56 protein-coding genes and 1 other annotated feature (1 of these 57 cut by a window edge) are annotated in these 56,479 nt (G+C 53.1%); of the genes, 20 read left to right on the top strand and 36 right to left on the bottom strand.

Translation table 11 applies throughout. The features are described 5' to 3' along the window. Window positions 1-1,122, top strand: the 3' portion of a protein-coding gene (locus GHC22_RS00280; RefSeq protein WP_032945412.1) for a C69 family dipeptidase. Its footprint begins 375 nt before the window's first position; only the last 1,122 of its 1,497 coding nucleotides appear in the window; its start codon lies off the left edge, out of view; the stop codon is at window positions 1,120-1,122. A 36-nt stretch (window positions 1,123-1,158) separates the two neighbouring features. Here the strand turns inward: GHC22_RS00280 and GHC22_RS00275 are convergent, their stop codons facing one another. Next, complete coding sequence (locus GHC22_RS00275; protein ID WP_048215260.1) at window positions 1,159-2,061, bottom strand: LysR family transcriptional regulator; 903 nt, start codon at window positions 2,059-2,061, stop codon at window positions 1,159-1,161. A gap of 238 nt (window positions 2,062-2,299) precedes the next feature. Between GHC22_RS00275 and GHC22_RS00270 the strand changes: the two genes are divergently transcribed. Then, complete coding sequence (locus GHC22_RS00270; protein ID WP_048215259.1) at window positions 2,300-3,307, top strand: zinc-binding alcohol dehydrogenase family protein; 1,008 nt, start codon at window positions 2,300-2,302, stop codon at window positions 3,305-3,307. Window positions 3,308-3,323: 16 nt separating this feature from the next. Continuing rightward, window positions 3,324-3,614: a putative quinol monooxygenase gene (locus GHC22_RS00265; protein ID WP_162623446.1), complete on the top strand. Its 291-nt coding sequence runs from the start codon at window positions 3,324-3,326 to the stop codon at window positions 3,612-3,614. A gap of 39 nt (window positions 3,615-3,653) precedes the next feature. Here GHC22_RS00265 and GHC22_RS00260 read toward each other — a convergent pair whose 3' ends face one another. Beyond that, a complete protein-coding gene (locus GHC22_RS00260) occupies window positions 3,654-4,430 on the bottom strand; it encodes an SDR family NAD(P)-dependent oxidoreductase (RefSeq protein WP_032945417.1) in 777 nt (258 codons plus the stop codon). Window positions 4,431-4,576: 146 nt separating this feature from the next. Here GHC22_RS00260 and GHC22_RS00255 point away from each other — a divergent pair, with 146 nt between their 5' ends. Both GHC22_RS00255 and GHC22_RS00250 read left to right on the top strand, forming a co-directional pair. After that, window positions 4,577-5,521 carry a LysR substrate-binding domain-containing protein gene (locus GHC22_RS00255; RefSeq protein ID WP_008786506.1) on the top strand — a complete coding sequence of 315 codons (945 nt, stop codon included), beginning with the start codon at window positions 4,577-4,579 and terminating at the stop codon, window positions 5,519-5,521. Window positions 5,522-5,546: 25 nt separating this feature from the next. Next, on the top strand, window positions 5,547-6,449 hold the full coding sequence (locus GHC22_RS00250) for a carboxylate/amino acid/amine transporter (protein WP_153751987.1): 903 nt from the start codon (window positions 5,547-5,549) through the stop codon (window positions 6,447-6,449). 28 nt (window positions 6,450-6,477) lie between these two features. On the opposite strand, the gene nlpA is transcribed toward GHC22_RS00250, so the two are convergent. The 3 genes from nlpA to GHC22_RS00235 all read right to left on the bottom strand — a co-directional run bounded on the left by nlpA (window position 6,478) and on the right by GHC22_RS00235 (window position 8,988). Further along, a complete protein-coding gene (nlpA, locus tag GHC22_RS00245) occupies window positions 6,478-7,296 on the bottom strand; it encodes a lipoprotein NlpA (protein ID WP_008786507.1) in 819 nt (272 codons plus the stop codon). 123 nt (window positions 7,297-7,419) lie between these two features. Further along, window positions 7,420-8,346, bottom strand: coding sequence for an Rpn family recombination-promoting nuclease/putative transposase (locus tag GHC22_RS00240; RefSeq protein ID WP_008786508.1), 927 nt, complete (start codon window positions 8,344-8,346; stop codon window positions 7,420-7,422). Window positions 8,347-8,571: 225 nt separating this feature from the next. After that, entirely contained in the window at window positions 8,572-8,988 is a 417-nt protein-coding gene (locus GHC22_RS00235; RefSeq protein ID WP_003827152.1) for a GNAT family N-acetyltransferase, read from the bottom strand. Between the two features lie 130 nt (window positions 8,989-9,118). Here GHC22_RS00235 and GHC22_RS00230 point away from each other — a divergent pair, with 130 nt between their 5' ends. Beyond that, the gene (locus GHC22_RS00230) at window positions 9,119-9,412 is read left to right on the top strand and encodes a YicS family protein (protein ID WP_008786509.1); all 294 of its coding nucleotides are present in this window, start codon (window positions 9,119-9,121) and stop codon (window positions 9,410-9,412) included. 37 nt (window positions 9,413-9,449) lie between these two features. Here GHC22_RS00230 and GHC22_RS00225 read toward each other — a convergent pair whose 3' ends face one another. Continuing rightward, window positions 9,450-10,397: a LacI family DNA-binding transcriptional regulator gene (locus GHC22_RS00225; protein WP_032941556.1), complete on the bottom strand. Its 948-nt coding sequence runs from the start codon at window positions 10,395-10,397 to the stop codon at window positions 9,450-9,452. Between the two features lie 292 nt (window positions 10,398-10,689). On the opposite strand from GHC22_RS00225, the gene GHC22_RS00220 reads away from it, so the two are divergent. The 5 genes from GHC22_RS00220 (at window position 10,690) to GHC22_RS00200 (ending at window position 15,651) form a co-directional block, all read left to right on the top strand. Beyond that, window positions 10,690-11,004, top strand: coding sequence for a PTS sugar transporter subunit IIB (locus tag GHC22_RS00220; protein ID WP_008786511.1), 315 nt, complete (start codon window positions 10,690-10,692; stop codon window positions 11,002-11,004). 12 nt (window positions 11,005-11,016) lie between these two features. Then, window positions 11,017-12,348, top strand: coding sequence for a PTS cellobiose transporter subunit IIC (locus GHC22_RS00215; protein ID WP_008786512.1), 1,332 nt, complete (start codon window positions 11,017-11,019; stop codon window positions 12,346-12,348). A gap of 20 nt (window positions 12,349-12,368) precedes the next feature. After that, the gene (locus GHC22_RS00210; protein WP_153751985.1) at window positions 12,369-13,751 is read left to right on the top strand and encodes a glycoside hydrolase family 1 protein; all 1,383 of its coding nucleotides are present in this window, start codon (window positions 12,369-12,371) and stop codon (window positions 13,749-13,751) included. Window positions 13,752-13,763: 12 nt separating this feature from the next. Next, the gene (locus GHC22_RS00205) at window positions 13,764-14,066 is read left to right on the top strand and encodes a PTS lactose/cellobiose transporter subunit IIA (RefSeq protein ID WP_008786514.1); all 303 of its coding nucleotides are present in this window, start codon (window positions 13,764-13,766) and stop codon (window positions 14,064-14,066) included. A gap of 205 nt (window positions 14,067-14,271) precedes the next feature. Beyond that, entirely contained in the window at window positions 14,272-15,651 is a 1,380-nt protein-coding gene (locus GHC22_RS00200; RefSeq protein WP_008786515.1) for a carbohydrate porin, read from the top strand. A 61-nt stretch (window positions 15,652-15,712) separates the two neighbouring features. Here GHC22_RS00200 and nepI read toward each other — a convergent pair whose 3' ends face one another. From nepI to GHC22_RS00185, 3 genes are all read right to left on the bottom strand, one after another. Continuing rightward, window positions 15,713-16,906: a purine ribonucleoside efflux pump NepI gene (gene nepI / locus GHC22_RS00195; protein WP_008786516.1), complete on the bottom strand. Its 1,194-nt coding sequence runs from the start codon at window positions 16,904-16,906 to the stop codon at window positions 15,713-15,715. 141 nt (window positions 16,907-17,047) lie between these two features. Then, window positions 17,048-17,572: an SRPBCC domain-containing protein gene (locus tag GHC22_RS00190; protein ID WP_003827143.1), complete on the bottom strand. Its 525-nt coding sequence runs from the start codon at window positions 17,570-17,572 to the stop codon at window positions 17,048-17,050. A 99-nt stretch (window positions 17,573-17,671) separates the two neighbouring features. Continuing rightward, window positions 17,672-18,124, bottom strand: coding sequence for a DUF1198 family protein (locus GHC22_RS00185; RefSeq protein ID WP_003827141.1), 453 nt, complete (start codon window positions 18,122-18,124; stop codon window positions 17,672-17,674). Between the two features lie 105 nt (window positions 18,125-18,229). Between GHC22_RS00185 and GHC22_RS00180 the strand changes: the two genes are divergently transcribed. Beyond that, window positions 18,230-19,135, top strand: a complete 906-nt coding sequence (locus GHC22_RS00180) for a LysR family transcriptional regulator (protein WP_153751983.1) — start codon at window positions 18,230-18,232, stop codon at window positions 19,133-19,135. 47 nt (window positions 19,136-19,182) lie between these two features. Here the strand turns inward: GHC22_RS00180 and uhpT are convergent, their stop codons facing one another. From uhpT to rbsK, 7 genes are all read right to left on the bottom strand, one after another. After that, window positions 19,183-20,574 (bottom strand): hexose-6-phosphate:phosphate antiporter, encoded by a 1,392-nt coding sequence (gene uhpT / locus GHC22_RS00175; protein WP_008786520.1) that lies wholly within the window; start codon window positions 20,572-20,574, stop codon window positions 19,183-19,185. Window positions 20,575-20,716: 142 nt separating this feature from the next. Continuing rightward, a complete protein-coding gene (locus GHC22_RS00170) occupies window positions 20,717-22,045 on the bottom strand; it encodes an MFS transporter (protein WP_008786521.1) in 1,329 nt (442 codons plus the stop codon). Window positions 22,046-22,054: 9 nt separating this feature from the next. Then, window positions 22,055-23,557, bottom strand: coding sequence for a signal transduction histidine-protein kinase/phosphatase UhpB (uhpB, locus tag GHC22_RS00165; RefSeq protein WP_032945436.1), 1,503 nt, complete (start codon window positions 23,555-23,557; stop codon window positions 22,055-22,057). After that, window positions 23,554-24,147: a transcriptional regulator UhpA gene (gene uhpA, locus GHC22_RS00160; RefSeq protein WP_003023923.1), complete on the bottom strand. Its 594-nt coding sequence runs from the start codon at window positions 24,145-24,147 to the stop codon at window positions 23,554-23,556. Before uhpA ends, uhpB begins: the two co-directional genes overlap by 4 nt. A gap of 153 nt (window positions 24,148-24,300) precedes the next feature. Then, the gene (locus tag GHC22_RS00155) at window positions 24,301-25,314 is read right to left on the bottom strand and encodes an aldose 1-epimerase family protein (RefSeq protein WP_048215247.1); all 1,014 of its coding nucleotides are present in this window, start codon (window positions 25,312-25,314) and stop codon (window positions 24,301-24,303) included. 11 nt (window positions 25,315-25,325) lie between these two features. Beyond that, entirely contained in the window at window positions 25,326-26,642 is a 1,317-nt protein-coding gene (gene fucP / locus GHC22_RS00150; RefSeq protein WP_111464454.1) for an L-fucose:H+ symporter permease, read from the bottom strand. A 27-nt stretch (window positions 26,643-26,669) separates the two neighbouring features. Further along, a complete protein-coding gene (gene rbsK / locus GHC22_RS00145; protein WP_003827124.1) occupies window positions 26,670-27,590 on the bottom strand; it encodes a ribokinase in 921 nt (306 codons plus the stop codon). A gap of 324 nt (window positions 27,591-27,914) precedes the next feature. On the opposite strand from rbsK, the gene GHC22_RS00140 reads away from it, so the two are divergent. After that, entirely contained in the window at window positions 27,915-28,700 is a 786-nt protein-coding gene (locus tag GHC22_RS00140; RefSeq protein WP_003827122.1) for a DeoR family transcriptional regulator, read from the top strand. A gap of 1 nt (window position 28,701) precedes the next feature. Here GHC22_RS00140 and ilvN read toward each other — a convergent pair whose 3' ends face one another. The 3 genes from ilvN to ivbL form a co-directional block, all read right to left on the bottom strand. After that, window positions 28,702-28,992 (bottom strand): acetolactate synthase small subunit, encoded by a 291-nt coding sequence (gene ilvN / locus GHC22_RS00135; RefSeq protein ID WP_003023914.1) that lies wholly within the window; start codon window positions 28,990-28,992, stop codon window positions 28,702-28,704. 3 nt (window positions 28,993-28,995) lie between these two features. Further along, on the bottom strand, window positions 28,996-30,684 hold the full coding sequence (gene ilvB, locus GHC22_RS00130) for an acetolactate synthase large subunit (RefSeq protein WP_048215245.1): 1,689 nt from the start codon (window positions 30,682-30,684) through the stop codon (window positions 28,996-28,998). Window positions 30,685-30,791: 107 nt separating this feature from the next. Then, a complete protein-coding gene (gene ivbL / locus GHC22_RS00125; protein ID WP_003827118.1) occupies window positions 30,792-30,890 on the bottom strand; it encodes an ilvB operon leader peptide IvbL in 99 nt (32 codons plus the stop codon). 522 nt (window positions 30,891-31,412) lie between these two features. On the opposite strand from ivbL, the gene tisB reads away from it, so the two are divergent. The 3 genes from tisB to emrD all read left to right on the top strand — a co-directional run bounded on the left by tisB (window position 31,413) and on the right by emrD (window position 33,835). Beyond that, complete coding sequence (gene tisB / locus GHC22_RS00120) at window positions 31,413-31,502, top strand: type I toxin-antitoxin system toxin TisB (RefSeq protein ID WP_003023909.1); 90 nt, start codon at window positions 31,413-31,415, stop codon at window positions 31,500-31,502. Between the two features lie 123 nt (window positions 31,503-31,625). After that, window positions 31,626-32,459 (top strand): DMT family transporter, encoded by an 834-nt coding sequence (locus tag GHC22_RS00115; protein WP_020996046.1) that lies wholly within the window; start codon window positions 31,626-31,628, stop codon window positions 32,457-32,459. 191 nt (window positions 32,460-32,650) lie between these two features. Beyond that, window positions 32,651-33,835, top strand: a complete 1,185-nt coding sequence (emrD, locus tag GHC22_RS00110; RefSeq protein ID WP_153751981.1) for a multidrug efflux MFS transporter EmrD — start codon at window positions 32,651-32,653, stop codon at window positions 33,833-33,835. Here the strand turns inward: emrD and GHC22_RS00105 are convergent. Beyond that, window positions 33,762-34,844, bottom strand: coding sequence for a cellulase family glycosylhydrolase (locus GHC22_RS00105; protein WP_153751980.1), 1,083 nt, complete (start codon window positions 34,842-34,844; stop codon window positions 33,762-33,764). The two genes, emrD and GHC22_RS00105, sit on opposite strands and share 74 nt — an antisense overlap. A gap of 78 nt (window positions 34,845-34,922) precedes the next feature. Then, window positions 34,923-35,849 carry a DNA-binding transcriptional regulator DsdC gene (gene dsdC / locus GHC22_RS00100; RefSeq protein WP_057067116.1) on the bottom strand — a complete coding sequence of 309 codons (927 nt, stop codon included), beginning with the start codon at window positions 35,847-35,849 and terminating at the stop codon, window positions 34,923-34,925. A 229-nt stretch (window positions 35,850-36,078) separates the two neighbouring features. Between dsdC and dsdX the strand changes: the two genes are divergently transcribed. Together dsdX and dsdA are read left to right on the top strand one after the other, a co-directional pair. Further along, window positions 36,079-37,416 carry a D-serine transporter DsdX gene (gene dsdX, locus GHC22_RS00095; RefSeq protein ID WP_003827107.1) on the top strand — a complete coding sequence of 446 codons (1,338 nt, stop codon included), beginning with the start codon at window positions 36,079-36,081 and terminating at the stop codon, window positions 37,414-37,416. Window positions 37,417-37,433: 17 nt separating this feature from the next. Beyond that, window positions 37,434-38,756 (top strand): D-serine ammonia-lyase, encoded by a 1,323-nt coding sequence (gene dsdA, locus GHC22_RS00090; RefSeq protein WP_153751978.1) that lies wholly within the window; start codon window positions 37,434-37,436, stop codon window positions 38,754-38,756. Window positions 38,757-38,768: 12 nt separating this feature from the next. Here the strand turns inward: dsdA and GHC22_RS00085 are convergent, their stop codons facing one another. The 6 genes from GHC22_RS00085 to ibpA all read right to left on the bottom strand — a co-directional run bounded on the left by GHC22_RS00085 (window position 38,769) and on the right by ibpA (window position 42,900). Then, window positions 38,769-39,281 (bottom strand): radical SAM protein, encoded by a 513-nt coding sequence (locus GHC22_RS00085; protein WP_053069354.1) that lies wholly within the window; start codon window positions 39,279-39,281, stop codon window positions 38,769-38,771. A gap of 14 nt (window positions 39,282-39,295) precedes the next feature. Continuing rightward, the gene (locus tag GHC22_RS00080; RefSeq protein ID WP_008786533.1) at window positions 39,296-39,658 is read right to left on the bottom strand and encodes a DUF202 domain-containing protein; all 363 of its coding nucleotides are present in this window, start codon (window positions 39,656-39,658) and stop codon (window positions 39,296-39,298) included. After that, complete coding sequence (locus tag GHC22_RS00075) at window positions 39,648-39,995, bottom strand: YidH family protein (RefSeq protein WP_003023888.1); 348 nt, start codon at window positions 39,993-39,995, stop codon at window positions 39,648-39,650. The genes GHC22_RS00080 and GHC22_RS00075 overlap by 11 nt, the downstream gene beginning before the upstream one ends. A 185-nt stretch (window positions 39,996-40,180) precedes the next feature. Then, window positions 40,181-41,842, bottom strand: coding sequence for a putative transporter (locus tag GHC22_RS00070; protein ID WP_071444544.1), 1,662 nt, complete (start codon window positions 41,840-41,842; stop codon window positions 40,181-40,183). 123 nt (window positions 41,843-41,965) lie between these two features. Next, window positions 41,966-42,394, bottom strand: coding sequence for a small heat shock chaperone IbpB (gene ibpB / locus GHC22_RS00065; RefSeq protein ID WP_003827096.1), 429 nt, complete (start codon window positions 42,392-42,394; stop codon window positions 41,966-41,968). A 92-nt stretch (window positions 42,395-42,486) separates the two neighbouring features. Then, window positions 42,487-42,900 (bottom strand): small heat shock chaperone IbpA, encoded by a 414-nt coding sequence (ibpA, locus tag GHC22_RS00060; protein WP_003023882.1) that lies wholly within the window; start codon window positions 42,898-42,900, stop codon window positions 42,487-42,489. After that, window positions 42,894-42,966 (bottom strand) — a sequence feature (ROSE (Repression Of Heat Shock gene Expression) occurs in the 5'-region of heat shock genes and acts as an RNA thermometer to modulate expression.). (Overlaps the previous gene by 7 nt.) 238 nt (window positions 42,967-43,204) lie before the next feature. Between ibpA and GHC22_RS00055 the strand changes: the two genes are divergently transcribed. Continuing rightward, a complete protein-coding gene (locus tag GHC22_RS00055) occupies window positions 43,205-43,537 on the top strand; it encodes a YceK/YidQ family lipoprotein (RefSeq protein WP_003023879.1) in 333 nt (110 codons plus the stop codon). A 1-nt stretch (window position 43,538) separates the two neighbouring features. Here the strand turns inward: GHC22_RS00055 and GHC22_RS00050 are convergent, their stop codons facing one another. Continuing rightward, window positions 43,539-44,765 (bottom strand): DUF3748 domain-containing protein, encoded by a 1,227-nt coding sequence (locus GHC22_RS00050; RefSeq protein WP_153751976.1) that lies wholly within the window; start codon window positions 44,763-44,765, stop codon window positions 43,539-43,541. 99 nt (window positions 44,766-44,864) lie between these two features. Here GHC22_RS00050 and cbrA point away from each other — a divergent pair, with 99 nt between their 5' ends. Beyond that, complete coding sequence (gene cbrA / locus GHC22_RS00045) at window positions 44,865-46,010, top strand: colicin M resistance lipid reductase CbrA (protein WP_008786537.1); 1,146 nt, start codon at window positions 44,865-44,867, stop codon at window positions 46,008-46,010. On the opposite strand, the gene GHC22_RS00040 is transcribed toward cbrA, so the two are convergent. The 8 genes from GHC22_RS00040 to dnaA all read right to left on the bottom strand — a co-directional run bounded on the left by GHC22_RS00040 (window position 45,999) and on the right by dnaA (window position 56,479). Further along, a complete protein-coding gene (locus GHC22_RS00040; RefSeq protein WP_153751975.1) occupies window positions 45,999-47,126 on the bottom strand; it encodes a DUF4056 domain-containing protein in 1,128 nt (375 codons plus the stop codon). The two genes, cbrA and GHC22_RS00040, sit on opposite strands and share 12 nt — an antisense overlap. Continuing rightward, window positions 47,123-48,253, bottom strand: coding sequence for a BamA/TamA family outer membrane protein (locus GHC22_RS00035; RefSeq protein WP_370458800.1), 1,131 nt, complete (start codon window positions 48,251-48,253; stop codon window positions 47,123-47,125). Before GHC22_RS00035 ends, GHC22_RS00040 begins: the two co-directional genes overlap by 4 nt. After that, window positions 48,250-49,260, bottom strand: coding sequence for a hypothetical protein (locus GHC22_RS00030; RefSeq protein ID WP_228553213.1), 1,011 nt, complete (start codon window positions 49,258-49,260; stop codon window positions 48,250-48,252). Before GHC22_RS00030 ends, GHC22_RS00035 begins: the two co-directional genes overlap by 4 nt. A gap of 171 nt (window positions 49,261-49,431) precedes the next feature. Further along, window positions 49,432-50,244, bottom strand: coding sequence for a sugar-phosphatase (gene yidA, locus GHC22_RS00025; RefSeq protein ID WP_008786541.1), 813 nt, complete (start codon window positions 50,242-50,244; stop codon window positions 49,432-49,434). A gap of 210 nt (window positions 50,245-50,454) precedes the next feature. Beyond that, window positions 50,455-52,869, bottom strand: a complete 2,415-nt coding sequence (gene gyrB, locus GHC22_RS00020; protein ID WP_008786542.1) for a DNA topoisomerase (ATP-hydrolyzing) subunit B — start codon at window positions 52,867-52,869, stop codon at window positions 50,455-50,457. 28 nt (window positions 52,870-52,897) lie between these two features. Continuing rightward, window positions 52,898-53,971, bottom strand: coding sequence for a DNA replication/repair protein RecF (gene recF / locus GHC22_RS00015; protein WP_153751974.1), 1,074 nt, complete (start codon window positions 53,969-53,971; stop codon window positions 52,898-52,900). Beyond that, window positions 53,971-55,071 carry a DNA polymerase III subunit beta gene (dnaN, locus tag GHC22_RS00010; RefSeq protein ID WP_003023863.1) on the bottom strand — a complete coding sequence of 367 codons (1,101 nt, stop codon included), beginning with the start codon at window positions 55,069-55,071 and terminating at the stop codon, window positions 53,971-53,973. The genes recF and dnaN overlap by 1 nt, the downstream gene beginning before the upstream one ends. A gap of 4 nt (window positions 55,072-55,075) precedes the next feature. Next, entirely contained in the window at window positions 55,076-56,479 is a 1,404-nt protein-coding gene (dnaA, locus tag GHC22_RS00005) for a chromosomal replication initiator protein DnaA (protein WP_003827078.1), read from the bottom strand.

The following is a 56,479-nucleotide window of genomic DNA, read 5'->3' as shown; positions in this document are numbered from 1 at the left end:
CTGGCCGCCGACCCGTACGTTGAGGATAAAGGGATCACCGAAGACGATATCCCGGATATTCTGCTGTCACAAAGTAAAACCGCACGTGAAGCTGTGGCGCTGTTGGGCCATATCGTTGAGACCGTCGGCGCAGGCGAAGGTTTTGGCGTTGCCGTCGTCGACGATAACGAGATCTGGTACCTGGAAACCGGTAGCGGCCATCAGTGGATGGCGCAGCGTCTGCCGAATAACCAGTATTTTGCCACCGGTAATCAGGGCCGCTTACAGGATTACGATCCTAAAAGTCCGGACATGATGGCGTCAAAAAACCTGATTCAATTTGCGACTGAAAAAGGGCTGTACGATCCGGCGAAAGACGGTAAATTCAACTTCTCCAAAGCCTATACCCGTGATGACGAGCGTGACCGCACGTATAACGACCCTCGCGTATGGACCATCCAGAAAGAGTTCAATCCTTCCGTAAATCAGGATATGGCCAAAGGGCGCGAATTCCCGGTCTTCATGACGCCAGAGAAGAAAATGACGCTGGACGATGTGAAAGCCGTGTTGCGTAGTCACTATGAAGGGACCAGCCATGACCCGTACACCAACGGTCTGAACGGCAAAGAGCCATGGCGTCCGGTCAGCGTTTTCCGTACCTATGAAGCGCACGTTATGCAGGTCCGTCCGTGGTTGCCAAAAGAGATTGGTGAAACGACCTACATTGGCCTGGGCATGGCTGACCTCACCGCCTTCGTTCCGTACTACAGCGGTCTGAAAGCGTATCCGGCTAACTACACGATGGGTACCGATAAAGCGGACGATCAGTCTATCTACTGGAAATATCGTAAATTACAAACGCTGACGATGACCGATTATCCGAAGCTCGCGCCAATCGTCAAAAAAGCCTACAAAGCGTGGGAAGACAAAGTGGCGAAGGAGCAAAAAGAGGTCGAAGCAGAGTATCTGAAGATGGCGAAAACCGATAAACCCGCCGCGGATAAGATGCTGAATGACTTCAACCTGCGCATCATGGCCGACGCCGAGAAGCTGACGGAAGATCTAACCAATCAGCTATTTACCATCCGTACTAAAGACATTCAGTCTGATATTTTCTTTGCGAATGCAACGAAAAAAGACTGAGTAACGACGCGATAGTATTCTGGCGTAAAGCGCTTATTAGCTTTGCGCCAGCATTTCACACCGTGCCTTCACCGCCTCGTGCAGAAGGCGTACCGCGGTTGAAAGCTGCTTCCGATGCGGGCAAATCATATTCAGCGGGACTTTCTCTCCCTGATAATCCGGCATCAGCAGTTGTAATCGACCGTCACGCACATCCTCGCTGACATCCAGCCACGACTTGTACGCCACACCTTCTCCGGCAATCGCCAGGCGCCGGATCACTTCCGCATCGTCACTCATAATGGTGCCGTTAACCTGCACACTGCTGACCTCGCCGTTGCGCGTAAACGTCCAGCGATCGTGCAGGCGGCCGCGTAATACGAAAGTCATAGCGTTGAGCTGTGTTAAATCATCCAGTTTTTGCGGCGCGCCGTTTTGCTCAACCCATTCCGGTGATGCCACCAGCACGCGTCGGTTACCCGGTGCAACCGGCAGCGCAATGTAGGACGCGTCTTCGGTGTTGCCATAGCGAAATGCAACATCGACGGGGTCTTTAAAGACATCCGTTACCTGGTCGGAGAAAAAAATCCGCAGGCGCAGCGCGGGATAGCGGCGTCGAAACGACTGAAAGACCGGTAGCAGCAGGTTACGACCGAGATCGGAAGGCACGGCGATTTGCAGCGTGCCTGACACTTCATCTTCCGGGGTCTGAATTTTTTGCAGCCCGGCATGCATTACATCCAGCATCTGGCGGGCATAGGGTAACCAGACTTCACCTTCTGGTGTCAGGCGCAGGCTGCGCGTGGAGCGGGCGAACAAGCGGATAGCCAACGTAGACTCCAGGCGCTTGATAGCTGAACTGACCTGAGCAGGCTGAACGCCGACTTCGCGCGCAGCATCACTAAAACTATTCAGCGCCGCGGCGCGGACAAACAACGTGAGATCTTCAAGCCGGAACATTTTCACTCCCCGAGTATAAGTCCTGTCGCCATAGGGCTATTTTTCCCGTTCTGTTACCGGTTTACCATCAAATTATATCAACAGATATACCCTAAATAATTCGAGTTGCATGAAGGCAGCAAGAGAGTGAATCTCCAGGAGCATAGCAAACTATGTGACTGGGGTGAGCGAACGTAGCCAACGCACATGCGGCTTGAAGTATGACGGGTATAAACTGATTCCTGTGACCGGAGATAATATGAAAGCCATCGCCATTACCCGCGCCGCGACCGACGGCAATAACATTGAATTTTTACAAGAGATTGACCTGCCCATGCCAGTTGCTACCGGGCACGATCTGCTGGTTGAAGTGAAAGCCATTTCCGTCAACCCCGTTGATACCAAGGTCCGCGAAGGTTTTAACGCTGATGTGCCGCGTGTGCTGGGCTGGGACGCCGTTGGCGTGGTGAAGTCCGTGGGCGAAGCCGTCACCCTGTTCGCACCCGGCGATGAAGTCTGGTACGCCGGAGCGCTCGGCCGCGCTGGCAGTAACAGTGAATTTCAGCTGGTTGATGAACGTATTACCGCGCTGAAGCCAAAAACACTGGATAATGCTTCTGCTGCGGCGCTGCCACTGACAGCTATCACCGCCTGGGAAATGCTGTTCGACCGTCTGGGCGTTGAGGAAAATGGCAATGAAGATGATGTGTTATTGATTGTTGGCGCGGCTGGCGGCGTCGGTTCTATTCTGACACAACTGGCCAGTAAGCTGACCAAAATGACCGTCATCGGTACCGCATCACGTCCGCAGAGCCAGAAATGGGTACGTGAAGCGGGCGCTCATCATGTGATTGACCACAGCAAGCCGTTGACGGAAGAGCTGGCACGGATAGGCATTAAAGAGGTGACGCACGTTGCCAGCCTGAACAATACCGAGCAGCACTATTCGCAAATTATTGCCGCACTGGCGCCGCAGGGCAAACTGGCGCTAATTGACGATCCGCAAACTCTCGATGCGCGCCCGCTGAAGGCCAAAAGCATTTCGCTGCACTGGGAGTTTATGTTTACCCGTTCGATGTTCACAACCCACGACATCATTGCGCAACATCAGTTACTGACCCGCGTGGCGCAGTTGATCGACGACAGCACCCTCCGTACCACGCTGGGCGAACATTTTGGCGCGATTACCGCGGCAAATCTGCAAAAAGCCCACACGCAAATTGAAACCGGTCGCTCGGTCGGCAAGATTGTGCTGGAGGGGTTTTAACATGTCTGATTCTGACGTGATTTCAATTATTGCGGTACTGAAAGCCAAACCGGGGAAAATCGACGCACTGAAACAGGCGCTACAAGCTCTGCTGCTGCCCACGCGCCGGGAGCCGGGCAATATTGAATATGCCCTGTTCCAGTTACGCGACACGCCGGATGTGTTCTACGTGCGCGAATCCTGGCGCGGTCAGGCCGGTCTGGATGAGCATATCGCTCTGCCACATTTCCAGGCGTTCATTCTACAAATGAACGATCTGCTAGCCGAACCGCTACGGCTGGATTATCTGACGCCGATTGAGCCTTAATGTCTCGACGCGCCCCCGCAGCTATGCGGGGGATTTATATCAGCCATTACGCCCAGCCATAACTCCCCCATCGACATCCCAGATGGCGCCAGTTACCCATTGCGCTTTGTCTGACAACAGGAAGGCGACGGATTCAGCCACATCACGCGGCGTACCAACCCGACCAATCGGATGGAAGCTGTCAAAGCTACTCATCACACCTTGTACGTCTTCTTTCGGGATAAATCCTTCGTAGATAGGTGTATGCACGACTGCTGGCGAAACGGCATTGACGCGGATCCCATTCGCCCCCAGCTCGATGGCCAGATTTTTAGTTAATGCATGCAGGCCCGCTTTTGCCATTGAGTACGCTGAAGAAGGTGTTGCGCCAATTGCCTGTTGCGCCCACATCGAACCAATATTCACGATGGCACCCTGGATGTTAGCCGCCACCATATTACGCACGACATCGCGGGTGATAAAAAACGTCGCGCGGTTGAGGCTCATGTACAGTTCATAATCCTCAACTTCATGATCAGTGAAAGGTTTTGGGAAGAAAACCCCAGCTGCATTTACTAACAGGTTGATGTCTTTGTGCTCAGCATTCACCGTTGCCATCACCTGCTTAACGCCCGCTTCTGACATCAGATCCGCCACAATGACAGAGACGTCACCCAGTTCCGCCAACGCCTGACGGGCCTGTTCCGCTTTCTCGGCACGATTGCCAACCAGCACCACTCGACCACCACCCTGGAGGATCAGTTTTGCGGTTTCAAATCCGATACCACTGGTACCGCCCACCACTAACAGTTTTTTGCCGACAAATAATGTGTTCATCGTTAGCCTCGTTTCAAGTATTCGTTAATGCGCTAACAATGCCACTACCCTGAGGCGCTGACGAATGAGAAGAAATAGCGATCCGAGAAAGAAAATCTATCTCGATGGCATATACTGAAGATATTCACAAAACGGGAAATGACCTGATGCGCTCGCTTAATCGGCTTAAATGGTTACACGCTTTTGAGGCCACAGCCCGCCACGGCAGTTTTACTGGTGCGGCGCAGGAACTGGGGGTCACTCCGGCTGCCGTTGGGCAACTGGTTCGTGCGCTGGAAGACTGGGTTGGCCACCCGCTGCTGCATCGAACCCGTTCAGGTAAAGAGCGTCTCACGCTGGTCAGCGAAGCACAGGACGCGTTGCGCGAGATAACCCAGGGACTGGATAGTCTGGAATCCGGGCTGAACAAGTTACGCGGCCGACGGGCGCGCTCGGTGGTGATCATCACGGCCTCTCAGGTACTGGTGATGAACTGGCTGATGAGCCGCCTCAATCGTTTCTCACAAGCGCATGAAAACATAGAATTACGCTTGAACGTGACGGAAAAGCTGATGGATGTTGCTCATGGCGAAGCGGATCTGGGCGTACGTTGCGGTAAAGGCGACTGGCCTGGGGTAAATAAAACCTGGCTGATGGATGAAGAAGCGGTTCTGGTTTGTAGCCCACGTATTGTGCCAGTAGATAAAATATCCTGTGGAGAATGGTTGGCCGCACAGAAGCTTATCCATGATGACACTCCCCACCCCGGCGCCAATTTCCCGGGCTGGAATGATGTCCTGACCGCCACCCAGGCACCTGCCGTTCGCGACAGTGGATTGCACATCAACTCTACCTCTGCAGTGATTCTGGCGGCGCTCAGCGGTCAAGGTGTCGCCATTGTGCGTAGGGCATTGGTGCAGCAGCTACTGACAGACGGACAACTGGTTCAGCTTCATCCCAACACCCGCTGGCCTCTGGCATGGTCTTACTACATTGTTACGCCACAGCACGCGGTAATGCGCCCGGAGGTAAAAGTCTTTAATGACTGGCTGATTGCGGATGTGCTGGCAGAAATCGCAACCATCTCTGCTATGATGCCTGCACACAAATAAAACAAAACAACATGCCGAGGGAAAGATGAGTTCCACCAGAAGAGGGATGATGAACGTCCTGATTGCCGCCGTATTATGGGGAAGTTCAGGCGTTTGCGCGCAATACATCATGGAGCAAAGCCAGATGTCGTCGCAGTTTCTGACCATGACGCGCCTGATTTTCGCCGGGCTCATTCTGCTGATGCTCTCTTTCGTTCACGGCGACAAAGTGTTCTCCATTATCAAAAACCGCAAAGACGCCATCAGCCTGCTGATTTTTTCCGTGGTTGGGGCGCTCACCGTACAGCTAACCTTTCTGCTGACTATTGAAAAATCCAACGCCGCCACCGCGACGGTGCTGCAATTTTTGTCACCGACCATAATCGTGGCGTGGTTTTCCGTGGTGCGCAAAGCACGACCGGGGATTTTAGTGCTGACTGCGATCTTCACATCGCTTATCGGCACCTTCTTGCTGGTCACCCACGGTAACCCGACGTCGCTGTCTATCTCACCTGCCGCGCTGTTCTGGGGAATTGCCTCGGCGTTTGCCGCCGCGTTCTACACCACCTACCCCTCAACGCTTATCGCGCGCTACGGCACGCTGCCGGTCGTCGGCTGGAGTATGTTAATCGGCGGCATGATCCTGCTGCCGTTTTATGCCGGACAGGGCACTAATTTCGTGGTGAATGGCAGTTTGATTCTGGCGTTTTTCTATCTGGTGGTCATCGGCACGTCGCTGACGTTTAGCCTGTACCTGAAAGGCGCGCAGATGATTGGCGGACCGAAAGCGAGCATTTTAAGCTGCGCGGAACCGTTGAGCAGCGCGTTGCTGTCCCTGCAGCTGTTAGGTATTACCTTTACCCTGCCAGACTGGCTGGGCACGCTTTTGATCCTCTCTTCGGTAATACTTATCTCAATGGACTCACGTCGCCGCGCCAGAGCGGTTTAACACCAACCGGCGCGGCAAAAGGTTATGATTACCAGCCCGGAACCGCGCCACCGTTAAAGATAGTTTCTGCCGCCTTCGCCACTTCAGGTGACTGATAAGATTGCAGGAACTCTTTCACATTCTCGGCATCTTTGTTGTCTTCTCGCGCCACCAGAATGTTCACATACGGTGAGTTTTTGTCTTCAATAAATACGCTGTCATGTACCGGGGAAAGCCCGGTTTGCTGGATGTAGGTGGTACTGATAATCGCCACATCCACTTTCTGATCGTCCAGCACACGCGGCAACTGCGCACCTTCCAGTTCCATAATTTTCAGATGCCGCGGATTATCAGTAATATCCAACGCTGTTGGCAGCAGGCCGGTATCCGCTTTCAGCGTAATTAACTTCTCTTTTTGCAGTAGCAACAGCGCCCGGCCCAGATTGGTAGGATCGTTAGGTATCGCAATCGTTGCACCGTCTTTTAGTTCAGCGACAGTTTTGATTTTCTTCGAATAACCAGCCATCGGGAACACAAAGGTATTGCCCACCGCAACCAGCTTATAGTCGTGTGCTTTATTATCTTGTTCAAGGAACGGGCGATGCTGGAAGACGTTGGCATCCAGCTCACCATGATTGGTGGCATCGTTGGGCAACAGAGAACCGCTAAAACCCACCAGTTCAACCTCCAGACCATACTTTTCTTTAGCGACTTTCTTCGCGACCTCCGCTACATCCTGCTCAGCACCGTTAATTACACCCACTTTGATATGCTTTGCATCGCTGCTCTGTTGATCGCATCCTGCCAGCAATAATCCCGCCAGTAATACCGCCGCCCCGGCCCCGAAATAAGGTATCTTCAGCTTCACGTTTTATCCTTTTGCAATAACCGCCTGATGAGTAATGAAATGACTATAGCGGGAAGGCCGCTGCGGTTTAAAAAACGAAAAAGCATCAGCAAGAAGAAAAAAGCATAATGGGGCTAAGATAAATTAGTCGGAAGATACTGTTAGTTCATCAATTGCAAGCCCGGTAATAATTAGCACCAGTTCACGATCGATCCCCTTCTCAAGCATGGCATGGGCTATCCGCAACGCTTCGTCCTTTTTGCCCTCGCGTTTGCCTTCGAGTTTGCCCTCTAGCAACCCTGTCCTTCGCCCCGACTCACGTAAGCATTCTGCAATCGTCATTAATCTCTCCTTATGCTGGGGAACGCGCAGGGCAACCTCTCGAATAAACGCCTCAAAACGCGGTGCGCTGCCAGACTGCACCAGGTAATTAAATAGCGTTTCTACCTGACTGTCATTAGCGTGTCCCTTAATCAACAGGGCAACCAGTTTATCGACCAGCACCATCAAATCGCGCTCGCGTATATGCTTCTGGACAAGTTCCAGTAGTGCCACTCGCCGGTGTTGCATAATCTCATCATCAGACACCACCGTGATATCGACCAGCGGGAAGGCCGCTCCATAAAGCTGCCGCGCAGTCTCTGGATCGTCAAATTCATCCAGCCAGCACAGCGAAAAAGGGTACGGGCTGGCAACGCCATGGTAAAAAAGTATCGGAACCACCAGCGGCAGCGTTTTGTGCCCGGCATCAAGGTGATTCTGCATCGCGGCAATGGCGTAACGCATCATTCGGAATGCCATATGAGCATCCGGTGAACTCTGGTGTTCAATCAACGCGTAGATATAGCCTTTACCAGTTCTCGTTTTTAGCGACCACAGAACATCGGAATAACTGGCACGCAGGTCTTCCTCAATAAAACTCCCTGGCTCCAGCTTCAGTGTGTTCAGATCGCAAAGTTCACGTAATGGTGCGGGGAGATAGCTATCAAGAAAATCCCGAGCCGTTTCTGGATGGCTTAAGAACTTTTTAAATACCGCATCATGCGGCGTAGAAGTTGTTGGTTTTTTCATGGCGGTCCGTCACCAAAAGAACAAGATGACGGAACCTTACTCGCCAGTCGCACACACAACATCTGGGAATTTTTCTATCTGCGAGGCGGCTTGGCGGATAAATACATACTTTTGCAATGTATTCATTTTCAGGGAATAACGCTCGCAAAAATGCCCGGTAAGCGTGATCACCTCCGGGCAAGTACCTAAATCCTCTTTGGCGGCAGCATCCAGACCTTCCGGTCATCAAAACGTTTTCGACAAATAATGGCGCGCGGAACCGGTTTCCGGGAAGTTATCGAGGGTCATTTGCAGCTGATAACCGTTTTTCTGATAAAACGGCAGCGCCTGGAAACTCATGGTATCCACCAGCGCATGCAGGCATCCTCTCTCACGCGCCGTCTGTTCTGCGGCCTGCATCAATTTTGTGCCGTAACCACCTTTACGCAGCGAGTCATGCATCCACAGAAAATCAATGCACAGCCATTCGCCTTTGATTTTGCCGATCAGCCCACCCAGAATGTCATTGCGCTCATCGCGCCAGTACACAGCCAGGTCGCCAAAATTGGTGGTTCTGAGAAACTGCCGGTTGTAAGCGCGCAATCCGGCAAGCAGGGCATTTTGATCGTCTTCGGTAATCGTATCTGTAATCTGTATTTGCATCCTATCCTCCTGAAATAACTACAACTTCTGGCTGATTTATTTTTAGACATTAACACAGGGTGATGAGTGAGTCGTATGCCGTCTACACTTACTCTTGAGATGATGCGCATAGACAACAAGGATTATTATCATGAAACGAGTCATTTTTCCGATTATTGCCGTCCTTTTCACGCTACCCGGTCTGGCACATGCCGACTCGGCTTATGGCAGTCTGCAGGCTGTACACGAAAAGAATACCGTTATGAAGGATTTACGTAAGATTTGCACCCCGCAAGGGTCGCCATCTGATGAGGTGTGGGAAAAAACGATTATGGCTGATACGCGTAATCAGCAGCACATCCGCGAAGCCATTCTGGCAATTCAAAGAAACAATCAAAACAACTACTGGGAAGCGCTTGGCAAAGTTGAATGCCCGGATTTATAGGCGTGAAGCGAAATAGCCCCACGCCAGAGGGAAAGCGTTAACGCTGAGGAATAATTAAGTCGCCGCGCAGCACGTACGACCCCAGCACGCTCTGGGTTTTCTCGTTGAGCCAACTGACGATCCGCGCCGCCATGGCGTCCATGGAATATTCAATCGCCGGGATCGTAGGGATTCCCGGCAGATGCAGCGAACCGGCCAGGCTAAAGACCATAATGTCTTGCGGTACTGATTTATTAAACGCCTGCAACTGCGGGATCACCCGCTGTGCCTGCTGTTCATCCGCCACCAGCAGCGCGTTAAAATTCAGCGTCGACGCGTTGTTCAGCAGCTCCTGCAAGGCCACTGACGATGACGTTGCAGCCATAAATACCAGGTTACGGTTAAACGGCAGGAAGTTTTTTTCCAGCGCGTGTTTATAGCCCAACAGCACCTGATCGGAGAAACCCATCCCGTCCGGATGAATTAAAGCAATCTGGCGTCGGTTCTGACTTATCAGGTAGTTACAGGCGGTTTCGGTAGCGAACTCATGATCGAACTGGATGCTGTTGACGTCATCGCCGGAATCCAGACAATCCACCAGAATGACATTCTCCTGATTGATGTTCAGCGGAAAACGCGCGCCAATAATCAGGACGTCATCGCACAAGCCGCAGCTTAATTCATCAAGAGCGCTCATGACTTCCGCTTTGGTATTGGCAAAACGCAGCAGCAGGTGCTTTTGATGCTGGCTAAGATGCTTTTCCAGCGCATAGAGATAACCCGTGGTCTGATTAATGTTGTCCTGCGCGCATATCACGCCGATACAGCCCGTAGACTGGCTGAGTAGCGACTGCGCAATCACGTTCGGACGATAATTGAGTTCATCCACCGCTTTCAACACGGCGAGGCGGCTGGCCTCTTTTACGCCACGCGATCCGCTCAACACGCGTGACACAGTGGCTTTTGACACGCCAGCCAAACGCGATACATCGTTGATAGTAGACATCATTCTCCCCTGACAGGACCCGCCTGGCCCTTTCCATCCTGAATTTAACATTGGCTCAAATAATCGCCATCCGCAGTATAGCTGTTTCCGTTTTTCATGGAAACCGATTTTCCATTTGGACTCAAAAAGAGATCTTCACAGCTAATTTCGTGAGCTAAATCCAAATAATTAGCCTTATAAGAATAAGATCTTGATGGCCGTCACAGTTCTGTTTTCCACGAATGGAAACCGGTTTCCGTATGATATCAAATCAGACTCGCAATAAGTTTTTACATTTAAAGGATGGTTCACTATGTTCAGGATTATGTTGTGTTGTTCGGCAGGGATGTCCACCAGCTTGCTGGTTCGCAAAATGGTTGAAGAGGCAGAGTCTCGCGGATTGCCTGTGAAGATTGAGGCCTACGGCGTTTCCGAATTTGACATTCAGTTTCCAAATTACCAGGTGGTGCTACTCGGCCCCCAGGTAAAGTACATGCTTAATACGCTCTCCGAAAAGGCTGCCACCCAGGGTATACCCGTAAAAGCCATAGATATGATGGATTACGGTATGCAACGCGGTGACAAAGTGCTGGATTATGCTCTGTCGCTGATTGAAGCGACACACTAGAAAGGTGTCATTATGAGTTCGTTATATCAGTCAATGGTTGCCGTCATTGAACAATCCATCACCCCGCTCGCTGGCAAGTTAGGGCAGCAGAAGTATGTGATTGCAATTCGTGACGGTTTTACGGCGGCGCTGCCGTTTATGATCATCGGCTCCTTCATGCTGGTGTTTATTTTTCCGCCGTTCTCTGCCGATACCACCAACAGCTTTGCCCGGGGCTGGCTCGATTTCTCGGCAACTTATCGTGAACAGCTGATGCTGCCGTTTAACCTCAGCATGGGTGTTATGACGTTCTTTATCTCCGTGGGCATTGGTGCCAGCCTGGGCCGTCAGTTTAACCTCGATCCGGTGATGTCCGGCCTGCTGGCCTTTATGGCGTTTTTACTGGTTGCTGCGCCCTATGCCGACGGTAAAATCTCGACGCAGTATCTTTCCGGTCAGGGTATCTTTACCGCCCTCATCACCGCCATTTACTCCACCCGTATATATGCATGGCTGAAGCAGAATAACGTGACAATCCGCCTGCCGAAGGAAGTCCCGACCGGCGTCGCGCGTTCATTCGAGATCCTCATTCCGGTACTGGTGGTGATTGCGACCCTGCATCCGCTGAACCTGTTTATCGAAGCACAAACCGGGATGATCATCCCGCAGGCGATTATGCACCTGCTGGAGCCGCTGGTTTCCGCTTCTGACTCACTGCCCGCTATTCTGCTTTCTGTGCTGTTGTGCCAGATTTTCTGGTTTGCCGGCATTCACGGCTCATTGATCGTAACCGGCATCATGAACCCATTCTGGATGGCGAACCTGTCCGCTAACCAGGCCGCTCTGGCAGCGGGCGCTGCGCTGCCCCATGTCTATCTGCAAGGTTTCTGGGATCACTACCTGCTGATTGGCGGCGTCGGTTCAACTTTACCGCTGGCATTCCTGCTGCTGCGCAGTCGCGTCGCGCATCTGCGTACTATCGGCAAAATGGGAATTGTGCCTAGTTTCTTTAATATCAATGAGCCTATTCTGTTTGGTGCGCCAATCATCATGAACCCGATGTTGTTCATCCCGTTTGTCTGCGTCCCGCTGGTTAACGCCGTGCTGGCCTATAGCGCCACCAAACTCGGCTGGCTGGCACAGGTTGTTTCACTGACGCCGTGGACTACGCCTGCGCCAATCGGTGCTTCCTGGGCCGCAAACTGGGCATTAAGTCCGGTGGTGATGTGCTTTATCTGTATGGCGATGTCAGCGCTGATGTACCTTCCATTCCTGCGTGCTTACGAACGTTCTTTGCTGAAAACCGAAGAGCAAAAAGCACAGGATGCCGTCTCCGTGGCGAACGCTGCCCGTAGCAACTCATAATGAATCAAGGAGTCAGAACAATGAGATACCGTTTTCCTGAAAACTTCTGGTGGGGCAGTGCCTGCTCAGCGCTGCAAACCGAAGGGGATAGCCTGAACGGCGGCAAAAGCCAGACCACGTGGGACGTGTGGTTCGACCGTCAGCCAGGTCGTTTCCATCAGGGAGTTAGCCCGGCAACTACCTCGACCTTTTATCAGCACTGGAAACAGGACATCGCACTGCTCAAACAGCTGAAGCACAACAGCTTCCGTACGTCTCTGAGCTGGTCGCGCCTGATTCCGGACGGTACCGGCGAGGTTAATCCTGAAGCCGTCGAGTTCTATAACAACGTCATCGACGAGCTGCTGGCACAAGGCATTACGCCATTTATCACCCTGTTCCATTTTGACATGCCGATGGTGATGCAGGAGAAAGGTGGCTGGGAAAACCGTGAAGTGGTCGAGGCGTTTGGCCGCTATGCACAAACGTGTTTTACATTGTTCGGCAACCGGGTTAAGCACTGGTTTACCTTTAACGAGCCAATTGTCCCGGTTGAAGGCGGCTATCTGTATGACTTCCATTACCCTAATGTGGTGGATTTCAAACGTGCAGCCACCGTGGCGTATCACACCGTACTGGCGCATTCGACGGCGGTTCGGGCATATCGTGCCGCAAACCATGACGGTGAAATCGGCGTGGTGCTGAATTTAACGCCTTCCTACCCGCGCTCACAAAATCCGGCGGATGTAAAAGCCGCACACTATGCGGACCTGATGTTTAACCGCAGTTTCCTTGACCCGGTGCTGAAGGGTGAATATCCGGCGGATCTGGTTGAGCTGCTGAAGGAGTATGATCAATTACCAACATGTCATCCAGGCGACAGCCAGTTAATCGCCGAGGGCAAAATCGACCTGCTCGGCATCAACTACTATCAGCCGCGTCGCGTGAAATGTCGTGATAGCGCCGTCAACCCGGATGCACCGTTTATGCCGGAGTGGCTGTTTGATTATTACGAAATGCCGGGGCGGAAAATGAACCCCTACCGTGGCTGGGAAATTTATGAGCCGGGTATTTACGATATTATTACCAATCTGCGTGATAATTATGGCAACCCGCGCTGTTTTATTTCTGAAAACGGTATGGGTGTCGAGAATGAGCAGCGTTTTATTCAGCAAGAGCAAATCAACGACAGCTACCGTATTGAATTTGTTTCTGAGCATCTTAAATGGCTACATAAAGGAATTAGCGAAGGCTGTAATTGTCTTGGCTACCATATGTGGACCTTTATTGATAACTGGTCATGGCTTAACGGCTATAAAAACCGCTACGGTTTTGTTCAGTTAGATTTAGCAACGCAAAAACGTACGGTGAAAAAAAGCGGCGAATGGTTTGCCCAGACCGCCGAAAATAACGGATTCGATTAGGAAGAGAACAACATGATTGCATTAGAAGAAGCAGTAATGGAAATCATCGTCAATGCCGGACAATCCCGCAGTCTGTGCTTTGAAGCGCTGCATGCCGCGCGCGCCGGCAATATTGACGAGGCAAAAAGCCTGCTTCGTGAGGCTGACGGTTACGCCCGTCAGGCTCATCACATGCAAACCAAATTGATCGAACAGGACGCCGGGGAAGCCCGGCAACCAATGACATTAATTATGGTGCATGCGCAGGATCACTTAATGACGTCGTTATTAGCCCGCGAACTGTCAGAAGAAATTATTCATCTGTATCAGCGTTAATCGTTAATTACACATTCAACAACGGAGAAAGCATTACGATTAAATAAAGCAGCCCTGTACCCGTTATTAAATAGACAAATCAACTTGTTTTGGTGATAGCAAATTAAACCGAGACGGGATGGTTATTATCTTAAAATAAATTAATGCACACGCTTATTCAGAATGCTCTGCGCAAACTGAAGGGTAAAGTGTCGATGAGATAACCATGAACATGATAAAAAAACTTCCAGTCACGCTGGCGGTCGTCGCCGCGCTGTGCCCAATTTCTGTCCTCGCACAGGAATTCACACAAGAACAAATCGATGCCATCGTTGCCAAAGCCGTCGATAAAGCGCTGGCTGAGCGTCAGGCAAAAATGGATGCCGCCGTGGCGAAAAAAACCGATGTCATTAACGAGCCGCAAAGCGCGGCGCAATCGCCGGATATGGCTATTCCGTTCGGTGTGAAATTCAGCGGCTATGCGCGTTACGGCGCGCATTTCCAGAGCGGCGATCAGAAATACGTTGGCGTTGATGGCTCCTACAACGGTGCTTCCGCTATCGGTCGCCTGGGTAACGAAGGCAACGGCGGCGAGTTCCAGCTCTCAAAAGCGTTCAAAAGCGATAACGGCGCCATCTGGGACATCAACGTGATGATCGACCACTGGGGCGACGAAGTTAACCTGAAAAAAGCCTACGCGGGCGTCACCAACGTACTGGAATCCAATCCCAACGCCTATATCTGGGCAGGCCGCGACTTCCACCAGCGTCCGCAACAGGGTATCAACGACTACTTCTGGATGAACCACGACGGCCAGGGCGCCGGGGTGAAGAACTTCGACATCGGCGGCGTACAGTTTGATGTCGCCACCGTTGCCGCAGTTGAATCGTGCAGCCCGGAAGTGATGGAAGACGAAGCCAACCCATCGCGTATTACCTGTACCGGCGGTTCCGGTACCGGCGATAAAGGCAACTACGCTGTGACGTCAAAAATTCACAATATGAAAGTGGGCCCGCTGGATCTGGAGATCTACGCCAACTACGGTTTTGACTCCAAAGCCGTCGAGAGCGATGACCGCCTGAAAGCCTGGCAGGGCGCATTCGTGCTGAGCCACACCAACGACAGCGGCGTGAATAAAGTGATTGCCCGTTATTCTGATAACTCCGACAACAGCGTCTATAACAAAACCGACGACCTGACTACGGTTTACGCCAGCTTCGAGGGAAGTCATAAGTTTACCCGCCAGGCGCAGGTGGAATACCTGTTAGCGTTCCATGATTACGACAACAGCACCGATAAGAGCGATAACCGTAAGAACTACGGCGCGATTGTGCGTCCAATGTACTTCTGGAACGACGTTCACTCCACCTGGCTGGAAGCGGGCTATCAGCGCGTAGATTACGACAACGGCGGGGATAACCACGGCTGGAAACTGACGCTGTCGCAGAACATGTCGATCGCCATGGGACCGGAGTTCCGCCCGATGCTGCGCTTCTACGTCACCGGCGGCAAGGTGGATAACGATCGCACCGCGCGGGTCAACGGCACGCAGGATGAAACGCTGGACGACTTTAACCTTGGTGCCATGTGGGAAGCATGGTTCTGATTAGTGAGAAGTGAAGTGCCGGATACGGCGAGAACGCCTTATCCGGCGAACAACACCGAGATTATTGCATACCTTTTATGCGAACTTTCGCTGCCACCAAAAGCGCCGTCAGCAGCATCAGGCTGCCGGAAAGCATCAGGGGCGACAGCAGTCCGAGGGTATCGAGCGCATAGCCTCCCACCGCTGCCCCGCAGGTATTGGCAAGCTGGATCACGGCGACCTGGACGGATCCGGCTTTTTCTGCCTGATCGGCAAGCGAACGGGTGATCCACGTCGACCAGCCGACCGGTACCAGCGCAAACAACAGCCCCCAAATAATCGCAATACCCGCCGCGACCACTTTGTCGCTGCCCCATAGGATCAGGACCAGCGCACTGAGCGCCAGCACCAGTGGCGCACCGGCTAACGCCAGTTTGACCGAACGCTTCAAAATCATCGACGAGAACGACGTACCAACGAAACTGGCAATACCGAAGCTCAGCAGCACCAGCGTCAGGCCATCAACGTCAAAGCCCGCCAGATTCATATAGATCGGGCGAATATAGGTAAAGAAGGCGAACTGACCAGCAAAGGACATGAAGATGGCAATCATCCCGGCCATCACCCCTGGACGCTGCAACAAGCTGAACATGTTTTGTTTCTGATGCGAAGGTTCACCAGGCAGCGAAGGCAACGCTCTCACCACCCAAATCGTGCACAGCACGCCCATTACCGCCGCCGCATTAAACACGTTACGCCAGCCGATAATGCCGCCCAAAAAGCTCCCCAGCGGCGCGGCAATTACCAGCGCGATGGAGACCGCGCCAAAAATAACCGACAGCGCTTTCGGCACCGTACGTGCAGGAACCAGACGCATGGTCAGCGACGCCGACATCGCCCAGAAGCCGCCAAGCGCCAGACCGAGGCAGGCGCGGCCAACGAGCAGCAGCGAAAAGGAATTGGCAAAGGAAACCAGCAGACAGGAAAGCGTCAGCAGCACCGAAAACAGAATCACCACGTAGCGACGATCGGTCGCCTGAATAATTTGCGTCACAAACAGGCTGGCGAACATGGCGACAAATGCCGTCACGGTCACCGATTGTCCGGCCACGCCTTCAGAAATCCCCAAATCCTGCGCCATCGGCGTTAACAGGCTAACGGGGAGAAATTCAACGGTTATCAGGCAGGCAACGCAGAACGCCACGGCAAATACCGCCGACCAGTTAGGTCGGGAATTTGCCTCAGCGCGGGATTTTTGTTCAACAGCTTCACTCATTTTGTTACCTGCGTGGGGTTATTGTAGAAAAGTTACGCAGTGTAACATTAAATTTGTGACGTATTTAACGTTTTGACAACTATTCACCAGAGATCGGCTGCGCCTTATCCAGCCCAGGACAGAGAGCCCTTTCTGGCTCAATTAAGCGTCACGCGCAGCCCGGGCCAGGCCGGTTATCCACTCCTGATGACCGTTTATCATCGGATTGGGCAGCGTACGTGCCAGTTCTTGTGCCGGAACACCAATTTGTGATTCCTGGGTCAGAATACGTACGCGCCCGCCGGGTAAATCCTCAAAGAGCCAGGCGTGGATCACATCCAGACGTGTAGTGGCGTCGCCTTCCGCCCAGCCATGCCAGGCAACACGCGCGGCCTGGCCGTCAACCGGCGGCACATACTCAGTGATTTGCGCTTCGATGGGGAAACCAAAAGTCGTAAAACGAAAGCGGGCATCCATGCTTAACAATGGACCGGAACCGTCGTGAAAACGGATATCCGCCACGTTGCTGTAATACGTCGGCCAGCGCGTTGTGTCATTAAGCTGTGCCCAGACGGCACGGGCGCTCAGTCCGGCAACGATAATTTCATTTGAGGCAAAGTTATCAGTCGTCCCCGGCAGATACGCTGCAGGCCAGATAATTGCACGTTGTTGAGTCGCTTGATTCATGATGTACCTCGTCGTGTGAGTTAACGATGTACATCATGCTTTCGCGTAAGATATAAAGATAATGACGATTCAAAATAGTCGTCATCATAAATTTTGATATCAGTGCAGCCAGTGCACGCCATCCTCGGGCTGGAAAAAGGCGTTATAGCGCATCTGGAACGCATTAAGCTCCTGCATATCCGGCTCCATCTCGCGCAGAAAACCGAGCGCCAGACGCACCTGCGCGTCGGTAATCGGTGCAGCCAGCCGGGCTTTTTGCAGCCAGCGGTGCCATTGCAACAAGTTCTGCTCACTGCCGTCGACAATAACGATTTGCCAGATCAACAGCACCTGGGCAGCATTTTGTAGATGCGATTCATCAGGACGGTGGAGGTACTGTAAAAAAGCCTCACCCTGTACTTTTCCCATCTGATCGATCATCGATTCTACCGGCACGACATCAATGTTCAGCCGCTCGCTCAGACGGCGAATTGCCCGCCGCGACCCGGACGTTAGCACCCGAAATCCCACCACAAAAACAACCACCAGCGTGGCCAGCATTATCCAAATCATGCGCACATCCATTACCAGACAGGACGCCCATCATAGCGGCAAATTCACCTCTGTCGACGACTGAACGTGTCATAATGTGACTTATCGAACTCGCAGGCAGACATCATGAAATCTGATATCAGAACGCTCGATCTCAATCTGTTAAAAACGCTGGATGCCCTGCTGGATGAACGTAGCGTAACCCGGGCGGCGCAGCGGCTGTCGCTCACCCAGCCTGCGGTAAGCGGTATGCTCAACCGCCTGCGCGACTATTTTGACGATCCGCTGTTTAGTCGCACACCGCATGGCATTGTTCCGACGCTGCGTGCCCAACAGTTGGCCGCCCCGGTCAAACAGATCCTCAGCGATATCGATATCCTGCTTAAACCGACACAATTTGACCCGCTCACCGCAGCGCTCACCTTTACCGTCGCCGCTACGGATTACGCGCTCAAAGCGGTTATCGTGCCATTTATTGCCGCGCTTCGCGTGCGCGCACCGGGCATTCGTGTACGAGTGATCCCGGTTGAGCCAGTGCTGCTCACCACACAGTTTGAGCAGGGGAAAATCGACCTGGCGTTGCTGACGCCGGATTCCACGCCCGACAACCTGCATAGCCGGGCGTTATATGATGAAGAGTACGTTTGTCTCATGCGTCATGCGCATCCTGATGCGGGGCAACCGCTGACGCTCGATCGCTTCTGCGCGCTGAAGCATGTGCTGGTTTCTTATGTGGGTGAAAGTTTCTGGGGCGTCACCGATGAGGCACTGGCAAGCGTCGGACGCCAACGGCAGATTGGTTTGTCGGTTAGCAGCTTCCTGGTATTGCCGGACATCCTCGCCATCAGTGATATGATTGCCGTTGTTCCTGCCCGTCTGGCGTATGACGACACCCGTATGCACGTTTTACCGCCCCCGCTGCCCATAACCGGTTTTACAAAAAGCATGGCCTGGCATGAACGCACGCACCGCGATGCCGCTCATCAGTGGCTGCGCAATCTGGTACATGAAACCAGCCAGTTGAGAGCATAAAAAAGCCCGCCATTAAGGCGGGCAAAAGTTACCAATGCACACTTAACTTAAGCTACTTTCAATTGTTGAATCTTTTTCTCGCGGCGAATTTTACGTTCTTCAAACACAGCCACGATGGCCATCAAACAGATACAACCGATAGCGGCAGCATCCAGCGCGGCGAAAGTGCCTGCCCAGCCGGTCAGCCCGAAAATCGGCGTGCCGTCGGCAATCATCCCCAAACCGAGCTTGGCGAAGCTGTCACCAATCAGATAAGCGAAAGTGCCTTTAATCCCATCGGCTGCGCCGATCGCTTTTTTCGGCACAAACCCGACTGCCGCAACGCCGATTAACAGCTGTGGGCCAAACACCAGGAAGCCCAGCGCAAACAGCGAAGTCAGATAAACGTACTGGTTGCTGGCGTGCTGATAAACGCCCAGAGTGGCGATAATCAACGCCAGCGCTACACAGGCCACCAGCGCACGACGACCGTTAGCCAGGTCGGAGAGCCAACCCCACATCAGCGTGCCAACCAGCGCGCCCACTTCAAACAGGGTAAAGCCCTGAATCGCCACTTCTTTGGAGAGCTTCAGCTCCTGGAAAGCGTAGACGGTGGACCACTGGTCGATACCGATACGCACTACGTACAGGAAGATGTTCGAGAAACATAACAGCCAGATCACTTTGTTTTTCAGCACGTACTCAACAAAGATCTGCCATTTGGTCATCTCGTTTTCTTCGGTTTCTTTGTCTTCTTCGCTGATCTCCTCACCGAACAGCTCTTCGGCTTTACCGAGGCCATAAGATTCCGGGGAGTCGCTGCCGTAGCGCAGGCCGATAAAGCCAACAATCAGAGCAATAATCGACGGGAAGATAAACATACCGATGACGTGACCGTCGAACAGATAGTTAGCGCCAAACAGCGCCACGCCCGCCGCACCCGCACCGCCGAGGTTGTGGGAGATATTCCACATGCCGAGGTAGGAACCCCGCTTGCGACGCGGCGTCCATTTAGTAATGGTGGAATAGCTACATGAGCCGCCAGTACTCTGGAAGAAACCGCTCAGCGCGTAGAAAGCGATCATCAAAAACAGGCTGGTTGAACCCGCGCCCATGCTGGCGCTGAAGCCAAGCATACAGATGGCGGAGAGGATCAGCATAAACGGCAGGAACTGCTTGGTGTTTTTTCCATCCGCGTAGTAGGAAACCAGCGTTTTACCCACGCCGTAGGTGATGGAGAAGCCCAGGCCAATCATCCCCAGCTGCGTCATGCTCAGCCCGTAGGTGGAGATCATGTCGTTCTGCGCGATGTTGAAGTTTTTGCGGATCAGGTACATGGTCAGGTAGCCGATAAAGACCACCAGATAGGACTGCATGAATGGTTTGAACCACATTTTGCGCCGCACATCGAGCGGCAGATCCAGGGTCGGCTTGCGCACCTGGTTTAGAAAGGCCAGCATTTGACACTCCCGAGCTAATTTTTATACCTGCGAATAGCAGGCATTGTAAAAATCAGCCGGAAGACGCGCCTGAGACAGCGTCCAGGTGAAACCGGGAAAATTTCTTAGTTTTGCTCCACTCGGGGCAAAAAGGTGAGGTACATCACGCTTCGTTGAGTTCGCGCGGAGCCTGGGCGTTTAAAAACGGCAGCAGCAGCAGCGCGGAAATTCCCGCCGCAATAGCGATCACCACAAAGAATCCGGTCCAGTGCCAGACCTCCATCACCTTCGCCAGCGGCCAGCCGGAGAGCGATGCCCCCAGATAAGCAAACAGCCCGACAAATCCGGTTGCCGCGCCCGCCGCCTCTTTGTGCGAACACTCCGCCGCCGCCATGCCGATCAGCATCTGCGGGCCGAAGACGAAGAATCCGGTGGTGAAGAAGCACGCGGCCTGCATCACATAGCTGGCGAACGGCATTAGCCACAGCGAGCCAACGGAGAGCAAAATTCCGGCGGCGAAAATCAGGTTCATTGGACCGCGGTTGCCGTTAAACAGCTTGTCCGAGCCCCAGCCCGCGACCAACGCGCCGATGAAGCCGCCCAGCTCAAACATTGTCACGGCGGTATTGGCGGTCACCAGATCCACGCCGAGCGTCTCCGACATGTACAGATTGCCCCAGTCGTTAATCGCGGCACGGACCACGTACACCAGCACATAACACAGTGACAGCAGCCAGATATAAGGATTCAGTAGCACATAACGGGTGAGGATCTCTTTGCGGCTCAGCCCAGCGCCTTCCTGCTGTTGGGCAATTTCCAGTTCATCATGCCGCCAGTCGCCAATCGGCGGCAGACCAATCGCCTGCGGCCTGTCTCGCAGCCGCCAGCAGAGAAAAATCCCCACCACAATCGCCAGCAGCCCGGCGATCATCATCCCGGCGCGCCAGCCGTAGTGCAGCGCTGTCGCCGCCATCACGATTGGGATCAGCGCCCCGCCGACGTTGTGCGCGGTGTTCCACAGCGCCCACCAGCCGCCGCGTTCAGTACGCGAATACCACGCGGTCAATAAACGCGCGCAGACCGGCGATCCCCAGCCCTGGAAAAAGGCGTTCAGCGCCCACAGCACCGCAAAGGCCCATAGCGAGGTGGAGAATCCAAACAGAATGTTTACCACGCCGGTGGCAATCAGTCCGATGCCCATAAAATAGCGAGCGTTGGATCGGTCGCTGACGATACCGGAAACAAACTTCGACAGGCCGTAGGTGATGTAAAACAGCGTCGCCAGCAGCCCAATGTCGCTGCGAGTCAGCACGCCGCTGGTGAGGATATCCGGTACGGCGGCATTGAAGCTCTTGCGTGTGAAATAGAACAGCGCGTAGCCGAGCCAGATGGTGGTCAGGATATGCCGCCGCCAGTAGCGGTAGAGGGCATCCACTTCACGCTTATCAGTAATGAGCGGCGCACTGGCCGGAGCTTTTAAAAACGAAAACATGACCGCGCCTTACACATATCGCTGGGGTAACGACACGCTGACCCGCGTGCCGTGCGTACAGGAAATCGAGAGCGATCCGCCGAGGGCGCTAATCCGTTCACGCATCCCAGTGAGGCCAAATCCCTGTTGATTCGACCCTGGCGGCAGGCCGCTGCCGTCATCCTCAATTACCAGCATTAGCCGTTCATCCTGTTGCCAGCCCTGAAGCGTCACCGCGCTGGCGTTGGCGTGCTTAACGATGTTGTTCAGCCCTTCCTGACAGACGCGAAACAGCGTCACCCGCTGGCTTTCGCTAAGTGCAGATTCATCAATTCGCCAGTCGAGATGGCTGACGATACCGCGACTTTCCAGCTCCATTTCGCGCATCAGTGAGCGGATGGCCTGCTCCAGCGTGAGATCGTCCAGTTGACGTGGTCGCAGACGGCCTAACAGGCGACGCACCGAATCGTACACGCCGAGAGAAAGTTGTTCGATGTGCGCCCCGCTGCGCTTCACCCCTGCGTTTTCTGGCGCCAGCCGCTGAACAATACCCGCCTGGGTGCGAATGGCGGTGATGGTCTGGCCGATATCATCGTGCAGTTCGCGCGCCACATCCCGGCGCACGCTCTCTTCGGTTTCCAGCAGGCGTTCCGCCAGACGATGGTTGCGTGCTAATTCATTTTGCAGCGACTGGTTAAGTTCGCGCAGACGCTGAATACCCGCACCGAGCAGCAGCCCGGTCAGGCTTTGCACCAGCAGCGAGAGCAACAGATCGACGGGATGATCGTGCCAGGTCTGGCTGGCAATCAGCGCGATGGCGTTCATCAGCGTCGCAATCAGCGCCCCCTGCCAGCCGTAGTGCCAGGCCAGCGCAATGATCGGCAACGCGAGGCAAAACGGCGTGAAGCGCGAAAGTTCGGCGGGTAAACCGAGCTGTAGCCACAGGCTGACGCTAAACAGCAGCAGGTACCAGACCAGATGTCGCCCGCGCCAGTTCACCGGCTGCGACACCACCGCCGGGCCCAGCGGCAGCCAGGTCGTGCTGGTCAGATAGTGCCAGAACACCAGGCAGATCGGCGCCAGCGTTAATCCGCCGGTGAGCGTCAGCAGCAGCGCGTTCCACGCCTCTTCACCTTGCCCAAGCCAGGGCAGCGATTGCAGCAACGCCGCCGCCGTGAGCGCCGCGCCCTGCAACAGCAGCGTGCGCCAGTCGCGCTGATGGCGGTATCGCGAAATCAACATCACCGGGAGTAACGTGAGGAAGCTGCCGATCATCAAAAGTGGTAAATGGACCAGCGCCACTTCCTGCGCCAGCCAGAAAAGAAGCAGCCATTCCGCGCCCAGCAGCACCGGCCAGTAGCCGCGCGGACATTGCAGCATCAGTCCCAGACGCAGACCAAACGGAAACAGCAGTACCGCCAGCTCCGGGCGCTCAACCAGATGCAGGCTGATGCTCCACAGGCAAAACCACGCGGCAGAGAAGATAAAGAAGCAGGCAACAACAGTGATTAACCGGGAACAGAGCGTGTTCATTGCCAGCCGTCAAACATCCGTCGGGCCAGTTCGACGTCGTTGCTGACGCCCAGCTTTTCCATCAGGTTGGCGCGATGCACGTGCACCGTTTTCGGCGACAGACCCAGTTCAGCGGCAATCTCTTTGACCGCCATACCTTGCGCCAGTTTTTCCGCCACCTGACGTTCGCGTTTGGTGAGCGGATCCTGACGACCGGCCGCCAGTTTGACGGCGATGTCCGGCGTCAGGTAACAGCCGCCAGTCGCTACGGTATGCACCGCCGCGATCAGCTCATCCGGGCTACAACGTTTAGAAAGGAAACCACGCGCGCCCGCGTTGAGCGCCTGCTCCACCAGCGCCGGGCTGTCGTGGACAGAGAGCATGATAATCGCCATTCCTTTTGGCAACTGGCTTAACAGTTCAAGACCGGAGATATCAGGCATCGAGATGTCGCAGATACACACCTGCACGCCGCGTCCCGGTAATCCCGCCAGCGCCTCACTGCCTGAGCCAAACTCAGCGACCACCTGCAAATCAGGTTCCAGCCCCAGCAGTTGGGCAAAGCCGGAGCGGACGATGAGGTGGTCGTCAATAAGGGCAACGGTAATCATGGGTTCATCCTGGCGCTAAGGCATGCCTGATGGCGCTACGCTTATCAGGCCTACGGGCGGGTGCCGTTGTAGGCCGGATAAGGCATTAATGCCGCCACCCAGCAAAAGCGCTTACCTTAACGATAAGTGCTTTGGTGTTCAAGCCTTGAGCGATCAGGCTATGCCAGTTGTGACTGTAAATGTCCGGGTGTGCTGCGGTTCTATTTCAATCAAGGTGCCATTGCGTTGTGCTGCCAGGAATCCTTCAGGTCGACAGGTTGCAGGCAAGGCGAATGCCGCAACCTGCTGATCGCCGTTATAGAGGATCCAACGCGTCACATAATTCAGCTCCGTGCTGGAGAAACGCGTAACGAACGTGGTGCCATCAGGCGCGATCATGCTAAATTCCGGCTTATCTGTGTACCTGTCCAGTTGGTCAGCAAAGAAGACAATTTCCGGATCGTAAAAATGCGGTTCATTGAGCCGCGCCAGAGAAGCCTCGCCCTGAACAATCCGCTGATTAAACGCCAGCCACTGCTCAGTCGGCTTAACATGCGCGGGTATCGACTCACGCAGCTTCATGGCCTCATCCGGAATATTCTGGCTGAAGGTAGCTTCCGGTACGTAGGCATAGTTCATATGGCACATGTACTGCAACGGCATTGCCACTGAGGCGAGGTTGGTAACCGCCATCTGAATATCAAACAGCGCGCTCGCTTTGTGCATTACCACCGCAGGATGCGCCTGATAATGATGACCGAACCCCATCACATACTCATAGCGTCCAGCCACGCGCAAATTCTCACCCTCCAGCTCCAGCCAGGCTTCATCCATCGCGGCACAAGCCATTTCACCGTGCAAAGGATGTGAATCCTCTGGTGATGGGCAGCCATTTGCCAACAGACCTGAGTGGAAGGCAAAACAGCCGTAGGTCGCCACCACTTCCGCCGCCGGTTTCGGCTGACTGAACATGTTGCGCATGGTCAGGTCATGGCCATCAAACTGAGCATCCCAGATCATCTGCCCCATCCAGGGCAGAATAACCAGATGTCCACGACTGTTTTCTACCTTCAGCCCTTCCACTCCGCTGGCGTAACGAAATGCGGTAACCGTAAAGTCGTTATTCTTCAGTAAGATTCGCGGATGCTCTGCAAAGAGTTCTCGCCACAGCGTTATACGTGTTGTCATGATCGCTCTCCTCAGGAAACGGTCGCTTCAGCCAGGTTGTGGCGCACTTTGCTTTCACGCCAGAAGTAGATACCGACGTACACGAAGCACAGCATGGAAACCAGGAACGAAAGTTGCAATGAATGGAACATATCGGCCACATAGCCCTGAATCGCCGGAACCACCGCCGCGCCGACAATCGCCATGACAATGACGGCACCCGCCATTTCGGTATGCTCGTTATCCACGGTATCAAGCGTACCCGCATAGATTGTCGCCCAGCAGGGTCCAAACAGGACACTCACCAGCACTGCGACATACACAGCGCTGAAGCTTGGCGCCAGTGCAACATAGACGAGGAACAGCGCACCAATAATGGAATAGAGAATCAGCACTTTTTCCGGATTGAAGCGCGTCATCAAAATGTTGGCGATAAACTTGCCGATAAAGAAGCAGGCGAAGCTATAGACCATGAAGGTTGAGGCGTCGCGCTCGTTGATATCACCTAATTCCAGTGCCAGACGGATGGTGAATGACCACACCGCGACCTGCATCCCCACATAAAGAAATTGCGCCACAATTCCACGACGGAAACGGGCATTGCTGGCCAGATAACGCAGTGTATCCATCGCTGACGGGCGTTTATGACTCGTGGTTTGCGCGACTTTACAGGTCGGGAAGCGAGTCAGCAGGAATAACACCATCACCACAACCAGTACCATAATCATGTACTTGTATGGCTCAAGGGTATTTTCCAGCATCAACACTTTAAAGTTATGGATCTGCTCAGCGTTCATCCCGGCCATCTGTTTTTCCAGGCTTTCACCTTCAGAGAAGACCAGATATTTACCCAGCAGAATGCCAGCAGCCGCACCAATAGGATAAAAAGTCTGACTGATGTTCAGGCGTAAAGTGGCATACGCTTTTGGGCCGATCATTGAGCTGTAGGTGTTGGCTGCTGTTTCCAGAAAGCTCAGACCAATCGCAATCGCGAAAATCGCCGCAAGGAACATGGTGTAGGTGGCCATGTGCGATGCCGGGAAAAAGAGCGTACACCCAACGATATAAAGGGTCAGCCCCATTAAGATGGCGACTTTATAACTGGTCTTTTTAATCACCAGAGATGCTGGAATCGCAATTAAAAAATAACCGCCATAAAAGGCACTCTGAACTAATGCCGAGGCAAAGTTGCTGAGTGAAAATACGCTTTTGAATTGCGTAATCAGAATATCATTTAATGCGGCTGCGCATCCCCATAACGGGAATAAACAGGATAACAAAATAAACTGGAACAGAGGGGTCTTATTCAAATAGCCGTCAGGCATCTGAATGATGTTTTTATCGTTCATAGTGCTACCTTTTACAGTGCAGGAGTATTATTCGTTTAAGGTAAGAAACTCATTAAATTGTTCGATGCTTGGATAAGATGATTGAGTGCCTTTCCCGGTAACGCTGAAAGCAGCGAAGAGAGCGGCTTTTTTCATGGCGGCTTCCACATCACCGCTTTGAACGTAATAGTGAGCAAAACAACCGATGAAAGCGTCGCCTGCACCACTGGTATCGACAGCGTTCACTTTAAACGCTGGAACATGGACTTCCTGGTCACGCGTCATCCACAGCGCACCTTTCTCACCCATGGTGACGATAATATTGTTCAGACCTTTATCAACCAGAGAACGTGCTGCTGCGCGAATATGGTCATAAGTATCCACTGGCATACCGGTTAATATTTCCAGCTCGGTTTCATTCGGTACAAAAAAATCACATTTACAGGCATAAGACATATCTAATTCCCGTAATGCAGGGGCGGGATTTAGTAACACTTCAATACCGTGTTTTTTGCCAAATTCAATCGCGTGATAAACAGTTTCCAGCTGCACTTCCAGTTGCAGGACAATAAGCTGACATTTTTTCAGATCTTCCGCCGCACGATCGATATCTTCCGGGGAGAGAAATTTGTTCGCTCCTTTAATAATCAGAATACTGTTGCTGGAGTTCGCATTAACAAAGATCGGTGCGACACCGCTGCTGGTGCAGGGTACCTTTTCGACATAGGTAGTATTAATTCCCCAGGATTCGAGATTGCGAATAGTGTTATCCGCAAAAATATCATCACCGACTTTTGTCAGCATCAGCACTTTGGAATTGAGCTTAGCGGCCGCAACGGCCTGATTTGCGCCTTTGCCCCCGCAGCCAATTTTGAACGCCGGTGCTTCCAGCGTTTCCCCTTCTTTGGGCATCTGGTTGATGTAGGTGATGAGATCCACCATGTTGGAGCCAATAACCGCGATATCCATTTTACTACCTCTCAGAAACAATCACACAACAATGATATTAAAATAACATTATCATGTTACTTTCGTATCATTTGTGACTAGGATCGCGATTGGAAGATCATTTTATTGTTTATTTATTGCACTAAACGTTACACCCACATCACAATACAAATGATGAAGTCGCTTACAATTGACTGAAAATTAACTGGATATAATCAATAAAACGTGAAAAAACACGCTTTTATTTCCGGATAGTCAGACGTATAGTAATGTGGCAATGTCATGTTCTCAGAAACACAAAAATGTTACTGAAGGAACATGGGAACATGATTCGTGGAGAAGCACATGGAAACTAAGCAAAAAGAACGTATTCGACGTCTGATGGAATTGTTGAAGAAGACCGACCGAATCCATCTGAAAGAGGCGGCACGAATGCTGGAAGTTTCCGTGATGACTATTCGTCGGGATCTCAGTCAGGATGACGAACCGTTACCACTCACGCTGCTTGGTGGTTACATTGTGATGGTGAACAAACCTGCTGCCATCGTTAACGCGCCACTCCCCGCGCAAAAACAGTATCACCGCGACGATTTACCGGTTGCCATTCTGGCTGCGGGACTGGTGAGTGAAAATGATCTGGTCTTTTTTGATAATGGTGCGGAAATGCCGTTGGTGGTCAGCATGATCCCGGACGATATTTCCTTTACCGGGATTTGCTACTCGCACCGGGTGTTCGTAGCGCTAAATGAAAAGCCCAATGCCACAGCGATTCTTTGCGGGGGGACCTACCGGGCGAAAAGTGACGCCTTTTACGACACCAGCAATCCCTCCCCGCTGGATGCACTCAACCCACGGAAAGTCTTTATCTCCGCCAGCGGAGTCCATGAGCATTTCGGCGTTAGCTGGTTCAATCCGGACGATCTGGCCACAAAACGCAAAGCGATGGAACGCGGATTACGCAAAATTCTGCTGACGCGCCACGCCCTGTTCGATGAGGTCGCCCCCGCCAGCATTGGTCCACTCTCCACCTTTGACGTACTGATAAGCGACCGTCCGTTACCGGCAGATTACGCAACCCACTGCCGGAACGGCTCTGTAAAAGTGATCACCCCGGATTCAGACGGCGACTAACTCACTCAAAGAACACGGTAATTTTGTTAAACATCGACGGATCGGACTGGTTGCGGGCCACTTTCACCACATCTTCCAGCTTGTCGATCTGGCTTATCATCTGCTCAAGACGTTGATCGTCGTTGACCAGTAGCCAGATGCGGCTCTTATCGCTGTCCTGAATCGGTAGACAGAGAATGCCTTCTACGTTGAACGCGCGGCGGGCGAACAGCCCGCAAACGTGAGTCATTACGCCCGGATGGTTGCGTACGGTGAGTTCCAGGATTACGTTGTCATGTGTCTGCTGTTGCATGGCTTATTCCCCCACCATTTCTGTGTTTGCCGCACCCGGCGGCACCATCGGGTACACTTTTTGTTCGGCATCGATGCGCACGTGAATCAGCGCAGGCCCAGGACGATTAATAATCTCCTGCAACGCTGCCTGTGGGTCCGCTTCGTTATTCAGATCGCAGGTTTCGAGACCAAACCCGGCGGCTATCTGCATAAAGTTAATCATCCCCGGATAGGTCGCGGCAAAAACACCCTGCTTATAGAACAGACTCTGCTGCTGATATACAAGACCCAACGCTTCGTTATTCATCAGGATGATTTTAATATCCAGCTGATTTTCGCTGGCTGTCGCCATTTCCTGAATATTCATCATCAGGCTGCCGTCGCCGGAGAAGCACAGCACTTTTTTGTCGGGATTGGCCAGCGCTGCACCAATTGCCGCTGGCAGGCCAAAGCCCATAGTTCCCAGACCGCCAGAGGTCAGCCACTGACGCGGACGGTTCAGCGGATAAGCCTGTGCCGCCCACATCTGATGCTGGCCTACGTCGGTGGTGATAATAGCGCTATCGTCTACGCAGGCAGCCACGGCGTTGATCAATCCATAGTGGCTGAGCGGGTCGCTTTCCTGCGGAATAGTGCAAGGGAATTCACGTTGTAAATCGGCCACCGTCTGATGCCACGACTCTCGCGGCTGCGCGTCAATTAATGGGATCAATTGTGCAAGAACCTCATCGACATCCGCCTGAATCGCCACGTGCGGTTGTTTGATTTTACCCAGCTCCGCGCGGTCGATATCCACGTGAATGATTTTGGCGTTCGGGCAGAACTGCTCCGTTTTACCAATCGCCCGGTCATCAAAACGTGCGCCCAGAACAATCAATAAATCCGCTTCTTGCAGAATAAAGTTAGTGCTACGCGCGCCGTGCATGCCCAGCATGCCTAACGACAGCGGATGCGCTTTCGGCAACATACCGAGCGCCATTAAGGTCATAGTGGTGGGCAGCATCGCTTTTTCCGCCAGTTCACGTACGCGCTCAGGTGCGTTAATCACGCCGCCGCCGAGGTACAGCACCGGACGCTGTGCGGCGTTAATCATGGCTGCGGCATCGCGAATGCTGTCCTGGCTGAACGCTGGTGCCGCCATTTTCTGCGCAGGCTCCGGCATCTCTTCAATGTCAAAAACGGCGGTTTGAATATCCTTAGGAATGTCTATCCACACCGGGCCTGGACGTCCGGACTGCGCAATGCGGAACGCATCGCTCATGACCTGCGGTAATTCACTGATATGGCGGACCAGATAGTTGTGCTTAGTGATGGGGATAGAGATGCCGTAGGTGTCGACTTCCTGGAAGGCGTCGGTGCCTATCATTGAGGCCGGAACCTGCCCGGTGATACACACCAGCGGGATGGAATCCAGACGCGCATCGGCAATGGCGGTCACCAGATTGGTTGCGCCCGGTCCGCTGCAGGCCATACAGACGGCGGGTTTGCCATCGGTTCTCGCCATTCCCTGCGCGATAAACCCTGCTCCTTGCTCGTGGCGCGCCAGGATATGACGGATTTGCGTGCTTTGACTTAAGGCGTCATAGACGGGAAGAATCGATCCGCCGGGAATACCGGTAACAACCTGAATCCCCTGGCGTTCCAGGAAATGAACGATGAATTCTGCGCCCGTAAAACGCGTACGCTTGGATGTTATGCCCGAACTTGCCATGCTCCAGTCCTTTTATTCTGGGCCTTTGCTCCGGGCAGGTCTCTGAAACGAAAAACCCCGCCCGGTTTGCGCCGGCGGGGTTTTGGAATCGTGTGTTGATTCGGACCCTACGGCGCATTGCCGACGACCACCACCACACGCACGACGACCGCTGCGCGAGATGGCGCAGTTTTTAGTAGGGTCGCAGTCAGCATGGAAGGGTTCATTAGGGACCTGTCTGTTTGTTGATTAACTGGATTTATACAAACACAGGTTTTTCAGCGTGACAATGGAAAAATTTTCATCTGCATAAAAATGCGTCAACGATCACATTTCGTTGTGCATTGCTGAAAAACAAAAAACCCCGCCGGAGCGAGGTTTTTTTCAGTGCTGTGCGGTTGGTAGCCGCCGAACACACTGTGTTATGTCAACGAAAAAAGTATACGCGTTCTGCGAAGAACACGCAATTTCGGCACGAATTTTGATGGTTTTGAGTATGGAACATGAATAGCGTAACGTCCATAAAATACTGTTAATTTATACAGTGTTTATCTATAATGTCTCGGTACGCAATGTGTTATGCGGGGGCCGCATCGTAAACCGGCGCATCAAAGTCCTGGCTGAAACGGGTGGTGCCGTCAGCGCCTTAACCCCCGAGTGAGCACACTGTGTTATGTCAACAAAGGTGCTGGCAACAGGCAGCGGCGAGGTACGTCAGCACCGTGCTCCTTGTACCAAAAGGAGAGCGTATGAGCCTCGTGGATATCGCTATTCTTATCCTCAAACTCATTGTTGCAGCACTGCAACTACTTGATGCCGTTCTGAAATACGTTAAGTAATTCGGATTCAAGTCGCACCTAAGGGGGGCGGGTAACACTCCGCTCCCCTTTCACCTTCTCCCTGGTGCTTGTGTCGCGCCAATATGTTACGTTTTTATGACATTCTCAGGGAAGAATTCCACCATGACGCTTTCTGTTTTCTGCATTTTGCTGTTCGCCGCGCTGCTGCATGCCAGCTGGAATGCCATTGTTAAAGCTGGAAACGATAAACTGTACTCAGCGATCGGTGTCAGCGGTTCTGCTGCAATTATGGCATTGATTTGCTTACCCTTTGCGCCGCAACCTTCCGCCGCCAGCCTGCCGTTTTTAGCCGTCTCAACTGCGTTGCAAATTGTATATACCGTCCTGGTCGCCAAAACCTATCAGGTTTCGGATATGAGCCAGACCTATCCGTTAATGCGCGGCACAGCGCCGCTGCTGGTTGCAATTATCAGCGTCCTGTTTCTTGGCGATAGCCTCTCTGTTCTAGCCTGGGTGGGGATTGCCACGATCTGTCTGGCGATCCTCGGCATGGCGTTTAACGGACGCAGCAGCTCGCAACGCGGGATCGTGCTGGCGCTCATTAACGCCTGCTTTATCGCCGGATATACGCTGGTTGATGGCACCGGCGTACGTTTATCAGAAACCGCGCTGGGTTATACGCTGTGGACCTTCTTTCTGAACGGCTCCTGCCTGCTGGGCTGGGCGATGATTGCCCGACGCCGGGAAGCGTCGCGCTATCTGGTACAGCAGTGGAAGAAAGGTATTCTTGGCGGGATTGGCACAATGGGTTCTTACGGTCTGGCGCTGTGGGCCATGACTCAGGCTCCGTTGGCGGTAGTCGCTGCGCTGCGTGAAACTTCCATCCTGTTTGGCGCGCTGCTCGCGTGGCTGCTACTGAAAGAGAAGGTTGCCGGAATACGTCTTGTTGCGGCTGGAGGCATTGCCATAGGCGCAGTTTTGCTACGCTTATCATGACCTCTGTAAACCCGATGCAATCCGGCAACATTTGTTGCCGCTTTTTGTTTACATTTCCTGCCGTTCATCGTTTAAACATTCCAGCCCACTATCTGGCCTTCTTTTTCTGTTGTGGTAGATTCCACGCGCATTTACGGGAAAGTGCAGCACCTTATTCTTATTTTTTCACTTTTTGAAAAGTAATCAGCGAAATGAAAAGGCATAGAAGCGTCAATTTGTTGTTGATGTTGGTATTACTGGTGGCGGTAGGTCAGATGGCGCAAACCATTTATATCCCCGCGATTGCTGATATGGCGCGTGAACTGAACGTTCGCGAAGGGGCGGTGCAAAGCGTGATGGCCGCCTATCTGTTGACCTACGGCCTGTCACAACTGATTTACGGCCCACTTTCCGATCGCGTTGGCCGCCGCCCGGTGATCCTCGCCGGGATGTCCATTTTTATGCTGGCTACGCTGGTCGCCATAACCACCCACAGCCTGACGGTATTGATTATCGCCAGCGCAATACAGGGGATGGGAACAGGCGTCGGCGGCGTGATGGCGCGAACGTTACCGCGCGATTTGTATGAAGGCACGCAGTTACGCCATGCGAACAGCCTGTTAAACATGGGGATTCTGGTTAGCCCACTGCTGGCACCATTGATTGGCGGTATGCTGGATACCCTGTGGAACTGGCGCGCCTGTTACATCTTCCTGCTGGTGCTGTGTGCAGGCGTCACGTTTAGCATGGCGCGCTGGATGCCGGAAACGCGCCCCGCAGGTGCGCCGCGTCCACGGCTTATCGCCAGCTACAAAACGCTGTTTGGCAACAGCTCTTTCACCTGTTACGTGCTGATGCTGATCGGCGGCCTGGCGGGCGTTGCGGTCTTCGAAGCCTGTTCCGGGGTGTTGTTAGGCGCGCGTCTCGGCTTAAGCAGCATGGTGGTCAGTATCCTGTTTATTCTGCCCATTCCGGCGGCGTTTTTTGGTGCCTGGTTCGCCGGTCGCCCGAATAAGAGTTTCTCGACGCTAATGTGGCAGTCAGTTATCTGCTGTCTGGTCGCCGGTTTGATGATGTGGATCCCTGGTCTGTTCGACGTGATGAACGTCTGGACGCTGCTGGTTCCCGCCGCACTGTTTTTCTTCGGCGCCGGGATGCTGTTTCCGCTGGCAACCAGCGGCGCAATGGAGCCTTTCCCGTTCCTGGCCGGTACTGCTGGTGCGCTGGTTGGTGGATTACAGAACATTGGTTCCGGCGTGCTGGCGTGGTTCTCTGCCATGCTGCCGCAGACCGGGCAAGCCAGTCTGGGCCTGCTGATGACCCTTATGGGGCTGTTGATTTTTGTTTGCTGGCTTCCGCTGGCGTCACGCGTGTCGCATCAGGGACAGGCGGTTTAAGCGTATGATGGCCCGGCTTCTCGCCGGGCTTTTCACACTCAGGGGCAATCATGGTATTCAACAACGGCTCCAGCGCCGGTCTCCATGCCCCTTCCTCACCATCATAGAACTGCGTATCCGCATTGATAGCATAGGGAACTTTCGCTTTCTTCAGCTCGCAAGCCATAAAGCGGGCAAACGCCATTTGCGAGGCAGAAGGCGCGTTCCTGATGGTTTCTCCCGGCGACCAGCCTCCTACCCAACTAACATGACCGGTTTTCTGCTGCCAGTGAATGGCAGTATTGATACGGGCGCGAATGGCGGCCTTTTCTGCCGCTGTCCCTGAGGTCCACGGGTATTTACCGTTATTTTTCAGCGGCCCCCACGGGAAAATATGCCATTGGGCCAGCACGGTATTCTGACTTTGCGGCGGCAACTTTAGGTTGGGCAAATCTTCCGGAGCGGCATGCAGTTTCGGCGCGATAAATATCATTCGCTGTGGATCGATGGCATGGATGGTACGGATGGTTTTGTCATACACCCTATTGAGCGACGCCTGATTATGGTTGAGCTTATCGGCAGGTTCATAAATCAGGTCGAAACCCAGCAACGGCGAGCTTTGGCCAAAGTAATGCGCCACCGCCACCCACCAGTTAACCACCTCTTTTTCGTTACTGGCACTGGGGTCTTTTTTATACTCGTCAGCCTGATAGGCGATTATCGGGATCACGCCATACTGCTCGCAGGCTTCCACCAGCTTGCGCAGATGAATGAGCCGCGCCTCCGTAGGCTCACCCGCCACGCGAATGCGCACGTGGGTCAACCCTTTCGCCTTATAATCCCGCACCACCAGCGGATCGAATTCACGGATGCCCCGATCGGTACGCGCCCAATCTACGTTCATCCCAACCCCAAGCTGCTGCACATACTGCGCCGCCGTCAACACAGGTTGCGCGGCACACACGGTGGCGCTGGCCAACAGTAAAAGGGAAACAATCGGCTTTAACACGGTCGTCCTTACGCAAATCATCAGGAGTGATATCACGTATTTAGCACGCTTTTTCACTTTCCGTGTAGAGCGAAAGCGTAAAAAATATTCGCGACCCGCTTATTTAACCTGCTCCTGTAGCCAGCCAATAAACGCCTCGATTTTCGGCCACTGCCTGCCGGGCAGCGTGGTGATGTAGTAATGCTGATGACATTTCAGCGCCATATCGCCAAAAGGCGCAATCAATTCTCCGCTGTCGAGGCGTTTTTGCACCAGCCGTTTTCGGCCCATCGCTACGCCGATATGGTTCATTGCCGCAATCACTGCTAAATCAGAACGATCAAAACCAATCCCCGACGATGTCGGCAAATTCGCCGCAAAATTCTGCGCCCAACTGTGCCACTCATCGGTCCCGGAATCGTTACTCCACGCCTGTCTGTCGTGCAGCAACGTACAGTGCGGCAAATTCACCAGCGAACCGGTAAGGTCATGGCGGCGGGCGTAGTCCGGACTGCACACCGGCAGGATCTCTTCATCCATCAGGAAGTGATGCGTGAGTTGCGCGGAGGGTGCATCGTCAAAATAGATGGCGAGATCGATACCCGCACGCTGTAGATTGACGTTGTCGTTCCCGGTCAACATGGTTAGCGAAATTGACGGGTAGCGACGGGTAAAGTCGCCGAGCGCCGGAACCAGCCAGCACTGGGCGATAGAAGGTCGTGAGTAGACGGTGAGCGTCCCCGAGAGCTCCTGATTCTTAATATCAAGAATCTCCTGGTTGAGCGTGTCCAGTGACGACTTCAGCGCCCAAAATACCCGTTTGCCCTCATGAGTGAGTTCCACTTTGCGATGAGAACGAACAAATAATTGGATACCAAGCTCATCTTCAAGCTGATTTATGCGATGGCTGACGGCGCTGGGGCTCAATGACAGCTCGTCTGCCGCCAGCGCAAACGACTGATGCCGGGCCGCCACTTCAAAAGTATACAGCTTTGACAACTGCCAGCCGTTGAGCAGCCGGTTTCTGACTTCGCGTAGGGGATCCATTCTCACCTCCTTTCCTTCTGATTCATGCGCTGGAGTGTAAAAAAGTTCGCTGCAAAAATCAGCTCAAAGGTGAATCAGAGTGAACCATATCGCATAAACAAAGCGCAATTAGACATAAATCACTCATTTGATGCAATCTGGCTCATGTGAAGGGGGATTTATATCGTTTGTCAGACCATGCCTTATTTTTGTCCAATAACCCTATATTAATCACAGGGCAAGGTGAGTTATGCACTCTCAAATCTGGGTTGTGAGCACGCTGCTGATAAGCATCGTGTTAATCGTTTTGACCATCGTGAAGTTCAAATTCCACCCGTTTCTGGCGCTACTGTTAGCCAGCTTCTTCGTGGGTACGATGATGGGCATGGGGCCGTTGGATATGGTCAATGCAATTGAGAGTGGCATCGGCGGTACGCTGGGCTTCCTCGCCGCGGTTATCGGCCTTGGGACCATTCTGGGCAAAATGATGGAAGTGTCCGGCGCAGCCGAACGCATTGGCCTGACGCTGCAGCGCTGCCGCTGGCTATCCGCCGACGTCATTATGGTTCTGGTTGGGCTGATTTGCGGGATCACGCTGTTTGTTGAAGTCGGCGTGGTGCTGTTGATTCCACTGGCCTTTTCAATTGCCAAGAAAACCAATACTTCATTACTGAAGCTGGCGATTCCGCTGTGTACGGCGCTGATGGCGGTGCACTGCGTGGTACCACCGCATCCGGCTGCCCTGTTCGTGGCGAACAAGCTGGGCGCAGACATTGGCACCGTGATTGTCTACGGCTTACTGGTCGGCTTGATGGCCTCGCTGATAGGCGGTCCTCTGTACCTGAAATTCCTGGGTAACCGTCTGCCGTTTAAACCGGTTCCGGCTGAGTTTTCTGACCTTAAAGTGCGTGACGAAAGTACGCTACCGTCGCTTGGTGCTACGCTGTTTACCGTTCTGCTACCGATTGGCCTGATGCTGGTAAAAACCGTCGCTGAGCTGAACATGGCGAAAGGCAGCACGGTATATACGCTGCTGGAGTTTATTGGTAACCCGATCACCGCGATGTTTATTGCCGTTTTCGTTGCCTATTACATTCTCGGCCTGCGTCAGCACATCGGTATGGGTACGTTGCTGACCCACACTGAAAACGGTTTTGGCTCCATAGCTAACATTCTGTTGATTATCGGCGCAGGCGGCGCATTCAACGCTATCCTCAAGAGCAGTGGGCTGGCGGATACTCTTGCGCTGATCCTCTCGAACATGCATATGCACCCGATTCTGCTGGCGTGGCTGGTGGCGTTAATCCTGCATGCTGCGGTGGGTTCCGCCACGGTGGCAATGATGGGCGCCACGGCAATCGTTGCACCGATGCTGCCGCTCTATCCCAACGTCAGCCCGGAGATCATCGCCATTGCTATCGGTTCCGGCGCTATTGGCTGCACGATCGTTACCGATTCCCTCTTCTGGCTGGTGAAGCAATACTGCGGTGCCACCCTGAATGAAACGTTTAAATACTATACGACCGCGACATTTATCGCGTCCGTGATTGCACTGGCTTGCACATTCCTGCTTTCCTTTATTATCTAAGCGCAAAGAGACTGACTATGGAAAACATTCAAACACTTATCGCCCAGTATCCTTTAGTGGAAGATCTGGTTGCTCTCAAGGAGACAACCTGGTTTAACCCTGGCACCACCTCTCTTGCGGAAGGTTTACTGTATGTTGGCCTGACTGAACACGATGTTCAGGATGCTCACGCCCGTCTGACGCGCTTTGCGCCGTACCTGGCAAAGGCATTCCCGGAAACCGCGGCCACCGGCGGCATTATTGAATCTGAGCTGGCCGCGATTCCGGCCATGCAAAAGCGGCTGGAGAAAGAGTACGGGCAGCGCATCAATGGCAAAATTCTGCTGAAGAAAGACAGTCACCTGCCAATTTCTGGCTCGATTAAAGCCCGTGGTGGCATTTATGAAGTACTGACCCACGCGGAAAAACTGGCGCTGGAAGCCGGTCTGCTGACCACACAAGACGATTACAGCGTTCTGCTTTCGCCTGAGTTCAAACAGTTCTTTAGCCAGTACAGCATCGCGGTAGGCTCCACCGGTAACCTCGGCATGTCGATCGGTATAATGAGCGCCCGTATCGGCTTTAAGGTGACGGTGCATATGTCGGCCGACGCCCGCGCATGGAAAAAAGCCAAACTGCGCAGCCACGGTGTGACGGTCGTGGAGTATGAAGAAGATTACGGCGTGGCGGTTGAACAGGGCCGTAAGGCGGCGGAGTCCGATCCAAACTGCTTCTTTATCGATGATGAAAATTCCCGCACGCTGTTTTTAGGCTATGCGGTGGCCGGACAGCGCTTAAAGGCGCAGTTTGCCCAGCAGGGGCGCGTGGTGGATGCAGACCATCCACTGTTTGTTTACCTGCCATGCGGCGTCGGCGGTGGCCCTGGCGGTGTGGCGTTTGGCCTGAAGCTGGCGTTTGGCGATAACGTGCACTGCTTCTTCGCAGAACCAACCCATTCACCGTGCATGCTACTGGGGATTTATACCGGACTGCACGATACGATTTCCGTGCAGGATATTGGCATCGACAACCTGACGGCGGCTGATGGGCTGGCTGTCGGCCGTGCGTCTGGCTTTGTTGGCCGGGCAATGGAACGTCTGCTCGACGGTCTGTACACTCTGGACGATCAGACGATGTACGATATGCTGGGCTGGCTGGCGCAGGAAGAAGGTATTCGCCTCGAACCGTCAGCGCTGGCAGGGATGGCCGGTCCGCAACACGTTTGCGCCTCTGCTGACTATCAGCACATGCACGGCTTCAGCGCGGATCAGCTCAATAACGCCACTCATCTGGTGTGGGCGACCGGCGGTGGAATGGTCCCGGAAGATGAAATGGCGCAGTATCTGGCCAAAGGACGTTAAATACAGCTGAGCTTAACGCAGCATCGCCATCAGCTCCATCGGTGAGCGATGCTGCTTAAGCAGGTCACGCATCACGCGCATATGCGGTGCGGTATGGCTGAAGAAAGCCTGATAGCCTGCACACAGCACGCCCTTTCCATTTTCCTCGCAGTACGCAGGACAATCACCGTGGTAATATTGAAACAATGAGCATGTCTGGCAACGCGTATTCATTGATGACATGGTCTGTCGTTCAATCTGTGCCGTCAGACCACACCACTGGCGAAGCGTTTTATCGAAAAGCTGGATAGATATCTGATTAATATCTTCACGTACCCAGATATCAAATATCGTAATTAAAAATCGGCCCCATGCCTCAGACGTAACCGATTCGTCTGTCAGATGACCTGAACCATCGAGCTTAACCAGCGGAATAAACTGTACCAGGCGAACATTTCCTTGTTGCAAACCACGGTACACTTCAACCGGTTGTAAACACTTCTGATGGTCAATCACCACGTTTAAAACATCATCACTAACATCCATGTTCTCACATCCTGTCATGCAAAATTCCCGATAAATACGATAAGTTGGCGAACATGCGTTACAGCAAACAGCATTGCGAGGGATAACACCGCGAGGGAGATCATAAATTTGTCACGCACCGCGCGAGATTCAGAAAAATCGCTATGACTCACATCCATCAGATTACGGCTGCGGGTGTAGCGCCAGAGGATAATCGCCACTATCGCCAGCACAACTATCGATATCCAGAACAGCACTCCCGCCTGGTGCCAGTTGTGCTTAATCGCCAGCGCCATTAACGCGCCATAGCCCAACAACGTGCGAAACCAGGCCAGTGAAGTCCGCTCCGGTTGTAACCCCGGGTCAGCGATGCGTCGCGATTTGCGGCTATCCGGCATACAGCACCAGCGTCATGACAATCACCGCCACAATAGTCAGCATGACGCTGATAATCAGCAGGCTGTGGGTGTAGGGCAAGTCTTCTTTCAATCGCATCGCCTTTTCGTTACGTAGCCAGCGCAGGTAGCCGTAGATCGCCAGACCGCCGGCAAACAGACACAGCAACAAGGCAAGCGCCTCACGGATGACCGGCGTGGCAAAATCCGGGGCCAGTTGATCAAGGCCAACCCCCGCCGCCAGAAATCCGAGCGCGGTGCGGATCCACGCCAGAAAGGTACGTTCATTTGCCAGCGAGAAGCGATAATCCGGTGCTTCTCCAAGGCGAGAAATCTTCATGACAGCTCCTTAAATATTGTTGTCTGGTCGTTATACCGGAACAGTTAAGGAGTATGAACCTGATTCTCAAACGAGAGGGCGAGTCGGGTGATGAGACAATGGGAAAGAGAGAGGGTGTTTGTAATACCGGATGTAGAGTTGCGTTTTATCCGGCCTACAGGAGATGCAGGCCGGATAAGTCAGTTTTAACCTAATCCCCAGAAGAGCACCGCCAACAGTTGCGGGGTGATAATCCTCAGGAACATGACCAGCGGATAAACGGTTGCGTAGGAGAGCGCAGCCGCCCCGCTGGTGGCATGCAGGTTATTAGCAAACGCCAGAGCCGGGGGATCTGTCATTGAGCCAGCCAACATGCCGCACAGCGTCAGATAGTTCATTTTGGCAAAGATTCGCGCCAGCAAGCCCACGGTAATGAGCGGAATCGCGGTAATGAAAATACCGTAACCCACCCAGCTCAGACCATCTCCCTGTGTTAGGGTATCGACAAAATCACCGCCTGACTTCAGACCCACCACTGCAAGAAACAGCACGATACCCAACTCTCGCAACGCCAGGTTAGCGCTGGGAGGCATAAACCAGTACAGCTTACCGATGCTACCAATACGCCCCAGGATCAGGGCCATAATCAGCGGGCCACCAGCCAGACCCAGTTTTAACGCCACCGGGAACCCCGGGATGAACAGCGGGATTGAACCCAGTAGAACACCCAGCCCGATACCGATAAATACCGGCAGCATCTGCACCTGCTGCAGTTTTTGCTGCGCGTTACCCACAACATTGGCAACGGCATCAATGGACGAAGGACGTCCCACCAGATTGAGGATATCCCCGAATTGCAGGCTGGCGTCACTGCTGGCTACCAGCTCAACACCCGCGCGGTTCAGGCGGGAAATCACCACGTCGTAACGCTCTTTGAAATGCAGGTCGCGGATTCGTTTACCCAGTACCTGTTCGTTGGTCACCACCACGCGTTCGACGCGTAAATCGGTACCTCGCGTAGACAGCGATGTGTCTACCTCCTGCCCAATCACCACCTGCGCGTTATGCAGGTCAGCAGGCTGTCCGACCAGGTGTAGCAGGTCGCCCATCTGGATAATCGTCCCTGGCGACGGCACCATCAATGTCTCGTCACGTTTCAGACGCGAGCAGATGATTTTGTCGCTGTTCAGAATCGGGACATCCTGAATCGCCATATTGTTGATGTTTGGGTTTTCCACGCGGATGTTCATCGTCTGAATCAGTGCGTGCCCGTTGGTCAGCGTGGATTCATGCTGCTGGGCTTCAGCATCGACGTTAACGCGGAAAATAAGGCGCATCAGCCACATGGTCAGTAAAATTCCGCAGATGCCGAAAGGATAAGCCATGGCATAGCTCATCCCCATCTGGTCAACCACATCGCCAGGCGTACCTAAATCGCGCAGAATTTGCTGCCCCGCACCTAACGCGGGGGTATTGGTGACCGCTCCAGAGAATATTCCCAGCACCACAGGGAGAGGAATGGCAAAAATCTTATGCAGGATCGCGGTGACCAGGCCACCCATGATGACAATCAGCACAGCAAACAGATTCAGCCGCAGGCCCGAAACGCGCAGAGAAGCAAAAAAGCCCGGCCCCACCTGAATACCAATGGTGTAGACGAAAAGAATCAGGCCAAATTCCTGAATAAAATGCAGCATGTCGCCGCTCAGGGTCATCCCTGCCTGATCGACAAAATGCCCGACGATAATACCGCCGAACAGCACGCCTCCAATGCCAAAACCCACGCCACGTATTTTTATGTTGCCGATCCATAACCCGACAACTGCCACTAATGCCAGAACGCTGACCGTCAATGCTATATCACTCATATCCTGTTCCCTGTGAATAACATCATTAAGTAAATGGATTCTCGCAGAGTACAGTCGCAATGTATGGGTGGTAAAGCACAAAAAAGCCCCGTCATTTCTGGCGGGGCAAAGGCATGGAGCTATTTAACTATCTAATGCAGGACGTTCGCTGATGGCGATACGTTGTGGAGCAATGGTTTCAGGTTCATTCCGGGTCAAATCAATATGCAGCAAGCCGTTAGTGAAGCTTGCGCCGGAGACCTCCATATTTTCAGCCAGCGTAAAGCTCAGGCTGAACGGCTGAGTGACCAGCCCCTGATGCAACCATTTGGTCTCTTTTTCCGGCTGCTGCGGCGTACCTTTCACGGTCAGGCGCGTGCCTTCCAGTTGAATATCCAGATCTTCCTGGCGGAAACCGGCTAACGCAAGGGTAATGCGGTAGTGGTTATCATCGCTCTTTTCGATGTTATAAGGCGGGAAGCTCTGGCTTTCACCGGTGTTTTGCAAGGCATTGGCCAGTTTGTCAAAACCGATCCATTGACGCAGCAGTGGGGATAAATCGTAGTTACGCATAATAATCTCCTTCTAAGAAGCGAGTAGGTACCTTTCGGCTCCCTGACGGCAAGCCGATGACTTAGCAAGGCCGCCTGAAGCGGCCTACAGAATTAGTTGATTTCGATGCGGCGCGGTTTGTTCGCTTCAGGAATCACGCGCTCAAGATCGATATACAGCAGACCATTTACCAGGTTTGCGCCGCGAACATGAATGTTCTCCGCTAACTGGAACTTGCGTTCAAAGTTGCGCTCGGCAATACCCTGATACAGGTAAGTACGTTCTTTTTGATCGTCCGCATGGGCGCCTTTTACCACCAGCAGATTGTCCTGGGCAGTAATTTCCAGTTCGCTTTCAGCAAAACCGGCAACGGCAATTGCAATGCGGTAATGGTTTTCGTCTACCAGCTCAACGTTGTACGGAGGGTAGCCGCCATTGCTCTGGCCCTGATTGTTTTCCAGCAGGTTAAACAGACGGTCAAAACCAATAGCAGAACGGTACAGCGGGGATAAATCAAAGTTACGCATAATCAATAGCTCCTGAAATCAGCGAGAATAATTGACCTTCCATCATGGACAGGTCAGGTAGCCAGGACACCCATCAGGCATGCCCTTCATTTGTCTACACTCTAAAAATGGGTCTTAATACAAACTTTTCAAGCGTATTCATCTGACTTTTTTTGCAGTTTGTTGTCTATTGCATACACTGGGGGGAGCAGTTGTTCTCGTTAAATCGCGATGGCCGCCACAGTGCGACGAAATGGTGATGTTATTTTCGCAACGGATCGCTTTAACTCACCATGCAAACACGATAAATACAGATGAATAAATGATGATTAAAAAAATGTTGGTAACACTGACGATGTGTAGTGGGATGGCGTTTGTAAGCGGTTGTTCCAGCATCATGTCGCATACAGGTGGTAAAGAAGGGACGTATCCTGGCACGCGAGCCAGTGCCACAATGATTAGCGAAAGTGATACAAACTGGGGAACCAAGTCGCTGGCGATTCTGGATATGCCTTTTACCGCGGTGCTCGATACGGTATTGCTACCTTGGGATCTCTTTCGCAAAGATAACTCGGTGAGATCCCGCGTAGAAAAGAGCGAGGAGAGAACCCAGGCCACGAACGCCGTTATTCCCCCGGCAGAAATGTCTGCTCCATAAATTAACGCCCGGTTTCAGTCACCCACAGCTGGCGGAAACCCTCGACGTCTTCCATCCACGCAACCTGTCGACCATCAGGGGAGAAGACGATCGCATCGGCCGACGGCGGGTTATCATGACGTTCCGTTAAAAAATCAATCTCGCCCGTTTGAACATCACAACAGGCAATTCTGTTCTCCAGTACAAATCCCAGCCATTTCCCCGATGGGTGCCAGTTAAAGGCTGACTGAATATTCGTAGCGCACTGGGTAAGCTGACGCAGCGATCCACCCTGTGGAGAAATCAGCCATAGCTGTACAATACCGTTGTCATCACGCATTAAAAACGCAATCTCAGATGCCTTTGGATTACTGCGTACCCAGTGGCGAGGCTGATTCACCAGCCCCGGGAAGGCGCGCTCATGGGTAAACGTCAGACGGCGTTGGCGAATACCGGATGGCGGCGCAGGCATGGTCATGTCAGTCCCCTCCAGAGGCGCGTCCCCCGGCTGTTTCCAGCCGCTTTCATCCTGTGGCAAATCAACAATAAACAGCTCTGGTACTTTCTCGCCAGTGGCTGATAGCGTATCACCGATAAACGCCAGCCTGTTTTCTCCAACCCAGCCCTCTTCATAGGCGCGGTTAATCTCATCGCTACCCGGTTTTGGCGTTGGTGTCGTCTGGCTCACCAGCACGCACCAATGGCTGCCACTGTATTCACGCGGATGCTGCGCGGAGACCTTCACCGGACCATACGGTGCAGCCACGCCGACGTTGCGTAAATCGAGCGCCGGAGAGCGCTCATGCAGTACATGGTCGTTATAGGTGAAACTGACAAACTCACCGTTCGGGCTAAAGACATGCACATGACTCCCGCCGCGCAGCGCACCTGGCGTATAGGGCGCAGTAATATCCATTGCATCCAGATTCTCCACCCCAGCCTGCGTAACAATCACCCCACGACGATGATGGAAGTCGTAATGCCATGTTTCATCAGGATTTTCAGGCCCGTGAATGAAGACATATTTTTCCAACTTTGGATGAACGGTCACCACGCCAACGTGCGATCCCTGAGTAGCCCGGTAAATCACCTCCAGCTCGCCAGTATGGATATTGACGCGCTCAATTGTTTCACCGGTAAAAGAGGCGCCGGAAGGGCGCACATCAAAGACCAGCCACTGGCTGTCCGGTGTCCAGGTATTGATATTGGTAAGCTGATGATTACGCGGCGTAAAGGTGATTTTCTTCATGGGATGCCCTGATACAAGACGATTAAAACAATCATACTTCACAAGCACTTCACTTTCAGGCTTTAGCGTATCGCCATCTTCATTTTTGCGGACAGAAAGATGGAACATTTTGACGTAGCGATTATCGGTTTAGGTCCGGCAGGCGCAGCGCTGGCGCGACAGTTGAGCGGAAAAATGCGCGTGATTGCGTTGGATAAAAAACGCCAGTGCGGCAACGAAGGTTTCACTAAACCCTGCGGCGGTCTGCTGGCCCCGGACGCCCAGCGTTCGTTTATCCGCGACGGGATAACCTTACCCGTTGATGTTATCGCCAACCCGCAGATTTTTAGCGTTAAAACGGTTGATGTTGCCGCTTCTTTGACGCGTAACTACCAGCGCAGCTACATTAATATCAACCGCCATGCTTTTGATTTATGGCTTAAATCTCTCATCCCTGATGATGTGCAGGTGTATCACGACAGCCTGTGCCGGAAAATCTGGCGCGAGGGCGATAAATGGCATGTTATCTTCCGCGCCGACGGTTGGGAGCAGCAGATAACTGCACGTTATCTGGTGGGGGCAGACGGTGCGAACTCACTGGTGCGCCGTCATCTCTATCCACAGCACCAAATCCGTAAATATGTCGCTATTCAACAATGGTTTGCGGAAAAGCATCCCGTACCGTTCTATTCCTGTATTTTTGATAACGATGCAACTGACTGTTATTCCTGGAGTATCAGCAAAGATGGCTATTTTATCTTTGGTGGCGCCTACCCCATGAAGGACGGACAGGCACGCTTTGACGCGCTGAAAGAGAAGCTGGAAGCGTTCCATTTCCAGTTCGGCAAACCGGTGAAAAGTGAAAAATGTACGGTGCTATTCCCCTCACGCTGGAAAGACTTCGTCTGCGGCGAGGACAACGCATTTTTGATTGGTGAAGCGGCCGGTTTTATCAGCGCCAGCTCGCTGGAAGGGATTAGCTATGCGCTGGACAGCGCGGAGATCCTCAAATCGGTACTGCTGCGGGATACGCCAGATATGAATCACGCTTACCGTAAAGCCACCCACAAGTTACGTCTCAAACTGTATGGCAAAATCCTGAAAAGCCGGGCCCTGACGTCGGCATTTTCCCGTAAATGGATTATGCGCAGCGGCGTTGCGCATATTCCCTTGGCAAAATCAGAAAACCGCCCGCCAGTGAAAGAAAAACGTGAGAGAAAACGTAGTAAGGCAATGACATTGTGGCGCGTTTTCTTAAGGGACTGAGTTCACCTCGCTGTCACGGCCTTGTGCCACCGTAGCCAGCGCGGGAAAGTTGGCGACGGTGTACCAGGAACCTGGCGTAGGCAGCCGCTCCATTGTACGGCCAGGCCAAAGTTCGAGTTGTGCCAACGCATCAAGGGAATATTCTCGCCAGTGATGTGGCAACATCAGTCTCAATGGCGAGGCTTGTTCACCCGGTACCGGCGTCGGTAAACGCGAGTCACTCACATCATAGTTTCTGTGCAGAACCAAATATTTCTCTGGTACCCGACGCTGGCTGTTCCACCATTTGCCATCCAGCATATCAAACTGAAAGCGGGTGATTTTTTCCGGTTTTGCCCCCAATTGCATCAACGCCTGGCGCAGCGCGTTGTTCATCGCCGCATCGTACATTTCCGTTGTTGCCAGTTGCCCATTGAGGATCAGCGATACCGCAATTCTGGCACCCAACAAATTTGAGTAGAGATCTTCCGGGGAAAATGCAGAAACCTCCTCCGAAAATCCTGGAACAGACTCAAAACCATACCATTGCGCAATTTCATGCCAGGCAGCGAGCTGAAACGCCAGATGCGCGGCCATCCATGCCGCCAGCGCGTAACGATCAGCAGGCTCTGTGGGGGGTGTGAAAGCGTTAAATACGACATGCCGTTGCGCAAGCTCATCATCCAGACGCAGCGTAAATGATTGACCAAGCCGTGGAAGAAGATGGCTAAAGAGCCAGGCCGTCATGTCTGCGGTATCACGGACATGTGCGGTATCAATGAAGCCACCGCGAGCGGTATACACTATGCCGTTATTCTCATGCCCGATCCCTGCCAGATTCGCTAGCCCTAACAGTAGGCTATCGTTATAGCGGTGCTCGCCGATGCTATCGATCGTGACAACATTATCAAGTTCATAAAATGGCACCGGCATATGCAGTACCTGTGCGTGCAGGTCGTAGCCAAACGCGCAGCACGGACGTAATCCCTGAGGTGCAGGGAGGGGCGAAACTACCGGCCAGGCAGTACCCTGGGCCTTATCCTCTGTAGAAACGAGCTGCAAAGTTACAGGTATTGCCGCACGGGCTATCGCCGTTGCCAGCCATAAGAGCGCTATTAACACCACCTTATTGATCAAAATGCCTCTCCAACCTGAAAATAAAAACCGCTGCTCCCTTTGCCAATCCCATAATCAAGACGCACATTCACCCGGGGCTTAAATTCAAAGCGGTAGCCCACACCGGCGGACGGTAACCAGCGTCCATCGTCCAGCGCATGAAAAGAGGGTCCCATCGTGCCCGCACCGAGCCAACCAACCACACCATGCCGCCAGTCAAGTTTCCGCCGATACTCCAGTTGCCCGCTGACGGCGTTTTTATCCCGATAGCGCCCTTCGTAATAACCGCGCATACGCTGATTGCTGCCAAACAGCGGCATCATGCTCCACGGCACATCGCCCTGGGTAAACGCGCCGTCCATCTCCCAGGCAAGCACATTGTTCTCGTCCAGCAAGTGATAGCGGCTGTAGTGCAGTTGATATTCATCAAATCGCGTATCGCTTCCCACCTCTGGTGTGAATCGGGTATAGCGCACATCGGCATACTGTCCTTTACGCGGGTTGGGAACGAAATCACGATCGTCCCAGCTGAGTTCGACACTACTTCCGGAGCTGAGAACCGACGCCCCCTGCCCGGTATGCTCAATGTTGGGCGGATCGTTATCGTCCATTTGGGTAGCGTGCTGGGCGTTCAGCGACCAGCCAAGCCCCAGATAAACATTGGGTGCCAACTGGCGATACAACGTTGGACGCAACTCCAGAACCTGAGCGGTGTATTGCTGTTTTTGGTTATCTTTATCCCCAGCGCTAAAACCTTGCCCCCAGTAGTAGGTTGGAGTATCCGTTAATGCGCCATTGAGAAAGAATCGCCACCGATCGTCGGCAAAAAATGCGTAATTTTGCATCGTGATACCGAATGCGCCAGTTGAGCTAAAATAGCCGCTGAGCGTCAGCGTCGAGTTTTGGCTTACCGTATCATTCGGGTCAGGGCGATACATCCCCACCACCGCTGTACCGATCCCTAACCCCAGCTCCGGGGTATAAAACGGTCCCGGCATTACGCCCCAGTCAATGCCTTTGCTGGCGTCAAAGCTATCACTGGCACCCAACTTATTTAGCCAACCGTCAACTTCGCCTCGGCTCGGCAACGCTGCCCGCACTGTACAGGAGAGCATGTTGAACAGCAGGAAGAGGGTAAGACGGCTCAAAAGCGATACTCTCCCGCCATGAAGAAACTGTTACGTTCAGCAAAGCCGATTTCGGTCGTGACGTTGAAGTTCCGGGTAATTTCATACTGTGCGCCCACCAGCACGTTCCAGGGGGATTGGAGATGCTGTTTAACGTCAAAGCGGCCATTGCCGTCTTTGTTGGCGATATCCACGAGTCTTTGCAGCGTTTCAGACGGCATGGTGAGATCGTTAAGGCTACCGCTAAATTCTTGCTGCACGTCCTGGTACATACTGCCAACCCATAGATTCAACTTTCCGGATGGCAGGTGCAGCGCATCCACACTGGGGGTGGTAAAGCGATAACCGATGCGCGGAGAAAGGGTTAAGGCGTCAATACTCCCATCCAGAATATCGAACCGCGTCTGGGTGTAGTTGGCATCAAAAGCAGTAAACCAGTTGCCTACACCGCCAACCAGCGTCGTCCCTACGCCGTAGGTGGTGCCTTTAAAGTCGAGCTGAAACGCCAGATTCTGCAAACTGCTTGGTGTGCGGTCTTTAAGGGGGCCTTTTATCCCGACGCCTATTTGCGAAACGGAGTGGCCATCGGTATAGCCAATCAGGCCATAGACGTTCATAAACGGCAGCAGCCAGGCATCCAGCTTCAGCGTTTCGGTTTTACTGCTTTCGCGCGTATTGCCGACGCTAATTTTAAACGCGTTATCCAGTGAGCGGCCACCGAGGGAAAGACCGTTGAAGTTAATACTATCCACATTAATATTTTGTCGGATATTCATGTAGTTAATATTCACGCCAAACGGTGCCGGTAGTTCATATCCGCGCTTACGCGCTTCATCGCCTAAAAAGGGCAAAATGGTGTGGTTTTCGGCAGGTTTAACCGTCGTTTTTTCCGGTACAGGCGCAGACAGACCGTTATCCTGATAGCCAAAGAGAGGTGTAATTGTTGAGCTGGAATCCGTCGCGGCACTGGCATGAAAAACCAGACAGGAAGACGTTATCAACACCACGCGGATGCTTGTGTTTGTCATAAGAAAGTTTAGTAGCAGGCAGGAATTGCCCAGATATAAAAGAAGAAGGGAGAGTATAGAAGTTACGTACTATGTGGAGGTATTAATGTGCGGTTTCACATCTGATAATATAAATATATGTTTTATAACATCTTAATGTTATTGCCCAGCCGAGGCCAGGCATAACACGCATCAGGAAAGGACGTATTTCTCTATCGCCCAGGCGACGCCATCTTCAAGGTTAGATTTCGTTACGAAGTTGGCGATTTCTTTGACTGATGGAATAGCGTTATCCATGGCAACGCCCACGCCTGCGTATTCAATCATCGCGATGTCGTTTTCCTGATCGCCAATCGCCATCACCTCTTCGGCTTTAATGCCTAACGCATCGGCCAGCGATTTTACGCCCGTCCCTTTATTGACGCGTTTATCGAGGATTTCGAGGAAATACGGCGCACTTTTCAGCACGGTGTACTTCTCTTTTACTTCCGCAGGTAGACGAGAGATAGCTTTATCGAGGATCTCCGGCTCGTCAATCATCATCACTTTCAGGAACTGGGTTGCGGGATCCATTTTCTCGGCTTCACAGAACACCAGCGGGATGGTCGCGACAAACGATTCGTGCACCGTGTAGTAGCTGATATCACGGTTCGCGGTATACAGCGTATTGCGATCGAGGGCGTGGAAATGCGAGCCAACTTCCCGGGAGAGCTGCTCCAGGTAACGATAATCATCATAGCTCAGCGCGGTTTGCGCCACGGTACTGCCATCCCCTGCTTTCTGCACCAGCGCACCGTTGTAGGTAATGCAGTAGTCACCGGGTTGTTCCATATGTAGTTCTTTCAGATAGCTGTGAACGCCGGCATACGGGCGTCCCGTGGTCAGCACCACATTCACGCCACGCGCGCGTGCCGCGGCAATCGCCGTTTTGACCGCTGGTGAAATGGTGTGATCGGGTAGCAGAAGTGTGCCATCCATGTCGATAGCAATAAGTTTGATAGCCATGAGTTCCCCGGATTAAATGAGTCCGTCCTCATGCTAACGCGATTCCGCTCAAAAAACAGCTACGAAAAGGGGGATAGAAAGGGGAATCGAGATTCCCCTTTTTGTAGATTGGTTGTCGTTTGTAGGCCTGATAAGCAACGCGCCATCAGGCACAATACAACGTCTTGCCGGATGGCGGCGTAAACCGCCTTATCCGGCCTACAGATTGGCTTAAATATCGATGTTCGCCGCTTTCAGGGCGTTTTCTTCGATAAATGCGCGACGCGGTTCAACGGCATCGCCCATCAGCGTGGTGAACAGCTGGTCGGCAGCAATCGCATCCTTCACGGTAACGCGCAGCATACGACGGCTTTCCGGATCCATGGTGGTTTCCCACAGCTGTTCCGGGTTCATCTCGCCCAGACCTTTATAACGCTGGATAGCGAGGCCACGACGAGACTCTTTCTGCAGCCATTCCAGCGCCTGCTCAAAGCTGGCAACCGGCTGGCGACGCTCGCCACGTTCGATAAACGCATCGTCTTCGATCAGCCCACGCAGCTTCTCGCCAAGCGTACAAATACGATGGTACTCGCCACCGGTCACAAATTCATGCTCCAATGGATAGTCAGTATCGACACCGTGGGTACGCACCCGGATCACCGGTTCGAACAGGTTCAGTTCAGCGTCTTTACGCACGAAGCTATTCCAGGTGCTGCCGTGCATTTCGTTTTCATTAAGCACGTTAACCAACTGGGAAACCCAGGCCGTAACTTTCGCTTCATCAGCCAGATCGGCTTCTGGCAGCGTCGGTTGATAAACCAGCTCTTTCAGCAGCGCTTTCGGGAAACGACGTTCCATACGGCCAATCATTTTCTGCGTCGCGTTGTATTCAGAAACCAGTTTCTCTAACGACTCACCGGAAAGGGCCGGTGCGCTGGCGTTGGTGTGCAGCGTAGCACCATCCAGAGCGATAGAGATCTGATACTGATCCATCGCTTCGTCATCTTTAATGTACTGTTCCTGCTTGCCTTTTTTCACTTTGTACAGCGGTGGCTGTGCAATGTAAACGTGGCCGCGTTCAACGATTTCCGGCATCTGACGATAGAAGAAGGTCAACAGAAGCGTACGAATGTGCGAGCCATCGACGTCCGCATCGGTCATGATGATGATGCTGTGATAACGCAGTTTGTCCGGGTTGTACTCGTCTCGACCGATGCCACAGCCGAGCGCAGTGATCAGCGTCGCGACTTCCTGAGAGGAGAGCATCTTGTCAAAGCGCGCTTTCTCGACGTTGAGGATTTTACCCTTCAGCGGCAGAATCGCCTGGTTTTTACGGTTACGGCCCTGCTTCGCAGAACCGCCCGCGGAGTCCCCTTCCACAAGGTACAGTTCGGACAGCGCCGGGTCACGTTCCTGACAATCCGCCAGCTTGCCCGGCAGACCGGCTAAGTCGAGCGCGCCTTTACGACGGGTCATTTCACGCGCACGACGTGCAGCTTCACGAGCACGTGCAGCATCAATAATTTTGCCAACAACGATTTTCGCGTCAGACGGGTTTTCCAGCAGATATTCGCTCAGCAGTTCGTTCATCTGCTGTTCTACCGCCGATTTCACCTCAGAGGAGACCAGCTTGTCTTTGGTCTGTGAGGAGAACTTCGGATCCGGTACTTTCACGGAAACAACGGCAATCAGGCCTTCACGGGCATCGTCACCGGTGGCGCTGACTTTCGCTTTTTTGCTGTAGCCTTCTTTGTCCATGTAGGCGTTCAGGGTACGGGTCATCGCCGCACGGAAGCCTGCAAGGTGAGTACCGCCGTCACGCTGTGGAATGTTGTTGGTGAAGCAGTAGATGTTTTCCTGGAAACCATCGTTCCACTGCAGCGCAACTTCAACGCCGATACCGTCTTTTTCGGTGGAGAAGTAGAAGATATTCGGGTGGATCGGCGTCTTGTTTTTGTTGAGGTATTCAACAAACGCCTTGATGCCACCTTCGTAGTGGAAATGGTCTTCTTTGCCGTCACGCTTGTCGCGCAGACGAATAGAGACGCCGGAGTTCAGGAATGACAGCTCACGCAGACGTTTCGCCAGAATGTCGTATTCAAATTCAACAACATTGGTAAAGGTTTCGTGGCTTGGCCAGAAACGGACCTGAGTCCCGGTCAATTCTGTTTCGCCGGTTACTGCCAGCGGCGCCTGCGGCACACCGTGCACGTAAGTTTGCTGATGCACTTTGCCTTCACGACGAATCACCAGTTCCAGCTTCTGTGACAGGGCGTTAACGACGGAAACACCCACGCCGTGCAGACCGCCGGAAACTTTATAGGAGTTATCATCGAATTTACCGCCTGCGTGCAAAACGGTCATGATAACTTCCGCTGCCGAAACGCCCTCTTCCGGGTGAATACCGGTTGGGATACCACGGCCATCATCGGTAACGGACACGGAGTTGTCAGCGTGAATCGTTACCACGATATCTTTACAGTGACCCGCGAGCGCTTCGTCGATAGCGTTATCTACCACCTCGAATACCATGTGGTGCAGACCGGTGCCGTCATCCGTGTCGCCGATATACATACCCGGGCGCTTACGCACCGCATCCAGTCCTTTCAGGACTTTGATACTGGAGGAGTCATAAGAATTCGACATCAACGTTTCTCGCTCATTTTATCTTGGGTTAATCCGTTATTTTACCCTTTTCCACGGTAAACATCTTCGAATTTTCATCGGACATGTCTATAACGTGTTCAGCGCTTATTGCGCTGACAAAGACCTGAGATTGCGTGGCTTTTAAGCGGCTGGCCAGCAGTCCGCGACGCGCGTCATCCAGTTCAGAGGCAAAATCATCTATCAGGTACAGGCAGCGCCGCCCGCTTTCACGGGTCAGGAACTCCCCTTGCGCCAGACGTAAGGCGCACATCAGCAGCTTTAGCTGCCCACGCGACAACGTATCTTCCACCGGCGCACCGTCGGCGCGAATGCGGAAATCCGCCTTATGCGGGCCATGCGCAGTGTAGGTCAACATGCGATCGCGTTCAAAACTGCGTTCCAGCACTTCGGCATAATCAGTCTCTTTCTCCCAGCCGCGCTGGAATGAGAAGGAGAGCGAAAACTCGGGAAGAAACTGCTGGCAGGTATCCGCCATATCCTGCGCGATACCGGCGCTGTACTCCGCGCGCCAGGTGCTGATTTGTTCCGCCAGCGGGATAAGTTCTCTATCCCACGGGCGCAGTTGCTCATAACGACTCACCTGGCGCAGTGCCGCATTACGCTGCTTGAGCAGTCGCTTCAGGTTGCTCCAGGCGGTGAAAAATCCGGCTTCATTGTGAAAGCATCCCCAGTCAAGAAATGCTCTTCTGAATTTGGGGCCGCCGTTGAGTAAAGTAAACCCCTCTGGCGTGATCAGCTGCATCGGCATCAGGTGTGCCAGTTCTGCGACCTTGTGCCCGTCAGTGCCGTCAATGCGCACTTTGCTGTCGCCCAGTTTGTCTTTCGTCAGGCCAATCGACGTCTCACGTTCTTCACCCTGCAAACGCCCGTGTAAAACAAACGACTCCTGCTCGTGGCGAATCACGCGGCCAATCTGCAAACTGCGAAACGCCCGGCCATGGCCGAGCGTATAGATGGCTTCCAGCACACTGGTTTTGCCGCTGCCGTTCGCGCCAACCAGGAAGTTAAAGCCAGGGGATAAAGCGAGATCCGCGCTTTCGATATTGCGAAAATCGCGGATCAACAGGCGGGTGAGCGACATTACAGTCTCATTGGCATAACAACATAGGCAGCCGACTGTGATGCGGCATCTTCAATCTGTACGCTCGATACGGAATCGGTCAGCAGAATCCGCACGTTCTCGCACTTCAGCGCGTTCAGAACGTCCAGTACGTAGCTCACGTTAAAGCCGATTTCCAGTTCTGTACCAGGATAGGAGACATCCAGAATTTCTTCTGCTTCTTCCTGCTCCGGGTTGTTGGCGGTGATTTTGAGCTGGTTTTCGCTGACATACAGACGCACGCCGCGGAATTTCTCGTTCGAGAGGATCGCCGCACGCGCAAACGCCTGTTTGAGGATATCGCAACCGGCTTCCAGATGCTTGTCCGGATTCTTCGGCAATACGCGGCGATAATCCGGGAAACGGCCATCAACCAGCTTAGAGGTGAAGATGAAGTCACCAACGTGCGCACGAATGTTGTTGCTGCCAATCTGCACGCGCAGCGGGTTATCGCCGCCGTCGAGCATACGCATCAGTTCAATCACACCTTTACGCGGTACGATCACCGAATGGCTTGGCAACGGCTGACCGACAGGCATTGAACAAACCGCCAGACGGTGACCGTCGGTCGCCACGGTACGCAGCTCTTCCCCTTCGGTTTCAAACAGCATGCCGTTTAAGTAGTAACGTACGTCCTGATGCGCCATCGAAAACTGCGTGGCTTCAATCAGGCGCTTCATCGTCGCCTGCGGCAGGGTGAATTCGACTTCGCTCTGCCAGTCGTCCAGATTCGGGAAGTCGGCGGCAGGCAGCGTAGACAGCGAGAAACGGCTGCGGCCAGAACGCACCAGCATACGGTCGCCTTCCAGTTGAACGGCAATTTCCGCGCCTTCCGGCAATCCACGGCAAATATCGAAGAATTTACGTGCCGGAACGGTGGTCGCACCAGGTTCATGGGGCTGGATCAACGCCACGCGCGCCACCATCTCCATTTCGAGATCGGTACCAGTCAGCGAAAGCGTGCCGTCAGCAACCTGCAGCAGCAGGTTTCCGAGAATAGGCAGTGTAGGACGTCCACCCAGCGGGCCGCTGACCTGCTGAAGCGGTTTTAATAAATGTTCACGTTCAACGGTAAATTTCATAGCGTCACGAAGATAATGTTCTGATTAAATTGGAGAAATCTTCTTTAATGTCATGGCTTTCTTCACGCAACTGCTCAATCTTGCGGCAGGCATGAAGCACGGTAGTATGGTCACGCCCACCAAACGCGTCGCCAATTTCCGGCAGACTGTGGTTAGTGAGCTCTTTTGCCAGCGCCATCGCCATCTGGCGCGGACGAGCTACCGAGCGAGATCGACGCTTAGAAAGCAGATCCGCAATTTTGATTTTGTAATACTCCGCCACCGTCTTCTGGATATTGTCGATGGTGACCAGCTTTTCCTGCAAAGCCAGCAGATCGCGCAGCGCTTCACGCACGAAATCGATAGTAATCGCCCGGCCGGTAAAATTGGCGTTGGCGATCACGCGGTTCAGTGCGCCTTCCAGCTCACGTACGTTAGAGCGTAGACGCTTGGCAATAAAGAACGCTACTTCACCCGGCAGACGAATGTCGTTTTCGTCGGCTTTTTTCATCAGGATCGCAACACGCGTTTCCAGTTCAGGCGGTTCGATCGCGACAGTCAGTCCCCAGCCAAAGCGGGATTTCAGACGATCTTCAACGCCGTTGATCTCCTTCGGATAGCGATCCGAGGTCAGGATGATCTGCTGATTGCCTTCCAGCAGGGCGTTAAAGGTGTGGAAAAACTCTTCCTGCGATCGCTCTTTATTCGCGAAGAATTGGATATCGTCAATCAGCAGCGCGTCAACGGAACGGTAGTAGCGTTTAAACTCTTCGATCGCGTTGTTTTGCAGGGCTTTGACCATGTCCTGCACAAAACGCTCGGAGTGCATATACACCACTTTGGCGTTTGGCTTACGCGCCATAATGCCGTTACCGACAGCGTGCAACAGGTGGGTTTTACCCAGACCCGTACCGCCATATAGGAATAACGGATTGTAGGCGCCGCCAGGATTGTCCGCCACCTGACGTGCCGCCGCGCGCGCCAGTTGGTTAGATTTACCTTCAACGAAGTTATCAAACGTGTGTTTGACGTTGACGTTAGAACGATAGGTAGGTTCTGCCGGAGCCGGGACGTTATCCCAGCCTGGACGAGCCGCCGGAGCAGCACGTTGTGGTTGCACTTGCTGAGCCACGTGGGCGGGCGCAACAACGTTGTTGACCGGCGTTTTCAGCGTTTGCGTGACGGGTTTAGTGCCGACTTCAAAGCGCAGCTGTGGGGCATCCGCTCCACAGAAATTATTGAGTAATCCATTAATATTATTAAGGTATTTATCCCTTACCCAATCGAGCACGAAACGGTTTGGCGCATACAAAGCCAGCGTGTTATCGCTCAGTTCCGCCTGCAACGGGCGTATCCACATACTGAACTCTGTGGCTGGTAACTCATCCTGCAATCGGGCAAGACACTGCTGCCAAAGCGAAAGTGACAC

The sequence above is a fragment of the Citrobacter sp. H12-3-2 genome (assembly GCF_009649895.1).
Classification (GTDB): Bacteria; Pseudomonadota; Gammaproteobacteria; order Enterobacterales; family Enterobacteriaceae; genus Citrobacter; species Citrobacter portucalensis.
This window is presented reverse-complemented; position numbering and strand designations above follow the sequence as displayed.

What these genes read in the sequence shown, in the direction of transcription:
- GHC22_RS00275 (WP_048215260.1), bottom strand. Translation starts at nt 2,061, where the DNA reads ATGTTCCGGCTTGAAGATCTCACGTTGTTTGTCCGCGCCGCGGCGCTG.
- GHC22_RS00270 (WP_048215259.1), top strand. Translation starts at nt 2,300, where the DNA reads ATGAAAGCCATCGCCATTACCCGCGCCGCGACCGACGGCAATAACATT.
- GHC22_RS00260 (WP_032945417.1), bottom strand. Translation starts at nt 4,430, where the DNA reads ATGAACACATTATTTGTCGGCAAAAAACTGTTAGTGGTGGGCGGTACC.
- GHC22_RS00255 (WP_008786506.1), top strand. Translation starts at nt 4,577, where the DNA reads ATGCGCTCGCTTAATCGGCTTAAATGGTTACACGCTTTTGAGGCCACA.
- GHC22_RS00250 (WP_153751987.1), top strand. Translation starts at nt 5,547, where the DNA reads ATGAGTTCCACCAGAAGAGGGATGATGAACGTCCTGATTGCCGCCGTA.
- GHC22_RS00240 (WP_008786508.1), bottom strand. Translation starts at nt 8,346, where the DNA reads ATGAAAAAACCAACAACTTCTACGCCGCATGATGCGGTATTTAAAAAG.
- GHC22_RS00235 (WP_003827152.1), bottom strand. Translation starts at nt 8,988, where the DNA reads ATGCAAATACAGATTACAGATACGATTACCGAAGACGATCAAAATGCC.
- GHC22_RS00230 (WP_008786509.1), top strand. Translation starts at nt 9,119, where the DNA reads ATGAAACGAGTCATTTTTCCGATTATTGCCGTCCTTTTCACGCTACCC.
- GHC22_RS00225 (WP_032941556.1), bottom strand. Translation starts at nt 10,397, where the DNA reads ATGTCTACTATCAACGATGTATCGCGTTTGGCTGGCGTGTCAAAAGCC.
- GHC22_RS00220 (WP_008786511.1), top strand. Translation starts at nt 10,690, where the DNA reads ATGTTCAGGATTATGTTGTGTTGTTCGGCAGGGATGTCCACCAGCTTG.
- GHC22_RS00215 (WP_008786512.1), top strand. Translation starts at nt 11,017, where the DNA reads ATGAGTTCGTTATATCAGTCAATGGTTGCCGTCATTGAACAATCCATC.
- GHC22_RS00210 (WP_153751985.1), top strand. Translation starts at nt 12,369, where the DNA reads ATGAGATACCGTTTTCCTGAAAACTTCTGGTGGGGCAGTGCCTGCTCA.
- GHC22_RS00205 (WP_008786514.1), top strand. Translation starts at nt 13,764, where the DNA reads ATGATTGCATTAGAAGAAGCAGTAATGGAAATCATCGTCAATGCCGGA.
- GHC22_RS00200 (WP_008786515.1), top strand. Translation starts at nt 14,272, where the DNA reads ATGAACATGATAAAAAAACTTCCAGTCACGCTGGCGGTCGTCGCCGCG.
- nepI (WP_008786516.1), bottom strand. Translation starts at nt 16,906, where the DNA reads ATGAGTGAAGCTGTTGAACAAAAATCCCGCGCTGAGGCAAATTCCCGA.
- GHC22_RS00190 (WP_003827143.1), bottom strand. Translation starts at nt 17,572, where the DNA reads ATGAATCAAGCGACTCAACAACGTGCAATTATCTGGCCTGCAGCGTAT.
- GHC22_RS00185 (WP_003827141.1), bottom strand. Translation starts at nt 18,124, where the DNA reads ATGATTTGGATAATGCTGGCCACGCTGGTGGTTGTTTTTGTGGTGGGA.
- GHC22_RS00180 (WP_153751983.1), top strand. Translation starts at nt 18,230, where the DNA reads ATGAAATCTGATATCAGAACGCTCGATCTCAATCTGTTAAAAACGCTG.
- uhpT (WP_008786520.1), bottom strand. Translation starts at nt 20,574, where the DNA reads ATGCTGGCCTTTCTAAACCAGGTGCGCAAGCCGACCCTGGATCTGCCG.
- GHC22_RS00170 (WP_008786521.1), bottom strand. Translation starts at nt 22,045, where the DNA reads ATGTTTTCGTTTTTAAAAGCTCCGGCCAGTGCGCCGCTCATTACTGAT.
- uhpB (WP_032945436.1), bottom strand. Translation starts at nt 23,557, where the DNA reads ATGAACACGCTCTGTTCCCGGTTAATCACTGTTGTTGCCTGCTTCTTT.
- uhpA (WP_003023923.1), bottom strand. Translation starts at nt 24,147, where the DNA reads ATGATTACCGTTGCCCTTATTGACGACCACCTCATCGTCCGCTCCGGC.
- GHC22_RS00155 (WP_048215247.1), bottom strand. Translation starts at nt 25,314, where the DNA reads ATGACAACACGTATAACGCTGTGGCGAGAACTCTTTGCAGAGCATCCG.
- fucP (WP_111464454.1), bottom strand. Translation starts at nt 26,642, where the DNA reads ATGAACGATAAAAACATCATTCAGATGCCTGACGGCTATTTGAATAAG.
- rbsK (WP_003827124.1), bottom strand. Translation starts at nt 27,590, where the DNA reads ATGGATATCGCGGTTATTGGCTCCAACATGGTGGATCTCATCACCTAC.
- GHC22_RS00140 (WP_003827122.1), top strand. Translation starts at nt 27,915, where the DNA reads ATGGAAACTAAGCAAAAAGAACGTATTCGACGTCTGATGGAATTGTTG.
- ilvN (WP_003023914.1), bottom strand. Translation starts at nt 28,992, where the DNA reads ATGCAACAGCAGACACATGACAACGTAATCCTGGAACTCACCGTACGC.
- ilvB (WP_048215245.1), bottom strand. Translation starts at nt 30,684, where the DNA reads ATGGCAAGTTCGGGCATAACATCCAAGCGTACGCGTTTTACGGGCGCA.
- ivbL (WP_003827118.1), bottom strand. Translation starts at nt 30,890, where the DNA reads ATGAACCCTTCCATGCTGACTGCGACCCTACTAAAAACTGCGCCATCT.
- tisB (WP_003023909.1), top strand. Translation starts at nt 31,413, where the DNA reads ATGAGCCTCGTGGATATCGCTATTCTTATCCTCAAACTCATTGTTGCA.
- GHC22_RS00115 (WP_020996046.1), top strand. Translation starts at nt 31,626, where the DNA reads ATGACGCTTTCTGTTTTCTGCATTTTGCTGTTCGCCGCGCTGCTGCAT.
- emrD (WP_153751981.1), top strand. Translation starts at nt 32,651, where the DNA reads ATGAAAAGGCATAGAAGCGTCAATTTGTTGTTGATGTTGGTATTACTG.
- GHC22_RS00105 (WP_153751980.1), bottom strand. Translation starts at nt 34,844, where the DNA reads ATGATTTGCGTAAGGACGACCGTGTTAAAGCCGATTGTTTCCCTTTTA.
- dsdC (WP_057067116.1), bottom strand. Translation starts at nt 35,849, where the DNA reads ATGGATCCCCTACGCGAAGTCAGAAACCGGCTGCTCAACGGCTGGCAG.
- dsdX (WP_003827107.1), top strand. Translation starts at nt 36,079, where the DNA reads ATGCACTCTCAAATCTGGGTTGTGAGCACGCTGCTGATAAGCATCGTG.
- dsdA (WP_153751978.1), top strand. Translation starts at nt 37,434, where the DNA reads ATGGAAAACATTCAAACACTTATCGCCCAGTATCCTTTAGTGGAAGAT.
- GHC22_RS00085 (WP_053069354.1), bottom strand. Translation starts at nt 39,281, where the DNA reads ATGGATGTTAGTGATGATGTTTTAAACGTGGTGATTGACCATCAGAAG.
- GHC22_RS00080 (WP_008786533.1), bottom strand. Translation starts at nt 39,658, where the DNA reads ATGCCGGATAGCCGCAAATCGCGACGCATCGCTGACCCGGGGTTACAA.
- GHC22_RS00075 (WP_003023888.1), bottom strand. Translation starts at nt 39,995, where the DNA reads ATGAAGATTTCTCGCCTTGGAGAAGCACCGGATTATCGCTTCTCGCTG.
- GHC22_RS00070 (WP_071444544.1), bottom strand. Translation starts at nt 41,842, where the DNA reads ATGAGTGATATAGCATTGACGGTCAGCGTTCTGGCATTAGTGGCAGTT.
- ibpB (WP_003827096.1), bottom strand. Translation starts at nt 42,394, where the DNA reads ATGCGTAACTACGATTTATCCCCACTGCTGCGTCAATGGATCGGTTTT.
- ibpA (WP_003023882.1), bottom strand. Translation starts at nt 42,900, where the DNA reads ATGCGTAACTTTGATTTATCCCCGCTGTACCGTTCTGCTATTGGTTTT.
- GHC22_RS00055 (WP_003023879.1), top strand. Translation starts at nt 43,205, where the DNA reads ATGATTAAAAAAATGTTGGTAACACTGACGATGTGTAGTGGGATGGCG.
- GHC22_RS00050 (WP_153751976.1), bottom strand. Translation starts at nt 44,765, where the DNA reads ATGAAGAAAATCACCTTTACGCCGCGTAATCATCAGCTTACCAATATC.
- cbrA (WP_008786537.1), top strand. Translation starts at nt 44,865, where the DNA reads ATGGAACATTTTGACGTAGCGATTATCGGTTTAGGTCCGGCAGGCGCA.
- GHC22_RS00030 (WP_228553213.1), bottom strand. Translation starts at nt 49,260, where the DNA reads ATGACAAACACAAGCATCCGCGTGGTGTTGATAACGTCTTCCTGTCTG.
- yidA (WP_008786541.1), bottom strand. Translation starts at nt 50,244, where the DNA reads ATGGCTATCAAACTTATTGCTATCGACATGGATGGCACACTTCTGCTA.
- gyrB (WP_008786542.1), bottom strand. Translation starts at nt 52,869, where the DNA reads ATGTCGAATTCTTATGACTCCTCCAGTATCAAAGTCCTGAAAGGACTG.
- recF (WP_153751974.1), bottom strand. Translation starts at nt 53,971, where the DNA reads ATGTCGCTCACCCGCCTGTTGATCCGCGATTTTCGCAATATCGAAAGC.
- dnaN (WP_003023863.1), bottom strand. Translation starts at nt 55,071, where the DNA reads ATGAAATTTACCGTTGAACGTGAACATTTATTAAAACCGCTTCAGCAG.